The following is a 45,851-nucleotide window of genomic DNA, read 5'->3' on the forward strand; positions in this document are numbered from 1 at the left end:
GCGGTGGCCCGCGCGGCCGGGCTGCTCGCCGTCGGGGCGGGGCTGCGCCGCGACCGGCCGCTGCTGCGCCGGGTCGGCGTGGCCTTCGTCGCACTCGCCGCCGCGCACGCGGTCCGGTCGTCGGGGACCGCGGTCGTCGTGCCCGTCGCGCTGACCCTCGCCGCCACCGCTGCGCTCCTCGCCGCCGCGGTGCCGTTCCTCTTCAGCGCGGTGCGCGGGTTGTGGGAGCAACGGGAGGCCTACCGGGTGGAGGCGGAACGGCTGCGCGCCGCCCTCCGCTGCGCCGAAACCCCGTCCGGCTCGCCTCCCGCACCGCGGTCGGCGCAGGAGGTCGATGCTCCCGGCAGGTCGGTGGATGCCTCCTCGGTGGGCGCGTCCGGCGGGTCGGTGGGCGCGTCCGGCAGGTCGGCGGATGCTCCCTCGACGGGCGCTACCGGCAGGTGGGCGGGCGCTTCCGGCGGGACGGTAGGCGCTTCCGGAACGTCGGTGCGCGCCCCCGGCACGTCGGTGGATGCTGCTGACGCGACGGGGCGGGCTCGCGGCGGGCCGGGCGGTGCGTGCGAGACCGGCGATGCGTGCGGGGGCCCGGCCGAGGCCGAGGTGTTGGCTCTCGCCGAGGCCGTCGACGAGCGCCGACCGGCGGCCCGCGGGCCGCTGCGCCTCGTGGCGCCGCCGCCGCGCGACGGATCTTCCCCGGCGCCGGAGGGGCCGCCGGGGAGGGCGCACCAGGCTCGGCAGCGCAGCTCCTGACCCGGGCCTTCCGCCGGTTGCCGGACAGTCGCTTCCGCCATGATCGTCGTTCGTGGCCCTGGCCGATCGAGAATCGACCGCTCCGGTCCCGGATTGATGATCTTCGACTCGCGCCCGTCCGATGGGCTCACCGTGATCGCCGTTGCGGACCATTGGCGGCCGTCCGCGGCCGAGGTGGGTCCGGAGTGCTGATCATGGTGGAGCTGTGTCCGGGTCTCCTGCGCTGATCGCCGTTGCGGACCGTTGGCGGCCGTCCGTGGCCGAGGCGGGTCCGGAGTGCTGATCATGGTGGAGCTGTGTCCGGGTCTCCTGTGCTGATCGCCGTTGCGGAACGTTGGCGGCCGTCCGTGGCCGAGGCGGGTCCGGAGTGCTGATCATGGTGGAGCTGTGTCCGGGTCTCCTGTGCTGATCGTCGTTGCGGACCGTTGGCGGCCGTCCGTGGCCGAGGCGGGTCCGGAGTGCTGATCATGGTGGAGCTGTGTCCGGGTCTCCTGTGCTGATCGTCGTTGCGGAACGTTGGCGGCCGTCCGTGGCCGAGGCGGGTCCGGAGTGCTGATCATGGTGGAGCTGTGTCCGGGTCTCCTGTGCTGATCGTCGTTGCGGACCGTTGGCGGCCGTCCGTGGCCGAGGCGGGTCCGGAGTGCTGATCATGGTGGAGCTGTGGCCGGGTCTCCTGTGCTGATCGTCGTTGCGGAACGTTGGCGGCCGTCCGCGGCCGGGATGGGTCCGGAGCGGTGATCTCCGGGCTCCTCCTGCGCGGCCTGTTGCCCGGGTGTCAGGTGGGTGGGGCGGAGCTGCTGGGTCGGGGGAGCCTTCGGGGACCGCGGCGGGGGCGCTGGTGTCGGCCGGCGGGGGTGGCGTGGTGGTCGTCGAGGGCGGGGTGGGAACCGGAGTCGTGGTGGTCGGGGCGGGTGAGGTGGTGGTCGTCGGGTCGGCCGCCCCCTCGGCACCCGCCCCGAGGCAGCCGGTGGTGGTGTCCGAGGCGTCGGTGGTGCACCGGGCACCGTCGGGCCCGCCGTCGAGGACGTCCGCACCTGCACCGCCGTCGAGCGTGTCGACCCCGGCGCCGCCGTAGAGGCGGTCGTTCCCCGCCTCGCCGGAGAGCCGGTCGGCGCCCGGCCCGCCGACGAGCACGTCGCCGCCCGAACCACCGGACACGACGTCGTCGCCGTCGCCCCCCGTCACGCAGTCGCCGCCCGCGGAGCCGACGACCGTGTCCGCCGCCGCGGAGCCGACGACCAGGAAGGGCCCGGCGCTCCCCGGCCGGTCGCGCGCGGCGTCGAAGCTCGGCCGATCCGCCGTCAGCGTGATCTTCTCGGCGAAGGAGGCGGCGGTCGTCCCGGCCGCGGCGCACTCCGCCGGGACGTCGGTCGCCGCGACGGGCGTGCCCGTCGGCGCGGTGGTGGTCGTGGGTGCGGCCGTGATCGTCGGCACCGTGACGACGGCGAGCGACCGCGGCGTCGACGACGGGCTCGTCGCGACGCCGAGCGTGCCCGTCACGGCGTCGGAGAAGCCCGGGCCCGCGGTGCCGTTGGCGCGCACGAGCAGCGGGACGCCCTGGTCCTTCCTCGGGTTCGCGCCGCTCAGCACGCCGAAGGAGGCCGAGGTGGCGAAGGAGGTGGTGCTGCCCGCGGCGACCGAGCTCGACAGCGTGACCTCCCCGCCGTTGAGCAGGGTGCAGTAGTCCACGGTGGTGCCCGCGAAGGACATGCTGATACCGGTGGCCCCGGACGCCCGTGACCACGCCTTGGTCGAGGTCGAGTACGTGCAGAAGGCCGACGAGTACGTGGCCGCCGGCCTGGCCTGCAGCGTCAGCCGCGCGGGCGTGGTGCCGGTGTAGACCACCGTCAGCGTGGCCGACGAGGTACCGCCGAGGAGACCGCCGGTGTAGCTCAGTGCCGGCGCCCGCGACGAGGTGCCGATCACGACGGTCGCCGCGCCGACGGTGCCCGGCGACGCTTCGACGTCCGTGTAGCGGGCGTAGGTGCCGCTACCGCCCGACAGGGCACCCGTGGCGGTGACGACCGCCGCCACGAGCGCCCCGGCGATCACTCGGCGTCGCATCGAATCCTCGAACGGAGCAGGGAAACGGGGTCCTGGCTCACCGGTACGGCTGCGCGGCCATTTCGGAGAATGCTCAGGACTGGACCAGATTGAACGTGGAGTTCAGCGAGACCGTGTCGCCCTGCACCTTGTTGTTCGGATTCGACTCCGCCGTGGTGGAGTTGTCGTTCGGCAGGGTGAATCGCAGCGTGTACGTCACCGTCTGCCCACCGTCGATCTTGAGCGAGCCGCTGCCCGGGAGCGGGGCGCCGGCGAAGCTCGCGAGCGAGGCAGGTGCGGTGGGGGTGCTCGACACCGGCGACGACACCACGGTCACCTGCATCTGGTCCTGCAGGTTGCCGTTCGGGTTGCACGCGGTCGTGCCCTCCGCGGTGCGCTCGGGCTCGGTGCAGGTGCCGTCACCGCCGGTCGAGGTCATCGCGGTGCTGAGCGTTCCCGCGATGGTCCCGGCGTTCTTCAGGGTGAAGGTGTAATCCTGGCTGAACCCGGGGGCGATGTTCGACGCGGTGAACAGCGTGCTCGTGGTGCCACCCGACCCCACCTCCAGGTCCAGCGTCCCCGCGGTCTGCGTGCCGCCCGGTCCGGTCTCGGTGTCCGTGAAGGCGGCGTACGTCCCCGCCCCGATCGCGGCGGCGGCGACCACCAGCGCGACGAGCCCGACGATCAGGCCCGCCTTCTTCCGGGAGTTCTTCCTGTCATCGGGCTGAACGACCATGCTGATGCTCCGGGGAGTGGATTTCGGAGGGAGCCGCGGAAGGGAGGAATGCATTGCGGCGGGCCCCGAGTATCGGCACGTCGCGGAGAGCCCGGCAATTTCGGTTCGAACCGCCATTCGATCGGGTGGTATTCGGTCGGGTCCGCCCGGCGGCTGGGTACGACTCGTGGGGAACGACTGCACCGGGAGGACGGGATGGGCACGCACACGCGCACGGGGGACGTCGACCGGGAGACGGCTCGGCTTGCCACGCGACCGCGGCACGTGCACCCGCTCCGCCGGGTCCTCACCCTGGTGTTCGGCTTGGTCGTGCTCGCCGTGGTGGCGCTCGCGGCGCTGGTCGCGCTCGTCCCGGCCGCGGTGGGCGGGCACTCGCTGAGCGTCCTGTCGGGGTCGATGGAGCCCACCCTGCCCGTCGGGTCGGTCGCGGTGCTCAAGCCCGTCGACACCGCGCAGGTCAAGCCGGGCGACGTCCTGAACTTCACCGACCGCGACGCCGCGACCGGGCAGTCCCGGATCGTCACGCACCGCGTGGTGGAGATCCTGCCGGGGCCCGAGTTCGTCACCAAGGGCGACGCCAACCGCACGAACGACCCACAGCCCGTCGCGGCCGCGGACGTCCACGGCGTCCTCTGGTACGACGTCCCCTACGTCGGGGGCCTGCGCGACCGGCTCGTCGGCCCCGCCGGTCTCGCGATCGCCGGCGGCCTCGTCCTCCTGGCCCTCGCGCTCGCCCTCCTCGTGCCCACGCACGCGAAGGAGCGGTGAGCGGCGCTCAGCCCTCCAACGCCTCCCGCACCGCGAGGAGCTTGGCGGCGGCCTCGCGGACCTCGGTGTCGGGGTCGGAGTCGGCGACGATGCCGCAGCCAGCGTAGAGCCGGGCGACCGGGCCGTCGAGCTGGGCGCAGCGCAACGCGACGCCGAGCTCCCCGCCGCCGTCGGCGCCGATCCAGCCGACCGGGCCGGCGTAGCGGCCGCGGTCCATGCCCTCCAGGGCGGCGATCAGTGCGACGGCCTCCTCGCGCGGGGTGCCGCCGACCGCGGCGGTCGGGTGCACGGCGCCGGCGAGGCGCAGCAGGGAGGCGTCGCCGCGGACCCGGCCGCGGACGTCCGTGGCCAGGTGGGAGACGTTGTGCAGCGCGAGCACCGTCGGCTCCGCGGGGACCTCGAGGGTGCGGCAGAAGGGGCGCAGCCGGTCGGCCAGCGAGTCGACCGCGTACGCGTGTTCCACCCGGTTCTTCTCCGAGCTCAGCGAGCCTTCGCCGGGCCACACCGTGCCGGCCAGCACCCGTGACTCGACCACCGGGCCGCGCTTGCGCAGCAGCAGCTCCGGCGTGGCGCCCACCAGCCCGTCGACGGCGAAGGCCCAGCAGGTGGGGTAGCGCTCGGCCAGCCCGTGCAGCAGGTGCCGGGGATCGTGCGGCGCGTCGTCCACGGCGAGCAGGTCGTGGGCGAGCGCGGCCTTGTCCAGCTCGCCCGCCCTCATCCGCCGGACGGCCTCGGCCACGGCGGCGCGGTAGCCCGCGACGGGCAGGTCGCCGTCGGCGTAGCGGAGCCGGCCGCTCGGGCGCACGGGCTCGGCCGCGGTCATCGGGTGCGGGTCGCCGAACTCGGTGACCCACGCGCGCACGCCCCGCATCCCGACCACGACCCGCGGCACCACCAGCACCGATCCTGGCGAGCGGTCGGCGAAGGTCAGCGACGCGAAGGCGACGGCACCGGTGCCGGGCAGGCCCACCTCGTCGACGACGTCGAGCTCGCCGAGCAGCCGGCGCCACCAGGCGTCGGCCTCGGCGAACCGCCCCGCGCCGCGGCCGGTGAACCGCGCGACCTCGCCCCAGCCGACCAGGCCCTCGCCGCCACGGACCCAGGACAGGGCACCCCGGGCCTCCGGCAGCAGCGACAGCAGGCCGCCGGCGGGCGGGTCCACCTCACGGGTCCGGACCTCCAGACCGGTGGGCAGCGCAGCGGTCGTCACGTACCCGAGCGTAGGCACCGCCGCCGGTCGGCGCCCGTCCCCGGCGGGGAGGCGGTAACCACACTCCTAGACTCCCCGCATGGCCGGAGGCGTGGCGGGCGAGGTGTTCGTCGAGGCCGGGCGCACGGCCCGGACCGTCGGCCGCGCCCTCCGGCGGGGTCTGCCGTCGATCCTCGTCGGGCTCGCCGTGGTGGCCACGTTCCTGGCGGTGGTCGGCTTCACGGGGGCGGTGGCGGACGACGTCGCCATCAGCCGCAACCGCGCCACGGCCACCGCGGAGGTGCTGGACGGCTCCACCTTCGCCCGCACGCTCGTGCGCTTCCCGGTGCCGGACGGGCAGCTGCTCGTGCCCGAGCGGGGCGTCTACCACCCGCGCGGCCTGCAGCCCGGCACCACCGTGGTCGTCGAGTACGACCGCGCCGATCCGGACCTGGTCCGGGTGGCCGGGCGCACCGCGCTCTCCGGCCTGCCGCTGACGATCGGGTTCGTCGCCCTCGCCTGGGCGGTGTTCGGCGGGGCGGCGGTGTTCGCGCGGCGGCGCCGTCAGGCCGCCCACCACGAGTAGACCTGCTCGACGACGGCGGGCACCGCCACCAGCAGCCCGCCGGCCGGCATCGGGTCGGGTCCCCCGGCCCGGTCGACGACCACGGCGCCGGCCTCCAGCGCCAGGCAGAGGGCACCGGCGACGTCCCACTCGTGGTAGTCGTCGATCACCGCGGCGACCGCGCGGCCCAGTGCCACCTGCGTGATCGCCAGCGCGGTCGAGCCCAGCACCCGCAGACCCGTGTGGTGCGCGGCCGCCCGCTCGGCGAACCCGGGCGAGGGCGACTCGGCGCAGACCAGCGCACCGACCGCGGTCGTGCGGGTCGCGGCCCGCACCGGCGCGCCGTTGGCCCGCACACCCCGGCCCCGCGCCGCCGCGTAGATCTGCGCCCGGCTCGGGTCGGCCACGACCCCGACGACCGGGCCGTCGCCGTCGACCAGACCGAGGCTGTAGGCGCACCAGGGGAAGCCGGCGACGTAGTTGGCCGTGCCGTCGACCGGGTCGACGATCCAGCGGTAGGCCGAGCCGGCGGCCGTCGCGTCGGCGCCGTACTCCTCGCCCACCACCGGGATGCCCGGGAACTCGGCGGCGAGGACGCGGCGGGTGTGCCGCTCGAGGGTGCGGTCGGTGTCGGTGACCCAGTCGAAGGGGTCCGCCTTGGCCTCGGACCCGGGCGCGCGGCCGGCGGTCGCGGCGATCACCTCCGCGGCATCGTTGGCGAGCCGGCCCGCGACCTCGAGGGCGCGGGAGAGCAGCCCGGGATCCACCGGGGCGGGGGTGCGGGTGAGGACCGTCATGCCGCCGAGAGTCCGCGAGCGGGGTATCGCCGCGGCGTCCCGCCGGTGACGCCCCGGGGTGGGCCCGCGTGAACTCTCGCGCTGTTGGCCGGACGTTCCCCCGCAGGTCACGTGCCCGACGGCGGGTGGCGCGGCGGACGCGAAAGCGTGCCGCCGTGCGTGTCGCGATCGTGTCCGAGTGCTTCCTGCCCGTGGTCAACGGCGTCACGAACTCGGTGCTGCGGGTGCTCGAGCACCTGCGCGACGCCGGGCACGAGGTCCTCGTCGTCGCCCCCGGCGCCGACGAGCCGGACTCCCACGACGGCGTCCCGGTCGTGCGGGTGCCGGCGCTGGAGCTGCCGGTGGTGAGCTCGATGCCGGTCGGGGTGCCCAGCCGGCGGATCGTGAAGGCCCTGCGCGCCTTCCGGCCCGACGTCGTGCACCTGGCCGCGCCCTTCGTCGTCGGCGCCCGGGGGCTGTGGGCGGCCCGGCGCCTCGGGATCCCGACGGTCGCGGTCTACCAGACCGACGTCGCCGGGTTCGCGTCGTCGTACGGGCTTGGGCTGACGGCCCGCGCCGCCTGGCGGTGGACCTGCCGGCTGCACGCGCAGGCCGACCGGACGCTGGCGCCGTCGAGCTGGGCGACCGAGGCGCTGCGCGAGCGCGGGGTGCCGCGGGTGCACCAGTGGGCCCGGGGCGTGGACACCCGCCGGTTCACCCCCGCCCGCCGCTCGGCCGCGGTGCGGGAGCGGCTGGCGCCGGAGGGCGAGCTGCTGGTCGGCTACGTCGGCCGGCTCGCCCCGGAGAAGCAGGTGGAACGGCTGGCGGCCCTCGGTGGCATGCCCGGTGTCCGGCTCGTGGTGGTCGGGGCCGGGCCCAGCGAGGAGCGGCTGCGGACCGCGCTGCCGGGGGCGGCCTTCCTCGGCTTCCGGGGCGGCGACGAGCTGGCCGAGCTCTACGCCTCCCTCGACGTCTTCGTCCACACCGGACCCGCCGAGACCTTCTGCCAGGCCGTGCAGGAGGCGCTGGCCTCCGGGCTCCCCGTCGTCGCGCCCGACGCCGGGGGCCCGCGCGACCTGGTCCTGCCCGGCCGGACCGGCTACCTCGTCCCGCCCCTGCCCGACGACGACGCGGGCCGGCCCGCCGCCGACGTCGCCCTGCGCGCCGCGGTCGACCGGCTCCGCGACCCCGGTCTGCGGGCCGGGTTCGGCGCCGCCGCCCGCCGCTCGGTCCTGCGTCGCACCTGGTCCACGGTGTGCGACGAGCTGGTGGGCCACTACCGGGAGGTCTCGACCGGGATCGTGCAGCGGCAGGCCGCCTGACGTGCGGATCGTCCAGCTCGCCAACTTCTACGGGCCGCGCTCGGGCGGCCTGCGCACCGCGCTCGACGCCCTCGGCACCGGCTACGCCGCCCGCGGACACGAGGTCGTGCTGGTCGTGCCCGGACCGCGCGCGGAGGACCGGAGGTTGCCCGGCGGCGCCCGCCGGATCACGATCCCGGCGCCCCGGATCCCGGCGACGGGCGGGTACCGGGCCGTCGACCCGTGGCGCGTGCAACGGCTGCTCGATCACCTGCGGCCGGACGCCCTCGAGGTCTCCGACCGCCTCACCCTGCGCGGGCTGGGGGCCTGGGCCGCGCGCCGCGGCATCCCGAGCGTGGTGATCTCGCACGAGCGGCTCGACCGGCTGCTGCACCAGTTCCTGCTGCCCGAGGGGGCGGCCCGGCGGGTCGCCGACCTCGCCAACGCGCGGATGGCCGCGGCCTACGACACGGTCGTCTGCACCACGGGATTCGCCCGGGCGGAGTTCGACCGGATCGGGGCGCGCAACGTCCGGCAGGTCCCGCTCGGCGTCGACCTCACGACCTTCTCGCCGCACCGGCACGACCGCGCACTGCGGGCCCGGCTCGGGGGCGGGGCCGACGCGCTGCTCGTCCACTGCGGACGACTGTCGCCGGAGAAGCACCCGGAGCGCAGCGTGGACACGGTGGCCGCGCTGTGCGACGCGGGCCACCGGGTGCGCCTGGTCGTGGCCGGCGACGGGCCGCGTCGGCCCGCCCTGGAGCGGGGGGCGGCCGGGCTGCCCGTGTCCTTCCTCGGGTTCGTGCCGGACCGCGCCCGGTTGGCGACCCTGCTGGCGTCGGCCGACGTCTCGCTCGCGCCGGGCCCGCACGAGACCTTCGGGCTCTCCGCACTGGAGTCGCTGGCCAGCGGGACACCGGTCGTGGTCTCGCGGTCCTCCGCGCTGCCCGAGATCGTCGGCGACCCCGGGGCCGAGGACTCGCCGGAGGACTTCGCCCGCGGCGTCACGACCCTGCTCGCCGCCGACGAACCCACCCGCCGCGCCGCCGCCCGCACCCGCGCCGAGGGGTACAGCTGGCCCGCCTCCGTCGACGGGCTGCTGTCCCTCCTCACCCCGTGAGCGCCCTCCTCGCCCCGTGAGCGGCCGGTGCCACCCGTGCCCCGGGCTCCGTCGGAGACGCGACCGGGGGGTGCGCCCTCGGCCGGTGCTCAGGTCGGGACGAGCGTGCGCGCGACGATCGAGGCCGCCTCGGCGACCGTCGGGGCGGCGTCCGTCCCGGGATCGGCGGGAGCGGTGTAGACCGCGATCACCAGCGGGGCACGGCCGGGCGGCCGGACGACGGCGACGTCGTTGACCTCGCCCTGCGCGCCCGCGCCGGTCTTGTCGCCGACCACCCAGTCCGTGGGCAGTCCTGCCTTGATCCGGGTGGCGCCGGTGGTGTTCGCCCGGAGCCAGCCGACGAGCAGGTCGCGGCCCTCCGGGTCGAGAGTGTCGCCGAGTGCCAGGCCGCGCAGGTTCTCGGCCATCTGCGCGGGGGTGGAGGTGTCGCGCTCGTCGCCGGGCGCGGTGCGGTTGAGCTCGGGTTCGGTGCGGTCCTGCCGCGTGACGGGGTCGCCGATCGACCGCGCGAAGGCCGTGACCGCCGCCGGCCCGCCGAGCACGCCGAGCAGCAGGTTCATCGCCGTGTTGTCGCTCAGCGTCATCGCGGCGCGGCAGAGCTCCGAGACGGTCATCGAGGTGTGCCGCTGCGTCTCCGGCGAGTTCACGACGAGCTGGTCCGGCGTGTACGCGATCTCCCGGTCGAGCAGGCCGGGTTGCTCGGTGCGCAGCCGCAGGATCGCGGCGGCGGCCAGCAGCTTCGACGTCGAGCACATCAGGAACCGCTCGTCGGCGCGGTGCCGGACGGCCGCACCCGAGCCGGTGTCGAGGGCGGCCACCCCGAGCCGCCCGCCGAACCGTCGTTCGAGTTCGGCGAGGGCCGGGTCGTCGGCGGGCGTGGTCGGCGACAGCGGGGCGGGCGCGGTCGTGGGCGCCTGGACGGTCGGCGAGGGCCCCGCGCACCCGGCCACGACCGCGCCGACACCGGCCAGCAGCACGGCCCGCCGCGAGAAGAGCGTGTCGATCACATGACGCACCGTAGCCAACTCGGGCGGTCGCGGGCTCCGTAGTGTCACGGATGTCCGGGCGCCCGGCCCGGGCGAGGCTGATCGCATGAGCGAGGGAATCCCGGGGCGGACCGTCGTGGTCGAGCCCACCGGCGAGCACGCGACGATCGACACCGCCCTGGCCCGCGACGCGATCGCCGGCCTCCTCGACACCGACCCCGAGGTCCGGCGGCGGGTGGCGGAACTGGTCGAGCTCGAGCCCGAGCGCGTCGCTCCGCCCGTGCTGTACGCGCTGTCCGAGGTCCTGCTCGACCAGGGCCGGCCCGCCGACGCCGCCTTCTGGTTCTACGCCGGGCAGCTCCGCGCCCGGTTCGACGCCCGCCGCTGCACGGACCCCACCGCGGCGGCCGCCGTCGACGCCCTGAACGAGCGGTTCGGGGGCCCGATCGACCGCTTCGCCTTCACGGACCCGGACCGGCTGCGACGCACGGTGATCCGCGCGGTCGCGTGGGACCGCCGCACGCCCCGTCACTACGACCACCGCTGGATCGCGCTGCACGGGATGAGCGCCTACCTCGGCTCGGACGGCCCGCTCTCGGTGCCGGCGGAGGAGTGGGAGGCCCTCGCCGCCCGCACCCGGGCCGAGTACCTCGAGGGCCTCCGCACCGCCCTCCGAAACATCCCCCACCCCCGCTGACCCGCCCGCCGCCCCCGCCGTCCGGCGCCGGGTTTGAACCTCCCGACTCGCGGAGCTTGGGCTCTCGCGAGTCGGGGGTTCTGGCCCCGTGAGTCGGGGGTTCTGGCGCCGCGAGTCGCGAGTTCTGGCCCCGCGAGTCGGGAGTTCTGGCAGCGCGGGCCGGCAGTTCGGCCAGCGCGTATCGGGAGCCGGCGGGCTCCTCGGCCGGGGGACGCGCCGGTCGGGCGGGGCCGTAGGGTTCCCGGTGTGGGCAGGGCCGAGCTCGACAAGGACCCGCACGACGTCGCGGCGATGTTCGACGGCGTCGCGCGGCGGTACGACCTCACCAACACCGTCCTCACCGCCGGGCAGGACCGGCGCTGGCGGCGGCTGACGCGGGAGGCCCTCGAGCTGCGGCCCGGGCAGCGGGTGCTCGACCTCGCCGCCGGCACCGCGGTGTCGACCGTCGAGCTGGCGAAGTCGGGCGCCTGGACCGTGGCCGCCGACTTCTCGCTCGGCATGCTGCGGGCCGGTGCGCAACGTCAGGTGCCCAAGGTCGCCGCCGACGCCCTGCACCTACCCTTCGCCGACGGCTCCTTCGACGCCGTCACGATCAGCTTCGGCCTGCGCAACGTCGCCGACACCGCGCGCGCCCTCGCCGAGCTCGCCCGCGTCACCCGGCCCGGCGGGCGGCTCGTGGTGTGCGAGTTCGGCACCCCGACCTGGGCGCCGTACCGCATCGTCTACCAGGACCTCGTCCTGCGCCGGGTGCTCCCGGCGATCGCGCGCCGGGTCGCGTCGAACCCCGAGGCCTACACCTACCTGAGCGACTCGATCCTCGACTGGCACACCCAGCGCCGGCTCGCCGAGATCATCGCGGGCGCGGGCTGGTCCCGCGTCGCCTGGCGCGACCTCGCGGGCGGAGCGGTCGCCCTGCACCGCGCCACCAAGCCCGCCTGACCCCGACCCGGGCAGACGCTCTGCCTCGAGTCGCGCGGCACATCCCGAAGGGCGCGGCACATCCGCAGTGGCCGGGCCGCACACGCGCCGGAACCGCCGCACATCCTGTCGACAGGGTGTACCGCACCGGAAAGGGTGTGCCGCACCGGAGCTGGTCCGCCGCACCGGGAACGAGGTGGCGAGCGGATGCAGAGGCGAGGACGCGGAGCGCAGGAGCCCACCGCGGTGAGCACGGCTAGCACAACGACGCGACGACGCGACGACGCGACGACGCGACGACGCGATCGCGGAGTTCGGCCCCGCCGTCGCCGGCGTGCCGGGCACCGCGAGCGCCGCCCTCGACCGGCTCCCACAACCGTTCAGGCCGTGCACACCCCGTCTACGGGTTGTGCGGCGGACCGGTGCGGTGTGGCGGGTGGCGCGGGCGGTTGTGTCGGGCCCGGGTGGTTGTGTCCTCGAGCCGGAGCGGTCGTCCCGCCTTGCCGCGCGCGGCGTCTCGAGCGCGGTGACCGCGAGCGCCGCCCTCGACCGGCTCCCACACCCGTTCGGGCCGCCCGCACCCGGTCGACGGGGTGTGGGACGAACCGAAGCGGTGTGACAGGACGCGCCGGCGGTTGTGTCGGGCCCGAGCGGTTGTGCCGGACCCGAACTCCCACACCTCCGGAGCGCCGTGAGCCGATCTTCCCGCCGATCACTTTGCGGATCCGGCCCCGATCGGTCGGGGGTGCCTGGACATCCTCCCGAACTTCGTGAAACAGTTCACAAGAACCTCGTGAACCAGTTCACAAGGAGCGGAATGCAGGCGCCCGAGCCCACCACCACCGGCGCCGCGGCCCCGCCGGCCGCGGGCGTACCGGGCGCTGCCCCGATGACGGCCGGACCGGCAGGAACCGCCCGGACCGCCGCCCCCTCGCCGACCGCCGGTACGGCGCAGACCGCCCCGACAGCCGCGAGCTCAACCCGGACGGCCCCCACCGCCGGCACAGTGCGGCCGTGCCCGACGACCGCGAGCACAGCGCGGCCGGCCTCGACGGCCGCGAGCACAGCGCGGCCGGCCCCGACAGCCGCGAGCACACCGCGGCCGGCCCCGACAGCCCCGAGCACACCGCGGACGGAGGCGACGACCGCGAGCACGGCTCGACCGGCCCCGACCGCCGACGCGGACGTGATCGTCGTGGGCGCCGGCCCGGCCGGCTCGACCGCGGCGACCCACCTGGCCCGGGCCGGGCTGGACGTGCTGTTGCTGGAGAAGGCGACCTTCCCGCGCCCCAAGGTGTGCGGCGACGGCTTCACCCCGCGCGGGATGAAGCAGATCATCGACCTGGGCATCGACTGCTCCGAGGACAACGGCTGGCTGCACAACCGCGGCCTGCGGGTCGTGGCCGGCGGGGTGAGCATGGACCTGCCCTGGCCCACGCTCGCGACCTTCCCCGACTTCGGCGCCGTCCGCCCCCGCCAGGACTTCGACGAGCTGCTGGTCCGGCACGCGGAGCGGCAGGGCGCCCGGCTGCGCGAGGCGACGACGGTGACCGCCGCGCTCACCGACGAGCGGACCGGCCGGGTCGTCGGCGTCGAGGGGCACGAGGGCCCGGAGAAGCGGCCGGTGTCGTACCGTGCGCCGCTGACCCTGGCCTGCGACGGCGTCTCGGCACGGGTCGCGCTCTCGCTGGGCATGGCCAAGGACGACCGCCGGCCCCTCGGGGTCGCCGTCCGGCGCTACTACACGAGCCCCCGCACGCACGACGACCACCTCGAGACCCACCTCGAGATCTGGGACCGGGCCGACCCGGAGCACCCGCGGCTGCTGCCCGGCTACGGCTGGATCTTCGGGATGGGCGACGGCACGTCGAACGTCGGGCTCGGCGTCCTGTCCACCGACCGCAAGGGCGGCTCCTGGGACTACCGGGCGCTGCTGCGGTCCTGGCTGGACGGCCTGCCCGAGGAGTGGGGCTACCGGGAGGACAACGCCGTCGGCGGCATCGGCGGCGCCGCGCTGCCGATGGGCTTCAACCGGACCCCGCACGCCCGCCCAGGCCTGCTGCTCGTCGGCGACGCCGGGGGCATGGTCAACCCGCTCAACGGCGAGGGCATCGCCTACGCGATGGAGTCGGCCACGGTGGCCGCCCGGTGCGCGGTGCAGGCCCTCGCCCGGTCCGGCGACTCCCGGGAGGCCGCGCTGGCCGCGTACCCGCGGGAGATCAGCCGGGCGCTCGGCCGCTACTACCGGCTCGGCACCGTCGCCGCCCGGCTGATCGGCGACCCGCGGGTCATGCGGGTCGCCACCCGGCACGGCCTGCCGCGCCGTTCGGTCATGCAGGCCCTGCTGAAGCTGCTGGCCAACCTCTACGACGACCCGTCGACCGCGCGGAACCGGAAGGAGGGGGAGTGGAGCGACCGCATCCTCGGCGCGTTGACCAGGCTCACCCCGGCCCTCTGAGAGCCCGGGGACCGGACGGCGGCCCGCCCCGGTAAGGCGGGCCTGACCGTCCCGGCGTGACCCCGCACACGTAGGGTCGCGCCGCGGACCGGCCGGGTCACCACCGCCACGCAAAGACCAGTCGGCAGTGCAGACAACGAAGGTGCACGATGCTCGATCCCTATCTCGCGTTGTTCCTGATGTTCGTCCTCGCGGGAGCGTTCGCGCTGTTCTCGGTGACGGCCGCGCCGTACGTCGGGCCGCGCCGCTACAACCGCGCCAAGCTGGACTCCTACGAGTGCGGGATCGAGCCCTCGCCGAAGCCCGTGGTGGGCGCGGGCCGGATGCCGGTCGCCTACTACCTCACGGCGATGCTGTTCATCCTCTTCGACATCGAGATGGTCTTCCTCTACCCGTTCGCGGTGAACGCGGACGCGCTCGGCCTGTTCGGCCTGGTGGAGATCGTCCTGTTCATCGTCACCGTGGGCTTCGCGTACGCGTACGTGTGGCGCCGCGGCGGCCTCGACTGGAACTAGGGGGTCCGCGATGGGACTCGAGGAGCACCTGCCCAGCGGGGTCCTGCTGACCAGCGTGGAGAAGCTGGTCAACTGGACCCGCAAGTCGTCGCTCTGGCCCGCCACCTTCGGCCTGGCGTGCTGCGCGATCGAGATGATGACGACGGGCGCGCCCCGCTACGACCTGGCCCGCTTCGGCATGGAGGTCTTCCGGGCCTCGCCGCGGCAGGCCGACCTGATGATCGTGGCCGGCCGCGTGAGCAACAAGATGGCACCGGTCCTGCGGCAGATCTACGACCAGATGCCCGAGCCGCGCTGGGTGCTGGCGATGGGCGTGTGCGCCAGCTCCGGCGGCATGTTCAACAACTACGCGATCGTGCAGGGCGTCGACCACGTCGTGCCGGTGGACATGTACCTCCCCGGCTGCCCACCGCGCCCGGAGATGCTCATGGACGCGATCCTCAAGATCCACGCGAAGATCATGGACGAGCCGCTCGGCAGCAAGCGGGCCGCCGAGCTCGCGGCGAGCGGGCACAAGACCGAGCTCGTCCCGTCGTCGATCAAGTACGCGAAGAAGAAGTGACCCGATGACGGAACCCACGGGAACGTCCAAGGACGACCAGGAACCCACCGGCGGGAAGCAGTCCTCCGCCGAGGAGAGCGGGGCCGCGCTCGCCGAGCAGCGGGCCCGCGGCGGTGAGCCGCCGCGCGAGGGCGAGGTCGAGCAGAGCACCGACGGCGCGGCCGACACCTCCCCGGAGGGCGGCACCCGGCTCGCCCCCACCCGCGAGCGCCGCGGCATGTTCGGCGTCCGCGGCACCGGCGACACCTCCGGCTTCGGCGGGCTCACGCTGCCCGGCTACGCCCCGGCGCCGGCCGAGCGGCCCTACGGTGGCTGGTTCGACGAGCTGGCCGACGCGTTCGGCGAGGCCCTCGACGGCCGCGGGATCGCGCGGTCGGCGGTCCGGCAGATCACGATCGACCGCGGGGAGATCACGTTCTACGTGGAGCGCGAGCGGATCGTCGAGCTCTGCCGCACGCTGCGGGACGACCCGGCGCTGCGCTTCGAGCTCTGCTCGAGCGTGTCCGGCGTGGACTACACCGCGCCCGCCGGCACGGGCGCGCCGCCGGTGCGCCAGCCGCTGCACGTCGTCTACCACCTGCTGTCGATGACCTACCGCCGGCGCATCCGGCTCGAGGTCGCGCTCGACGTCGCCGACCCGCACGTGCCCAGCGTCGTCGAGGTCTACCCGACGGCGGACTGGCACGAGCGCGAGACCTGGGACATGTTCGGCGTGGTCTTCGACGGCCACCCCGCGCTGACCCGGATCCTCATGCCGGACGACTGGGAGGGCCACCCGCAGCGCAAGGACTACCCGCTGGGCGGGATCCCCGTGGAGTACAAGGGCGCCGAGATACCGCCGCCCGACGAGCGGAGGGCCTACTCATGAGCAGCACCGACTTCTCCGGCGACCCGTACGCGGAGTCCCGCGAGACCACCGAGGGCACCGTCTACACGGTCACCGGCGGCGACTGGGACTCGTTGCTGGACAGCGTGTCCGCCGACGAGCACGACGACCGCATCGTGATCAACATGGGTCCGCAGCACCCGTCGACGCACGGCGTGCTGCGGCTCGTGCTGGAGCTCGAGGGCGAGACCGTGACGCAGGCCCGGTCGGTGATCGGCTACCTGCACACCGGTATCGAGAAGAACTGCGAGTACCGGAACTGGACCCAGGGCGTCACGTTCGTGACGCGCATGGACTACCTGGCCCCGCTGTTCAACGAGGCCGCCTACTGCCTCGGCGTGGAGAAGCTGCTCGAGGTCGAGGCCCCGCGCCGGGCGCAGCTGATCCGCGTGCTGCTCATGGAGATCAACCGGATCGGCTCGCACCTGGTGTGCCTGGCCACCGGCGGCATGGAGCTGGGCGCGCTCACCGGCATGACCGCGGGCTTCCGCGAGCGCGAGGAGGTCCTGCACCTGCTCGAGTACCTGACCGGGCTGCGCATGAACCACGCGTTCATCCGGCCCGGCGGGCTCGCCCAGGACCTCCCGGAGGACTGGAAGGAGAAGGTCACCGATTTCGTCAAGGTGATGAAATCGCGCCTTCCCGACTACGACAAGCTGCTCACCGGGCAGCCGATCTGGCGGCAGCGCCTCGAGGGCGTCGGGTACCTGCCGGTCGACGGCTGCCTGGCGCTCGGCGCCACCGGCCCGATCCTGCGCAGTGCGGGCCTGCCCTGGGACCAGCGCAAGGTGGAGCCGTACTCCTGCTACGAGGAGTTCGAGTTCGAGGTCCCGACGGCGACCGAGGCGGACTGCTACGCCCGCTACCGGCTGCGGGTGGCCGAGATCCACGAGTCGCTGAAGATCATCGAGCAGGCCGTGGCGAAGATCGAGCCGGGCCCGGTGATGGTCGAGGACCGCAAGATCGCGTGGCCCGCGCAGCTGTCCCTCGGCAGCGACGGCATGGGCAACTCGCTCGAGCACGTCCGGAAGATCATGGGCCAGTCCATGGAGTCCCTGATCCACCACTTCAAGCTGGTCACCGAGGGCTTCCACGTCCCGCCGGGGCAGGTGTACTCGTGCGTCGAGTCGCCGCGCGGCGAGCTGGGCTACCACCTCGTGTCCGACGGCGGGACCAGGCCGGTGCGGGTCCACGTCCGGGACCCCAGCTTCGTGAACCTGCAGACGATGCCGGCGATGAGCGAGGGCGGCATGGTCGCCGACGTCATCGCGGCCGTCGCGAGCATCGACCCCGTCATGGGAGGTGTGGACCGTTGAGACCGTCCACGGAGCGCAGCGGAGTGGCGCGATGACACTGCCGGAGGGGACTCCCGAGAAGCTGTCCGGGCCGGAGGCGCCCGCCGAGCGGACCTGGTCGGCGCAGCCCGACCAGCACCCCGTCTCGCCGACCTTCGACGAGCTGACCCGGCAGCGGGCGAAGGAGATCATCGCCCGCTACCCGGTCGCGCGCTCCGCGCTGCTTCCGCTGCTGCACCTCGTGCAGTCGGTGGAGGGGTACGTCAGCCAGGACGGCATCCGCTTCTGCGCCGAGCAGCTGGAGCTGACGACCGCCGAGGTCAGCGCGGTGGCGACCTTCTACACGATGTACAAGCGCACCCCGTGCGGCGAGCACCTGGTGAGCGTCTGCACGAACACGCTGTGCGCGGCGCTCGGCGGCGACGCGATCTACCGCAGCCTGTCCGAGGCGCTCGGCACCCCGGACCGTCCCCTCGCCCACGAGGAGACGGCCGGCGAGCCCGGCACCCCCGGCTCGATCACCCTCGAGCACGCCGAGTGCCTCGCGGCCTGTGACCTCGCCCCCGTGCTGCAGGTCAACTACGAGTACTACGACAACCAGACCCCGGAGTCCGCCGTCGCGCTCGTCGAGGCGCTGCGCCGCGGCGAGAAGCCGCCGCCGACCCGCGGCGCGCCGCTCACGGACCTGCGCACCGTCGAGCTCGAGCTGGCCGGCTTCACGGACGACGAGACGGTCGCCGCGGCGGCCGTCGCCGGCCCGTCGGCCGCGCCGGAGTCCCTGCGCGGCACCGCCCTGGCCGCCGAGCGCGGCTGGGCCGCCCCCGCGCTGCCCGACGAGCCCCCGGCCCTGCCGCCTCTCCCGGAGAAGTGAGATGAGCGCACCCGAGACGATTCCGGACACCCTCACCCCGGTCCTCACCCGCCGGTGGTCCGAGGAGCGGTCCTGGACCCTGGAGACCTACGAGCGGACCGGGGGCTACCGGGCGCTGCGCACCGCGCTGCAGGCCCACCCGGACCAGCTGATCACGCTGGTGAAGGACTCCGGCCTGCGCGGCCGCGGCGGCGCCGGTTTCCCGACGGGCATGAAGTGGTCCTTCATCCCGCAGGGCGCCGAGGGCCCGGGCGCCAAGCCGAAGTACCTGGTGGTCAACGCCGACGAGGGCGAGCCGGGGACCTGCAAGGACATCCCGACGATGATGGCGGACCCGCACTCGCTCATCGAGGGCTGCATCATCACCAGCTACGCGATCCGCGCGAACTTCTGCGCGATCTACGTGCGCGGGGAGGCGCTGCACCCGATCCGCCGGGTCCGCGCCGCGGTGGCCGAGGCCTACGCCAAGGGCTACCTGGGCAAGGACGTGCTCGGCTCCGGGTTCGACCTGGACATCGTGGTGCACGCCGGCGCGGGTGCCTACATCTGCGGCGAGGAGACGGCGCTGCTCGACTCGCTCGAGGGGCGGCGTGGTCAACCGAGGCTCAAGCCGCCCTTCCCGGCGACGGCCGGGCTGTACGCGTCGCCCACCGTGGTCAACAACGTGGAGACCATCGCGTCGGTGCCGTTCATCGTGGCCGGCGGCTCGGACTGGTTCCGCACCATGGGGTCGGAGAAGTCGCCGGGCCCGAAGATCTACTCGGTGTCCGGGCACGTCGAGCGGCCCGGGCAGTACGAGGCCCCGATGGGCATCACGCTGCGCACGCTGCTGGAGCTGGCCGGCGGGATGAAGGACGGCATCCCGCTCAAGTTCTGGACCCCCGGCGGCAGCTCCACCCCGATGTTCACCGCCGAGCACCTGGACGTCCCCCTGGACTTCGAGGGCGCGGCCGGCGCCGGCTCCATGCTCGGGACCACGGCGGTGCAGGTCTTCAACGAGACCGTCTCGGTGCCGTGGGCGGTCATGAAGTGGACCGAGTTCTACAAGCACGAGAGCTGCGGCAAGTGCACGCCGTGCCGGGAGGGCACCTACTGGCTGGTGCAGATCCTGGAGCGGATGGTGCACGGCGAGGGCACCGAGTCCGACGTCGAGACCATGCTCGACGTCTGCGACAACATCCTCGGCCGCTCCTTCTGCGCGCTGGGCGACGGGGCCACGAGCCCGATCACCAGCGGGATCAAGTACTTCCGCCAGGAGTTCCTGGACCTGATCGCCCGGCAGCCCGCGGTCGCGCGGCCGAACCAGCTGGCGGACGTGGAGCTCGCGGAACGGACCACGAGCACGAACCTGAGCGGAGCCCCCGCATGACACTCGCTCCCGAGAACGAGAAGGCCCCCGTGCCCGAGGGCCACGTGCGGCTGACCATCGACGGCATCGAGGTCGACGCGCCCAAGGGCGAGATCCTCATCCGCACCTGCGAGCGGCTGGGGATCATCGTCCCGCGGTTCTGCGACCACCCGCTGCTCGACCCGGCCGGCGCCTGCCGGCAGTGCCTGGTCGAGGTGGAGATGGGCGGGCGGCCGATGCCCAAACCGCAGGCCAGCTGCACCATGACCGTCGCCGACGGGATGGTGGTGAAGACCCAGCACACCTCGCCGGTGGCCGACAAGGCCCAGCAGGGCGTGATGGAGCTGCTGCTCATCAACCACCCGCTGGACTGCCCGGTCTGCGACAAGGGCGGCGAGTGCCCGCTGCAGAACCAGGCGATGTCCAGCGGCCGCACGGACTCGCGGTTCGTCGAGACCAAGCGGACCTTCCCCAAGCCGCTGCCGATCAGCACCCAGGTGCTGCTCGACCGCGAGCGCTGCGTGCTCTGCCAGCGCTGCACCCGCTTCTCCGAGCAGATCGCCGGCGACCCGTTCATCGACCTGCTCGAGCGCGGCGCCGACCAGCAGATCGGCACCGCCGAGGACAAGCCCTTCCAGAGCTACTTCTCCGGCAACACCATCCAGATCTGCCCGGTCGGCGCGCTGACCAGTGCGGCCTACCGGTTCCGCTCGCGGCCGTTCGACCTGCGCTCCACCCCGAGCGTCTGCGAGCACTGCAGCTCCGGCTGCGCGCAGCGCAACGACTCCCGGCGCGGCACGGTCATGCGCCGGCTCGCGGGCAACGACCCCGAGGTCAACGAGGAGTGGAACTGCGACAAGGGCCGGTTCGCCTTCCGGTACCTGCAGTCCAAGGAGCGGATCACCCGGCCGCTGGTGCGCGACGCGTCGGGCCAGCTCGCCGAGGCCTCGTGGACCGAGGCGCTGCGGGTCGCGGCCGAGGGCCTGCTGGCCGCGCGGGCGCGGCGGGGGATCGGCGTGCTGGCCGGCGGCCGGCTGACCGTCGAGGACGCCTACGCCTACGCCAAGTTCGCCCGGGTCGCGGCCGGCACCCACGACGTCGACTTCCGGGCCCGTCCGCACAGCGCCGAGGAGCTGGAGTTCCTCACCACCACGCTGGGGACCACCCCGGAGACCGGCGTCGGCTTCGCCGCGGTCGAGGCCGCGCCGAGCGTGCTCGCGGTCGGGCTGGACCTCGAGGAGGAGGCCGGCATCGTCTTCCTCCGCATCCGCAAGGCCGTCCGCAAGCGCGGACAGAAGGTCTTCCAGCTCGGCCAGTGGACCACCGCGGGGGCCCGCAAGACCAAGGCCACGCTCGTCCGGTCCGTGCCGGGTGCGGAGGCCGCGGTGCTGCGCGAGCTCATGGCCGCCACGGACGACGCCGGCAGGCAGCTGGTCGACGCCCTGTCCGCACCGGGCGCGGTGATCCTCGTCGGTGACCGCGCCGCCGAGGTGCCCGGCCTGTACTCCGCGGTCGCGGCGCTGGCCACCCGGACCGGCGCGAAGGTCGCCTGGATCCCGCGCCGGGCCGGCGACCGGGGAGCGCTGGAGGCCGGGGTCGTCCCGACCCTGCTGCCCGGCGGCCGCCCCGTCACCGACGCGGCGGCCCGCGCCGAGGTCGAGCGGGCGTGGGGGCTCCCGGAGGGGTCGCTGCCCGCCACGCCGGGCCGCAGCACGGACGAGATCGTGGCCGCGGCCGCGACCGGCGAGCTGTCCGCGCTGGTGGTCGGCGGGGTGGACCCGCACGACCTGGCCGACCCGGCCGCCGCGCTCGCGGCGCTCGAGAAGGTCGGGTTCCTGGTCAGCCTGGAGCTGCACGCCTCGGCGGTGACCGAGCGCGCCGACGTGGTGCTCCCGGTGGCGCCCGACGCCCAGCGCGAGGGCAGCTACCTCAACTGGGAGGGCCGGCTCCGCCCGTTCGGCGTCACCCTCGACGCCGCCGGGGTGCTGCCGGACTGCCGGGTGCTCGACACCCTGGCCGTGGAGATGGACGCGGACCTGTTCACCCAGACCCCGGCGGCCGCGGCGGGCGACCTCGAGCGGCTCGGCCGGTACACCGGCACCGCCGCCGCCCCGACGGTCGAGCCCGGTCCGACGCCGCGCCCGGCCCAGGTCGGGCAGGCCGTGCTGGCGACCTGGCGGCAGCTGGTCGACGAGGGCTCGCTGCTGGTCGACGAGCCGGCGCTGGCGGGCACCGCCCGCCCGCCGCGGGTGCGCACCAACGCGGCCACCGCCGAGCGGCTCGGGCTCGTCGAGGGCGACGCGGCCGGGGTCGCCACCGACCGCGGCGCGATCACCCTGCCGGTCGAGCTGGCGGACCTGCCCGACGGCGTGGTCTGGCTCCCGGCCAACTCGCCCGGCTCCGCGGTGCGCAGCACCCTCGGCGTCGGGCACGGCGCGCTGGTCCGGGTCGCCCCGGCCGGCCCTGCAGGAGGTGCGCGGTGAACCCCGCGATCGATCCCGTCGACGGCATGACCCGCACCCAGCAGCTGCTGGCGGACGACCCGCTCTGGCTGGTCGTGCTCAAGGTGGTCGTGCTGTTCGCGGTCGGCGTGGTGCTGACCCTGTTCATGATCAACTGGGAGCGCAAGGTCGTGGCCCGGATGCAGCAGCGTCCGGGGCCGAACCGGGTGGGGCCCAACGGCTGGCTGCAGTCGCTGGCCGACGGGCTCAAGCTGGCCTTCAAAGAGGACATCATGCCGGTCCTCGCCGACAAGAAGGTCTACTTCATCGCCCCGGTGATCTCCACGATCCCGGCGTTCCTGGCCTTCTCGGTCATCCCGTTCGGTGGCGAGGTCTCGATCTTCGGCGAGCGCACGGTGCTGCAGCTGGTCGACCTCCCGGTCGGCGTGCTCGTCGTGCTGGCCTGCTCCTCGATCGGCGTCTACGGCATCGTGCTCGGCGGCTGGGCCTCCGGCTCGCCGTACTCGCTGCTCGGGGCGCTGCGCTCGGCGGCGCAGGTGATCTCCTACGAGATCGCGCTCGGCCTGTCGGTGGTCGCGGTCGTGCTCTACGCGCGGTCGTTGTCCACCGCGGACATCGTCGCGGCGCAGGGCTCGGGCTGGTACTTCTACCTGCTCGTCCCCAGCTTCGTGGTCTTCGTGATCGCGATGGTCGGCGAGACGAACCGGGCCCCGTTCGACCTGCCGGAGGCGGAGTCGGAGCTGGTCGGCGGCTTCCACACCGAGTACACGAGCCTGAAGTTCGCGCTCTTCTTCCTGGCGGAGTACGTCAACATGGTCACCGTCTCGGCCATGGCGACCACGCTCTTCCTGGGCGGCGGGCGCTGGCCCTGGCCGCTGTCGTCGTTCAACGACAACGGCTGGCTCATGTTCGTGGCGTTCCTGATCAAGACGCTGATCTTCCTGTTCGTCTTCATCTGGCTGCGCGGCACGCTGCCCCGCTTCCGCTACGACCAGTTCATGCGGCTGGGCTGGAAGGTGCTGGTCCCGGTCAGCCTCGGCTGGATCCTGGTGATCTTCGCGATCCGCGCCTATCGCAACACCACGGGCGGCGAGTCCACCGCGGCGCTGCTGATCACGATCGGCATCGTGGTGCTGGCGATCCTCGCGGTCGCCTTCCTGCTGCCCGAGCGCCGGACGCCCGACCAGGAGGTCGAGGCCGCCTCGGACTACCCGGTCCCGCCGCTGGACCTGAAGGTCCCGGCGGCGCCGCGCCGGCGTCGCGCGCCGGTCGAGACGCGGGAGCCCGCCGGTGCGCTCTCCGGCACGGAGGAGGAGTAGACGATGTTCGAGTTCTTCAAGGGCTTCGGCGTCACCTTCTCGACGATGTTCAAGAAGGTCGTCACCGAGGAGTACCCCGAGGACTTCCCGCCCGCCGCGCCGCGCTACCACGGCCGCCACCAGCTCAACCGGCACCCGGACGGGCTGGAGAAGTGCGTGGGCTGCGAGCTGTGCGCCTGGGCCTGCCCGGCCGACGCGATCTACGTCGAGGGCGGCGACAACACCGAGGAGGCGCGCTACTCGCCCGGGGAGCGCTACGGCGCGATCTACCAGATCAACTACCTGCGGTGCATCGGCTGCGGGCTCTGCATCGAGGCGTGCCCCACGCGCTCGCTCACGATGACGAACTTCTACGAGCTCGCGGACGACAACCGGCAGGACCTGATCTACACGAAGGAGCAGCTGCTCGCGCCGCTGCTGCCGGGCATGGAGCAGCCGCCGCACCCGATGCGCCTCGGCACCGACGAGCAGGACTACTACGTGCAGGGCCCGGTCCTGGCACGGAGGTCCGCGGCCGGTGAGGACGTGCCGGGCGAGCCGGTGGGGGAGCAGGTCCCGTGAGCGCGCTTGCAAGCGAACCGATGAGTGTCCTCGCGCAGGCGGCCTCCACCGCCGGCGACGCCGGGGTGGGAGAGGCGATCGTCTTCTGGATCCTCGGGCCGATCGCGCTGGCCGCGGCGATCGCCATGGTCCTCGCCCGCAACGCGGTGCACTCGGCGCTGTTCCTGGTGCTGACGATGCTCTCGCTGGCGGTCCTCTACCTGATGCAGCAGGCGCCCTTCCTCGGGTTCGTGCAGATCATCGTGTACACGGGCGCCGTGATGATGCTGTTCCTGTTCGTGCTCATGCTGGTGGGCCGGGACAGCTCGGACTCCGTGGTCGAGGTGCTGCGGGGCCAGCGGGTCGCGGCGGTGCTGCTCGGCCTCGCGTTCGCGCTGCTGCTGGTCGCGGGCGTCGGCCGGACGGCCTTCGCCATCCCGTCCGCCGGGCTCGGCCTGGCGGCCTCGAACGGCAACCTGCCGGGCATCGGGCGGCTGATCTTCACGGACTACCTGCTGCCCTTCGAGCTCACCTCGGCGCTGCTGATCACCGCCGCGCTCGGCGCGATCGTGCTGGGCTTCGCGCAGAAGAAGCCGGCGGCGAAGCGGGGCCAGCGGGCGACCGTCGTCGCCCGGCTGCGCGGCGAGCACGCCCGGATCTCCCCGCTGCCCGGCCCCGGCGTCTACGCCACGGCCAACTCGGTGGCCGTGCCGGCCCTGCTGCCCGACGGCTCGATCGCCCGCGAGTCGCTCTCGGAGATCATCGAGGGCCACGAGGTCGACGAGCACCCGCGGCCGCCGGCCGACGCGCACGCCCTCACCGAGGGGCGGCGGGCCGAGCTGGAGCGCGCGGGCAGCACGGGCGGCACCACGGGCGGCACCACGGGCGGCACCACGGGCGGCGAGGAGGACCGCACATGAGCCCCACCAACTACCTGCTGCTCTCCGGCCTGCTGTTCACCGTCGGCGCGATCGGGGTGCTCGTGCGCCGCAACGCGATCGTCGTGTTCATGTGCATCGAGCTGATGCTCAACGCGGTGAACCTCTCGCTGGTGACCTTCGCCCGCATGAACGGCCAGCTCGACGGCCAGGTCATGGCGTTCTTCGTCATGGTCGTCGCCGCGGCCGAGGTGGTGGTCGGGCTGGCCATCATCATGTCGATCTTCCGGACCCGTCGTTCGTCCTCCGTGGACGACGCGAACCTGCTGAAGTACTAGGAGCCTCATCGATGACCGCTCCCCCTGAGGTGCTGCCGGCGGGTGGCGCCGCGTCGGTGGCCTGGCTGCTCTTCACGATCCCCGCGCTCAGCGCACTGGTGCTGTTCCTGGCCGGGAAGCGCGCGAACGCGTGGGGCCACGTGCTCGGCGTCGCCTCCGTGCTCGCGTCGTTCGCACTGGGCGTGGTGATCTTCGTCCAGACCCTGGGCCTGGCCGCCGAGCAGCGCACCACCGAGGTGTCGCTGTACTCGTGGATCGCCTCCGGCGCGCTCGACGTGGACTTCGGGCTCCGGATCGACCCGCTGTCGCTGACCTTCGTGCTGCTGATCACCGGTGTCGGATCGCTGATCCACATCTACTCGGTCGGCTACATGGCACCGCACGCGGGCGGCCACGGTGTTGACGAGGACGCACACGCCGAGCCGTCGTCGGACTCGAGCCGGCGCCGCTTCTTCGCGCAGCTCAACCTGTTCGTCGCGGCCATGCTCGTGCTGGTCCTCGGCAACAACTTCGTGCTGCTCTACCTCGGGTGGGAGGGCGTCGGCCTGGCGTCGTACCTGCTGATCGGCTTCTACCAGGACCGCCCGTCGGCGGCGACGGCCGCCAAGAAGGCCTTCCTGATGAACCGGGTCGGCGACGTCGGGCTGGCGATCGCGATCTTCCTGCTCTGGCTGGAGCTGGGGACGCTGCAGTACACCGAGGTCTTCGCCCGGATCGGGGAGCTCGGCGGCGGCACCGTCCTCGCGATCACGCTCCTGCTGCTGCTCGGCGCCTGCGGCAAGTCCGGCCAGTTCCCGCTGCAGGCGTGGCTCCCCGACGCGATGGAGGGCCCGACCCCGGTCTCCGCGCTCATCCACGCGGCCACCATGGTCACCGCGGGCGTGTACCTCATCGCCCGCACGAACCCGATCTACGACCTCAGCCCGACCGGACGCGTGGTCGTCGCGCTGATCGGGGTGGTGACGCTGCTGATCGGCGCGATCATCGGCTGCGCCTACGACGACATCAAGAAGGTGCTCGCCTACTCCACGGTCAGCCAGATCGGCTACATGATCCTGGCCGTCGGGCTCGGCCCGGCCGGCTACGCGCTCGGCATCTTCCACCTGCTCACCCACGGCTTCTTCAAGGCCGGGCTGTTCCTCGGGGCCGGGTCGGTCATGCACGCCATGAACGACGACGTGAACATGCGCAACTTCGGCGGCCTCGGCCGGCGGATGCCGATCACCTTCGTGACCTTCGGCCTCGGCTACCTCGCGCTGATCGGTTTCCCGTTCCTGTCCGGCTACTTCTCCAAGGACGCGATCATCGAGGCCGCGTTCGGCCGGGAGGGCTGGCAGGGCTGGGTCTACGGGGGCGCGGCGACGCTCGCCGCCGGGCTCACCGCCTTCTACATGACCCGCTTGATGATCATGACGTTCCTCGGCGAGGAGCGCTGGCGCACCCTCACCGCGCCGGACGGCGAGGCCTACCACCCGCACGAGTCGCCGCCGGTGATGACCGGCCCGATGATCGTGCTGGCGATCGGCTCGGTGTTCGCCGGTTTCGTGCTCAGCGCTGTCGGGCTGAACCAGTGGCTGGCGCCCTCGCTCGGCGAGCTGCAGGAGTCCGCGGACGGGGTGCTGCCGCACGCGGTGGTCCCGTGGCTGGTGCTGGCCTTCTCGGCGCTCGGGGTGCTGGTCGCCTACCTGGTCGTCGGGCGCCGCCCGACGCCGGTCGAGCGGCCCGAGCCCGTCTCGCTGCCGGTGCGCGCGGCCCGCCGCGACCTCTACGCCAACGCCATCAACGAGACCGTCATCGAGCGGCCGGGCATCTGGCTCACCCGCGCGCTGGTCTTCCTCGACAACCGCGGGGTCGACGGGGTGGTCAACGGCCTGGCCGCCGGCCTCGGGGGCGGCTCGGCCCGGTTGAGACGGCTGCAGACCGGGTTCGTGCGCTCCTACGCGCTCTCGATGCTGGGCGGCAGCGTCCTCGTCGTCGCGGCCCTGCTGGCGGTGAGGTTCGCGTGAACGCCGCCGTGACGAACACCGCCCCGGACACCGGCGGCAACGTGATGCTGCTGGTCCTGCTGCTCCTGCCGCTCGTCGGCGCGCTGCTGATGTACCCGCTGCGCCGCAACGTCCCCGCGGCCAAGGCCGTGGCCATGGTGACGGCGCTCCTCGAGTTCGTCCTCGTCGTCGTGACGTGGGTGGGGTACTCCACCGACGCGGCGAGCTCCGGCGAGCGCTTCCAGTACGTCTTCTCGGTCCCGTGGATCCCGGCCTTCGGCACGCACCTGGCCTTCGGCATCGACGGCATCGCGCTCGTCATGATCGCGCTGACCGCCTTCCTCGTGCCCGGCCTGATGCTCTTCGCCTGGGCGGAGAAGCTGCCCGAGGGCCGTACGGCGTCGGGCTACTTCGCCCTGCTGCTGGCCACCGAGGCCACGCTGATGGGCGTCTTCACCGCCACGGACGTCTTCCTGTTCTACGTGTTCTTCGAGGCGATGCTGATCCCGATGTACTTCCTCATCGGGCGCTTCGGCGGGCCGAACCGGCAGTACGCCTCGGTGAAGTTCTTCCTGTACTCGCTGCTCGGCGGCCTGATCATGCTGGCCTCGCTGATCGGGCTCTACGTGACGAGCGCCGACCAGCTCGGCGCCGGCACGTTCACCTGGAGCGACCTGCAGTCGATCGCGCAGAGCACCCCGACCTCGACCCAGATCTGGCTGTTCCTGGGCTTCTTCGTGGCCTTCGCGATCAAGGCGCCGCTGGTGCCCTTCCACACCTGGCTGCCCGACGCCGGTGCCGAGGCCCCGATCGTGGCCGCGGTCCTGCTCGTCGGCGTGCTGGACAAGGTGGGCACCTTCGGCTTCCTGCGCTACTGCCTGCCGCTGTTCCCGCAGGCCAGCCAGGTGCTGGCGCCGCTGGTGCTGGTGCTCGCGGTGATCGGCATCATCTACGGCGCGCTGCTCGCCGTGGGGCAGAAGGACATGAGCCGGTTCGTGGCGTACACGTCGATCGCGCACTTCGGCTTCATCGCGCTCGGCACGTTCGCCTTCTCCAGCCAGGCCTTCGCCGGGGCGACGCTGTACATGGTCAACCACGGCCTCTCCACCGGCATGCTGTTCGTGATGGTCGGCCTGCTGGTGGCCCGCGGCGGCTCGCGGCTGATCGGCGACTACGGCGGCGTCTCCAAGCTGGCCCCGCTGCTGGCGGGCTGCCTGCTGCTGGCGGGGATGTCGTCGCTGGCCCTGCCCGGCACCAACTCGTTCGTCAGCGAGTTCCTGGTGCTGGTGGGGTCCTTCCCGCGGGAGCCGGTCGCGACGATCGTCGCGACCGTCGGCATCATCTTCGCCGCGCTCTACATCCTGTGGTTCTACCAGCAGACGATGCAGGGCCCGGTCCGCGGCAACGCCGTGATCCGGGCGCTGGAGGCCGCCGGCGCGGGCGGACCGGGGGCGATGATCGACCCGTCCGTGGCCGCGAAGCGCGGCAGCGGGTTCCCCGACCTCACCAAGCGTGAGATCGGCGTACTCGCCCCGCTGGTGTTCGTGATCGTGGTGCTCGGGTTCTTCCCGGGGCCCGTGCTCGACGTGATCAACCCGTCCGTGCAGGCGACGATCAGCGAGGTCGGGCTGCCCGACCCGGTGCCGGCCGGCGGTCTCGTGGGAGGTGTCCGGTGATCGCCCTCGCCCAGGTGGCCCCGCTGACGGCGCCGCCCATCGACTACGCCGCGATCGCGCCGCTGCTCGTCGTGCTCGGCGGCGCGTGCGTCTCGGTGCTGCTCGAGGCGTTCCTGCCCCGCCACCAGCGCTGGCCCGCGCAGGTCGCGCTGGCCGTGCTGGTGATCGCGGTCGCGGGCATCTCGCTCGGGGTCTACGCCGGGGCCGCGCCCGAGGCCGGCGTCGTCACCCTGGCGTCGACGCTGGCCGTCGACGCCCCGACGCTGTTCCTGTGGGGCACCCTGCTGGTGCTCGGGTTCGGCTCGATCCTGCTCATCGCGGACCGCTCCGTGGAGCCGGGCGGGGCGTTCGTCGCCTCGGCGGTGGAGCGGGCGTCGGTCGCGGCCGCGCCGGGCACCACGACCGGGCCCACGGGCGTCGACCCGGAGCACGTCGACCGGTCCTACGGGGCGCCGGGCGAGGCGCCGACGATGCAGACCGAGGTCTTCCCGTTCACGCTGTTCGCGCTCGGCGGGATGATGGCCTTCGTCGCGGCGAACGACCTGCTCACGATGTTCGTGGCGCTCGAGGTGCTGTCGCTGCCGCTGTACCTGATGTGCGGGCTGGCCCGGCGCCGGCGGCTGCTGTCGCAGGAGGCCGCGGTCAAGTACTTCCTGCTCGGGGCGTTCGCGTCGGCGTTCTTCCTCTACGGGCTCGCCCTGCTCTACGGCTACGCGGGCTCGGTCAAGCTCACGGCCATCGCGACCGCCGCGGTGGGCACCCCGAAGTCCGACGCGCTGCTCTTCGGCGGGCTCGCGCTGCTGATCGTCGGGCTGCTGTTCAAGGGCTCGGTCGGCCCCTTCCACACCTGGACGCCGGACGTCTACCAGGGGGCGCCCACGCCGATCACGGCGTTCATGGCGGCCTGCACCAAGGTCGCGGCGTTCGGCGCGATCCTGCGCGTGCTGCACATCGCGTTCGGGTCGACGCACTGGGAGTGGCGCGGGGTGATGTGGGCGGTCGCGATCGCCTCCATGGTGATCGGCGCGGTGCTCGGCCTCACCCAGACCGACCTCAAGCGCATGATCGCGTACTCCTCGGTGGCGCACGCCGGGTTCCTGTTGGTCGGGGCCATGGCGATCACCCCCGAGGGCGTGTCGTCGACGCTGTTCTACCTGCTGGCCTACGGCTTCACGACGCTGGCCGTGTTCGGTGTGATCTCGCTCGTGCGCAACGCCGACGGCGAGGCCACCCACCTGTCGCAATGGGCGGGGCTGGCGAAGCGTTCGCCGATCCTCGCCGGCGTGATGACCTTCCTGCTGCTCGGCCTCGCCGGGATCCCGCTCACCAGCGGGTTCACCGCCAAGTTCGCGGTGTTCTCGGCGGCGCTCGGGGACGGGATGGCGCCGCTGGTCGTGATCGCGCTGGTCGCGTCGGCGGTGGCGGCGTTCTTCTACCTGCGGGTGATCGTGCTGATGTACTTCAGCGAGACGCCGGCGGACGGGCCCACGGTCACCGTGCCGGGCGCGTTCACCACCGTCGCGATCACCCTCGGTGTGGTGGTGACGCTGCTGCTGGGTGTCGTCCCGACGCTGGTGCTCGGCTGGGCCGGCGCGGGCGGGCTCACGGGCTGACCTGAGGAAGGCCTCGTAGGCTGGTGCCCGTGGAGACGCAGAGCGTGGCGGGTGTGGAGCTCGCCGACCCGGACCTGGCCGCCGCGACGGCGCGCGGGCTCGAGCGGGTGGAGGAGCTGCTGCACCGCGAGGTGCACAGCGACTACCACTTCGTCAGCGAGACGTCCCTGCACCTGATCGACGCGGGGGGCAAGCGGTTCCGGCCGCTGTTCACGCTGCTCAGCGGGCAGATCGGGCCCTCGCCGGACGGGGACGACGTGGTGCGGGCGGCCGCCGTCGTCGAGCTGGTGCACCTGGCCACGCTCTACCACGACGACGTCATGGACTCGGCCACGATGCGCCGCGGCGCCGAGAGCGCCAACCACCGCTGGGACAACACGGTCGCGATCCTGACCGGGGACTTCCTGTTCGCGCACGCGTCGCGGCTGGTGGCCGACCTCGGGCCCGACGCCGTGCGGATCATCGCCGAGACCTTCGCCGAGCTGGTCACCGGGCAGATGCGGGAGACCCGCGGCCCCGGGCCCGCGGACGACCCGGTGCAGCACTACCTGCAGGTCATCGCGGAGAAGACCGGCTCGCTGATCGCGACGGCGGGCCGGTACGGCGGCATGTTCTCCGGCTGCACCCCCGAGCAGATCGAGTCGCTGCACCGCTTCGGCGCCACAATCGGCACGGCCTTCCAGATCTCGGACGACATCATCGACATCGCCTCGCCCTCGCTCGACTCGGGCAAGACGCCGGGCACGGACCTGCGCGAGGGCGTGCACACGCTGCCGATGCTCTACGCGCTGCAGGACCCGGCCTGCCCGGAGCGGCTGCGGTCGCTGCTCTCCGCGCCCATCCGGGCCGACGCGGAGGTCGAGGAGGCCCTGGAGCTGCTGCGCTCGGGCCCGGGCATCCCGCGGGCCAAGGACACCCTCGCCGGCTACGCCCAGGAGGCGCGGGCGGAGCTGGGCAAGCTCCCCGCCTGCCCCGCCACCGAGGCGCTCGGCACCCTCACGGGCTACACGATCGACCGCATCGCCTGACCCTGCCCCGCGAGTCGGCACTCTCGGGCGACCGACTGTGCGATCCCGGGAGCTCCCGGGATGTGCGGTTCGGTGCTCCGGAAGTGCCGACTCGCGGGGCGGAGGTCAGCGCGTCCCGGGCTCCGGGGTGGGCACCAGCTCGCGCTCCGGGCGGACGCGCGTGGCCCGGACCAGGTCGACGGTGAAGATCGCCAGGGCGATCCACACCAGCCCGAACCCGACCCACCGGGAGACGGGCATGGCCTCGCCGTTGACCAGCACGCCCCAGAGGAACTGCATCGTGGGCGTCAGGTACATCAGCGTGCCGAGCGTGGTGAGCGGGATCAGCCGGGCCGCGGCGCCGTAGAGCAGCAGTGGCAGGGCGGTCACCGGGCCGGCGAGCACCATCATCGCCACGTGGAAGCCCCCGAGCGAGGTGAACGTGCCCTGGCCGGTGGCCTGCAGGAAGAGCACGAAGGCGAGGGCGACCGGTCCGACGACCAGGCCCTCGCCCGTCAGGCTCGCCGTCGCGGGCAGCGCGACCTTCTTCTTGAGCAGCCCGTACACCCCGAACGACGCGGCCAGGGCGAGCCCGAGCCACGGTGGGCTCCCGCTGCCCACGCTGATCACCACGACCGCGAGCGCGGCGATGCCCAGCGCCACGACCTGCGCGCGGTCGGGCCGCTCGCGGAGCACCAGGACGCCGAGCAGCACGCTCACCAGCGGGCTCATGTAGTAGCCGAGCGCGATGTCGACGACGCGCTCGATCGAGACGCCGTAGATGAACACACCCCAGTTGACGGTGATGAACGCGGCGGCGGCCGCGACCGTCAGCCAGCCCCGCCCCGACAGGGCCCGCAGCGCGCCCCAGCCGCGCAGCAGGGTCAGCACGCCCGCCATCAGCACCATGGTCCAGACGATCCGGTGGGCCAGGACCTCGACCGGCCCGGCGGGGTCGAGCAGCGGCCAGAACGCCGGGAAGAGCCCCCAGGCGAGGTGTGCGGCGATGCCGAGGCCGACGCCCCGGCGGTCCAGCTCCGGTGCGGCTCCCCCGACGGTCACCGCTCCATCAGAACATCCGAGCGCTGAATGTTCGAGGGTGAAACGGATCGCTCCCGCGAGCCGGGCCGGCTCCGCGGACCCGGCGGCCGGCGAGCGGGAGGCCCGTCACCAAGGGCGGACGTCCAGGGCCGGGCGCTTCGGCGTGACCGAGCTGATCCGCTCGTGGAGCTCGGCGGGGACGTCCCAGTCCCCCGGGTCCCCGGAGCGGCTCCCGGCGTGGGCGCGGGCCGCCTCGGCCAGCGGCCCGGCGTGCCCGGCGTGCAGGCCGGTGAACCGGACCCGGGCCTTGCCGGGCGCGTCGACGGCCGCGACCCCGTCCTCCGGGCACCCGCCCAGGCACTGCACGGAGCGCACCGGGACCGCCTCCGTGGCGGCGTCCTCCCGCAGCGCCTCGGTGAGGGCGCGGCCGAACCGGCCGGACTCGGCCGGGTCGTAGCGGGGGCAGGTGCGGCAGATCAGCAGCGGCATGTCGTCCTCGGGTCGGGGTCGTGCGCACCACCGCCCGGCGCCGTCGGGTGGCGCCGGGCGGTGGACCTGCGGGAACGGCGGGATCAGGAGCGGCGGCGGTCAGACCCCGGCGGGGGCCTGGTTGCGGTCCACGTTGCCGGGCAGCGGCGGGGTGGCGGCCCCGTCCTCGCTGGCCTCCTTGTGGAAGCGGCCGTCCTTCATGATGTAGTTCAGCTTCGTCTGGTCCTGCAGGATCGTGATGTCGGCGAGCGGGTCGCCGTCGACCAGCAGGAGGTCGGCGAGGTAGCCGGGCTGGACCTTGCCCAGCTCGTCGGGCCGCAGCATGATCTCGCCGCCCCAGGCGGTGGCGGAGATGATCGCCTCCATCGGGGTGAAGCCGAGGAGCTCCACGAAGTGCTGCAGGTCCCGGGCGTAGGTGCCGTGCGGGGTCCAGGCGAAGCCGTAGTCGCCGCCGGGCAGCACCTTGATCCCGCGCCGGTGCATCTCGCGCAGGCCCGCGATGGCCATCTCGAGCTCCTTCTTGTACCCGACGGCCTCGGCGGCCTCCTGCGGGAACCCGAAGGCCTCGGCCTCGTACAGCGTCGCCACCAGCCAGTTGATCCCGGGCGCGACGAACACCCAGTCCTTGTTGGCCTCGAGCATGTCCATGCCCTCGGCGTCGGTGAAGCTGGCGTGGTAGATCACGTCGACGTGGTGGCGCACGCACATCTTCACGCTCTCGGCGCTGCGGGCGTGGGCGCAGACCCGCTTGCCCCGGCGGTGCGCCTCGGCGACGGCGGCCGCCACCTCCTCGTCGGAGAAGTAGGTGTCCTCCGCGCGCTGGGTGCCGGTGATCTCCTCCCCGGTCATGGACAGCTTGATCTGGTCCACGCCGATGTCGATCAGCTCGCGGACGGCCTTGCGCATGCCCTCCGGCCCGTCGGCGAACTTCGTGATCGACTTGATCAGCGCCCCGCCGGTGACCGCGATCTCCGGCCCGTTGGCCAGGTAGCGGGGACCGGGGATCCGGCCGGCGTTGATCGCGTCCCGGCACACGACGTCGAGCCGGTCCTTCGCCGAGGCCGCGCCGAGGCACATCGTGTAGCCGGAGTCGATGTAGGTCCGGGCGGACTCGATCGCGAAGAGCAGGTGCTCCTCGACCGGCATGGTGCCCAGGCCGTCGAGGTCGGCGGAGTTGTTCCAGCTGAAGTGGGTGTGGGCGTCGCACAGCCCGGACATCAGCGTCCGGCCGCGGCCCTCCACCACGCGGGCCCCCTCGGCGCGGGCCGCGTCCACGGTGCCGACCGCGGCGATGCGGTCGCCCTCGACCAGCACGTCCCCGCGGTACGGGTCGGCGCCGGTGGAGTCGAGGATCGAGACGTCCCGGAACAGGATCTTGCTGGTCGTGGTGGGCACGGTGCCCCTCCTCTTCCTTGAGGTTCTGGTGAGGTTCTGCCGGGCCGCCCGGGTGGCCACCCCGGGCGGGGTGGGTCAGAGGAACTTGAGCAGGTGGTCGGTGACCGGGCGGGCGGCCTCGAGGGCGGTCCAGTGCCCGACGCCGGGGAGGATCTCGACCGTCGCCGAGCCGTGCGCCTCGGCCAGCTCGCGGCTGGCCTCGGGCGGGCCGACCTTGTCCTCGTCGCCGGTGATCAGCAGCAGCGGCAGCGCGGGGTCGACGGGGCCCGGGTCGGTGGCCGCGGCGAGGGCCTCGCAGTTGCGCGCGTAGCCCTCCGGGTCCTGGCGCATGACCAGCTCCCGGACGAACGCGGCGACCTCGGGCTTCTCGGTCCGGGTGGTCTCGGACAGCGCGTTGGCGACGACGCCGGGGGCGACGGCGGCGGTACCCTTCTCGCGCAGGACCGCCGCACGGTCGCGCTGGGCCCGGCGGCCGGCCTCGGCGGGCTCGCGGACCGCACCGAGCAGCGTCAGGGAGCTGACCCGGTCGCGGTACCGGCGGGCGAACTCGCGCACCACCAGGGTGCCCATCGAGTGCCCGACCACGTGCGCCGTCGTGACGCCGGCCTGGTCGAGCACGCCCGCCAGGTCGTCGGCGTGGGAGGCGATGCCGATCCCGTCGGCGACCGGGGAACGGCCGGCGCCGGCCGAGTCGACCCGGATCACGGTGTGCGAGCCGACGAGCGCGTCGGCCTGGACCTGGTAGAAGTTCGAGGTCCCGCCGAGCCCGTGCACGAACAGGACCGCCGGGCCCTCGCCCTCGATCTCGACTGCCAGTTCCTTGCCGTTGACGTTCACGTCTCTCCTTCGGTGGTGGTGGGGGTGTGCCGGGGGCCCGGTCAGCCGATGCGGTTGCGCTGCGTGCCGAGGCCGGTGATCGACACCTCGACGACGTCGCCCGCCGCCAGGAACCTCGGCGGGTCGAACCCGATGCCGACGCCGGCGGGGGTGCCGGTGGCGATCACGTCGCCGGGCAGCAGGGTGATGCCGGCCGAGATCGTGGCGATCAGCTCGGGGATGTCGAAGATCAGGTCCTTCACCGCGGCCGACTGGCGGAGCTCGCCGTTGACCCGGCTCTGCACCTGCAGCGCGGTCACGTCGGGGACCTCGTCGGCGGACACGGCGTAGGGCCCCATCGGGCAGTGCGTGTCCAAGGACTTGCCCAGCAGCCACTGCTTGTGCCTGCGCTGCAGGTCGCGGGCGGTGACGTCGTCGACGATCGTGTAGCCCCAGACGTGGTCGAAGGCCGCGTCGCGCGAGATGCCGCGCCCGCCCCTGCCGATGATCACCGCCAGCTCGGCCTCGTAGTCGAGTTCCGCGGTCACGCCCGGGTGCGCCAGCACCTCGTCGAAGGGGCCGGTCACGGAGGTCGTCGCCTTCGCGAACACCACCGGGTGCTCCGGCAGTGCCTCGGAGCGGTCGGGCTGGTCGTAGCCGCTGCGGCCGAACTCGGCCACGTGCTCCCGGTAGTTCTTGCCCACGCAGAACACGTCCCGGCGGGGCACCGGGATCGGCGCGAGCAGTCGCACCGAGTCCAGCGGCCGGGCCGGCAGCGCGGCGGCGCGGTCCGCCAGCAGCGGGCCGAGCTCCGCCCAGCCGTCGATCACCTCGAGCAGTCCCGCGCCCGAGGGGAGGAGGTCCCCGACGTCGCGGACCTCGCCCGCGTCGTCGTCGACCACGCCGACCCGGGCCGCGGCACCGGCGGTGAAGGTCACCAGCTTCATCCTACGAACCAATCTGAACCAATCGAACCAATCCGGTCGGGTGCCGACCGTACGCGGTGGGTGGACCGCTGTCGAGAGCCAGATTCAGTCGTCGTGTGGCGCCGTCGATTGGTCTTGATTGGTTTCAGAAGACCGGTATGGTGGTGCCGTGCAGACGGTCGAGCAGTCCCTGCGTGCCCTGTTGGCCGAGGGCGCCCGGGACGGCAGGTTCGGGCCGGGTTCCAAGCTGCCGACGGAGCGGGCGTTGGTCGAGCAGCTCGCCGCCCCGCGCTCGGCGATCCGCCGCGCACTGGAGATGCTGGAGCGTGACGGCGTGGTGATCCGGCACGTCGGGCGCGGGACCTTCCTGACCGAGGCGGCGGTGCAGCAGGTCGACGGGGCCCCGGCCGACACGAGCCCGTCGGAGATCATGCAGGTCCGGCTGCTGCTCGAGCCCGGGGTGGCCGCCCTCGCCGCGCGCGTGGCCACCCAGGCCGACCTCGACCGGATCGGCGAGTGCCTGGCCGGCGGCGGCGCGAGCGAGGACTTCGAGGACTTCGAGTCCTGGGACGCGCGGCTGCACCGCGCCATCGCCAGGGCCGCGCACAACGGCCTGCTGCTGAACATGTTCGACGTGCTCACCACCGCCCGGGCCCTGCCGGTGTGGGGCACCCTCAAGCGCCGGACCTCCAGCCCCGAGCGGCGCCGCTGCTACCACGAGGAGCACACGGCGATCGTCGAGGCGCTGCGCGACCGCGACCCGGAGGCCGCGGCGGCGGAGATGCGCCGGCACCTGGAACACGTGTCGGACAACCTGCTCGGGCGCCACTGAGCCGCGAACGGCAACGGCCCGGCTCTGCGAACAGAGCCGGGCCGTCGTGGGTCGGGACGGGTGGTCCGGTCAGCCGGCGATCGTCCAGGTGTCGCGGCCGGTGAGCAGGGCCTGCAGGTCCGCGCCGCCGGGCTTGGCGGCGGCGAGGTCCTTGGCCTGCTGGACCTGGGCGCGGGCGGCGTCGTCGTAGGTGGTGCGGTCGACGTTGCGGAAGATGCCGGTGACGGTGTGGTTGAGGTCCTGGTCCGAGAGCCGGGACAGGGCGAACGACAGCTCGAGGTTGCGCGCGTCGTGGACCACGATCTCGCTCGGGTCAACGTCCGCGGCCTTGACGACCTCGAGCCGGAACCCGCGCTGCACGACGGCGAACTTGTCGTCCTCGGGGCCGAAGGTGACCGGCTGGCCGTCGACGACGTGGACCAGCCGCTGGTCCTTGGTCTCGGGCTTGCGGAGCAGGTCGAAGGAGCCGTCGTTGAAGATCGGGCAGTCCTGGAAGATCTCGACCAGCGCGGAGCCGCGGTGCGCGGCGGCGGCGCCGAGGACCTCGGTGAGGCCCTTGCGGTCGGAGTCCAACGCCCGCCCGACGAAGCTCGCTTCGGCGCCGAGGGCCAGGGAGATGGGGTTGAACGGGTGGTCGAGCGAGCCCATGGGGGTGGACTTGGTGACCTTCCCGACCTCGGACGTCGGGGAGTACTGGCCCTTGGTGAGCCCGTAGATCCGGTTGTTGAACAGCAGGATCTTGAGGTTGACGTTGCGGCGCAGCGCGTGGATCAGGTGGTTGCCGCCGATCGACAGCGCGTCGCCGTCGCCGGTCACGACCCAGACAGACAGGTCAGGCCGGGACACGGCCAGGCCGGTGGCGATCGTCGGGGCGCGGCCGTGGATGGAGTGCATCCCGTAGGTGTTCAGGTAGTACGGGAAGCGGCTCGAGCAGCCGATCCCGGACACGAACACGGTGTTCTCGCGGCGGATCCCCAGGGTGGGGAGGAACTGGCGCACCGCGGCGAGCACGGCGTAGTCGCCGCAGCCGGGACACCAGCGGACCTCCTGGTCGGAGGTGTAGTCCTTGGCGGTCTGCTTGGCGTCGGTGGTCGGGACGAGGTCCAGCCCGCCGATCGACGGCAGACCGAGGTCGGTGCTCATTTCGCCTCCGCGGGAAGGAGTACGTCGGCGGTGCTCATTTCCGCCTCCGCGGGAAGGAGTACGTCGGCGGTGCTCATGCCTGGACTCCCAGAGGGGCCCCGTTGCCGGAGCCGTTGGTGCTGTTGGTGTCTGAGGTCGTCCCCGTGCTGTTCGGGTGGGTGCCGGTCAGGTAGTCGAGGAAGACGTCCTGCAGCTCCTCGGCCTTGAACGGCAGTCCGGAGACCTTGGTGTAGGACTTCGCGTCGACCAGGTACTTGCCGCGCAGCAGCAGCGCGAGCTGGCCGAGGTTCATCTCCGGCACCAGCACGGTGCGGTAGGAGGCGAGGACCTCGCCGAGGTTGGCCGGCAGCGGGTTGAGGTGCCGTAGGTGCGCCGTAGCGATCTTGTGCCCGAGGTTCCGCACCCGGCGCGCCCCGGCCACGATCGGGCCGTAGGTCGAGCCCCAGCCGACGACGAGCACGTCCGCCTCGCCGGAGGGGTCCTCGACGGTCAGGTCCGGCACCGGGATGTTCTCGATCTTGGCCTGGCGCAGCCGGACCATCCGGTCGTGGTTGTCCGGGTCGTAGGAGATCGAGCCGCGCCCGTCGGCCTTCTCCAGCCCGCCGACCCGGTGCTCCAGCCCGGGGGTGCCGGGGATGGCCCACGGCCGGGCCAAAGTCTCCGAGTCGCGCAGGTACGGCCAGAACTCCCCGGACCCGTCGGGGGCGTTGGGCTCGGTGGCGAAGCCGGGGTCGACCCGCTCCAGGGTGTCGGCGTCGGGGATCTTCCACGGCTCCGAGCCGTTGGCCAGCGCCCCGTCGGAGAGCACGATCACCGGGGTGCGGTAGCGCACCGCGATCGCGGCGGCCTCGACCGCGGCGTGGAAACAGTCCCCGGGCGAGCGCGGCGCGATGATCGGCAGCGGGGCTTCGCCGTTGCGGCCGTACATGGCCTGGAGCAGGTCGGCCTGCTCGGTCTTGGTCGGCAACCCGGTGGACGGGCCGCCGCGCTGCACGTCGATGACCAGCAGCGGCAGCTCCAGGGCCACCGCCAGCCCGATGGTCTCGGACTTCAGCGAGATCCCCGGGCCGGACGTCGTCGTGACGCCCAGGCTGCCGCCGAAGGACGCGCCGAGGGCGGCGCCGACGCCGGCGATCTCGTCCTCGGCCTGGAAGGTGGTCACGCCGAAGGCCTTGTGCTTGGAGAGCTCGTGCAGGATGTCCGAGGCCGGGGTGATCGGGTAGGAGCCGAGGAACACCGGCAGCCCGGTGGTCCGGCCGGCCGCGACGATGCCGTAGGCCATCGCGGTGTTGCCGGTGATCTGCCGGTAGGTGCCCGGCTCCAGCTTGGCCGGCGCCACTTCGTAGGTGACGGCGAAGGCCTCGGTGGTCTCGCCGTAGGCGTGTCCGGCGCGGAAGGCGAGGATGTTGGCCTCGGCGAGTTCGGGGCGGCGGGCGAACTTCTCGCGCAGGAACCGCTCGGTGCCCTCGTGCGGGCGGTGGTACATCCACGAGAGCAGGCCCAGGGCGAACATGTTCTTCGCCCGCTCGGCGTCCTTCTTGCTCAGCCCGGTCTCCTCCAGCGCACCCCGGGTGAGGGTGGCCATGGCGACCTCGTGGACCTGGAAGTCGGCCAGGCTGTCGTCCTCGAGCGGGTTGGACTCGTAGCCGACCTTGGTCAGGTTGCGCTTGGTGAACTCGTCGGTGTTGACGATCAGCACGCCGCCGTGCGGCAGGTCGCCGATGTTCGCCTTGAGCGCGGCCGGGTTCATCGCCACCAGCACGTCCGGCCGGTCCCCGGGGGTCAGGATGTCGTAGTTCGCGAAGTGCAGCTGGAACGAGCTGACCCCGGGCAGGGTCCCGGCAGGCGCCCGGATCTCGGCCGGGAAGTTCGGCAGCGTGGACAGGTCGTTGCCGAATGTCGCGGTCTCCGAGGTGAACCGGTCACCCGTGAGCTGCATCCCGTCGCCGGAGTCACCCGCGAACCGGATGACCACCCGGTCCTTCGTGATGACATCGTGCTCGCCGCCGGCGGGCGTGACGGCGGTCTCGTTGGACGTCATGTCGAGGTCATTCCCCGGTTCGTTTTCGGGAACACAAATGTCCGGACGAGGTTAACGCCGGGTGTCGGCCGGCGTCCCGGGACCCGGTACGACGTCACACGGCCTCCGCTCGTCCGGCCGGGACGGGGGCAACTCGTGTCCCGCCCCTAACGCTTGCTGATGCGTGCCTGGAGCGCGGTGACGCGCTCCTGGAACTCCTCCGAGTGTACGGACGCGGCCTGCGCCCTCACCTCGATCTCGGTCGCCTCCGTGTGCGAGAGCGCCCCGGCGGTGACGCCCATCGTGGCCTTGGTGGTCTCGATGAGCGACCGCGGCGCGGCGGCGGCCCGGCCGGCGAGCTCCTTGGCCCCGGCGAGGAGGGCGGCGTCGTCGTCGTACCGGCGCCAGACCAGACCGACCCGCTCGGCCTCGACGGCGTCGAGCACGTCGCAGAACAGGGTCAGGGCCTTCGCGCCCTGCGCCCCGAGCGCGCGGTCCACCATCCAGGTGTAGCCGCCCCCCGGGTGCAGGCCGAGCTGCATGAAGCGGGCGTCGAACTTCGCGCCCGGACCCGCGAGGCGGAGGTCACAGGCGAGCGCCAGGTTCAGCCCGGCGCCGACGGCCGCGCCGTTGACCGCGGCGATCGTCGGCAGCGGGCACTGCGCGACGGCGAGGAACCCCGCGTACACGGTCTTGAGCCGCGCGGGGTCGGCGCCCTGCAGCTCCGACAGGTCGCCACCGGCACAGAAGGCGGGCGGCTCGCCCGTGATCACCACGGCGCCCACCGCCGGGTCGGCGACCGCCCCGTCGAGCGCGGCGACGAGCTTGCCGGACAGCTCGAGGTTCATCGCGTTGCGGCGGGCCGGGTTGGAGACTGTGAGCAGCGCGACGCCGTCCTCGACCGTCGTGCGGACTTCGGTGGTCATGGGGTGATCCTGACATCCCGCCGGGTTACCGTCCGCCGGTGACCGTGAACGACCGCCCGCTGCCCCACGACCGTGCGCCCCGACCGGGGGAGAAGGTGCGCCGGCACCACGACGGGTGTCTCGGCTGCGGCGACGTCGCACACGGGCTGCACCTGAGCTTCGTCGCGGGGGAGGACCTGACCGTCACCTCGGTGCTCGACGTCCGGCCCGGCCTGCAGGGCGGCCCCGGCGTGGTCCACGGGGGCGTCGTCGCCGCGGCGCTCGACGAGACCATGGGTGCGCTGCAGGGCTTCTTCCGCCGCCCCGCGGTGACCGCGGAGCTGACCACGACCTACCGCAGGCCGATCCCGATCGGTACCCGGCTGCACCTGTGGGCCCGCGTGGAGGCGCGGGAGGGCCGCAAGACCTGGACCACCGGCACCGCCCGGCTCGATGCGCCGGACGGGCCGGTCGCCGCGGAGGGCCGCGGCCTGTTCATCGACATCCGCCGCGACCACTTCGACGCGGCGGGGGTGCGTGCCGTGAACCCGTGAACCGCCCGTGAAGCCGGGCGGCCCGGAACACGGCCTCCCGGCGGGTCGTTGACCCTGCAGGAACCTGCGGAAGGAGCGGCGAGGCGGTGCACGGTCACCTCAACGGGCTGAAGACGGCGGTCCTGCTGGGCGGGATGAGCGCGCTGGTCCTGGTCGTCGGGGGACTGGTGGCGGGCCGGACCGGGCTGATCGTCGCGTTCCTCGTCGCCCTCGGGATGAACGGCTACGCGTACTTCAACTCGGCCACGATCGCGTTGCGCGCCATGCACGCGCGGCCCGTCACCGAGGCCGAGGCGCCCGGGCTGTACCGGATCGTGCGCGAGCTGAGCCAGCGCGCCCGGCAGCCGATGCCGCAGCTGTACATCAGCCCGACCAACGCGCCCAACGCCTTCGCCACCGGCCGCAACCCGCGCAACGCCGCGGTCTGCGCCACCACCGGGCTGCTCGAGCTGCTCGACGAGCGGGAGCTGCGCGCGGTGCTGGGCCACGAGCTCAGCCACGTCCACAACCGCGACATCCTGATCTCCTGCGTGGCCGGCGCGATGGCGTCGATGATCAGTTTCCTGGCCAACATGGCGATGTTCGCCGGGCTCTTCGGCGGGGGCGACGAGGACCGGCCGAACCCCCTGGCGGCCCTCGTGATCGCGCTGCTCGGGCCGGTCGCCGCCGGCGTCGTGCAGATGGCGGTGAGCCGGTCGCGGGAGTACCAGGCGGACGCGTCGGGCGCCGAGCTGACGGGGGACCCGCTGGCGCTGGCGTCGGCGTTGCACAAGCTGCAGTACGGCACCGCGCTCGCGCCGCTGCCACCCGAACCGCAGCTGGTGTCGCAGTCGCACCTGATGATCGCGAGCCCCTTCCGGCCCGGCGAGCAGCTGGCGCGCTGGTTCTCCACCCACCCGCCGATCGAGGACCGGATCCGTCGGCTGCAGGAGATGGCCCGCCCGCGTTGACCCCGCTGTGCGCGGCGCGTGGTGCGGGAGCACCACGTGCCGCGCACGGGCGCCTCAGCGCAGCTCGCGGCGCAGGATCTTGCCGCTGACCGTCTTCGGCAGCTCGTCGACGACCTCCACGACCCGCGGGTACTTGTAGGCGGCCATGCGTTCCCGGGCGAAGGCGATCAGCTCGTCCGGCTGCAGCTCGGCGCCGGCCTTGAGCGACACGACGGCCTTCACGGTCTCGCCGCGGTAGGAGTCCGGTACCCCGACCACGGCCGCCTCCCGTACCGCGGGGTGGCCGTAGAGCACGTCCTCGACCTCCCGCGGCCAGATCTTGTAGCCGCCCGCGTTGATCTGGTCCTTCTTGCGGTCCACCAGGTAGAACCAGCCGTCGGCGTCCATGAACCCGACGTCGCCGGTGTGCAGCTCGCCCTCCGGGAGCGCGTGCGCCGTCTCCTCCGGCTTGTTCCAGTAGCCGGGCACCACCTGCGGCCCGCGGATCACGATCTCGCCGACCTCGCCGACGGGCAGGTCCCGCCCGTCGTCGTCGACCACCCGGACCACGGTGTTCGACACCGGCACCCCGACCGACAGCGCGCCGGAGGTGGGGTCGACGGGCGCGCGGGAGCCGAACGGCCCGACGTGGCTCGGGCTCGTCGTCTCGGTGAGCCCGTAGGCGTTGTGGATGTACGGGCCGATCTTGCGCTCGAACGCCTCCACGACGGCCGGGGCGACGGGGGCGCCGCCGCTGTAGACCTTGGTCAGCGAGGACAGGTCGCGGGACCGGGCGTCGGGGTGCTCCATCATCGCGATGAACACCGGGATCGCGCCGACGACGAAGGTCGCCCGCCAGCGCTCGACCAGTTCGAGCACGGTGCCGGCGTCGAAGCGGAAGCCCAGCACCACCGGGGCGCCGGTCAGCGCGGCCACGGCGAGGTGCCCGATCAGGCCGGTGATGTGGAAGAGCGGGGCGACGCCGAGGATCACGTCGTCGGGACCGAGGTGGATCCAGTCCCGGTAGGTCATGGCGTTGAAGACGACGTTGCGGTGCGTGTTCGTCGCGCCCTTCGGCGGGCCCGTGGTGCCCGAGGTGTAGGTGAGGAACGCGATGTCGTCCGGCCCCGCCTCCGGGACCGCGGGCGGCGGATCGCCGGCGTGCTGGGCGATCAGGTCCGTCAGGTCCAGCGCCGAGGCGGGGCGCTGGCGGCAGCTGCCGGCCAGCAGGCCGGGGACGTCGCCGTCGCCGAGGGGGTCGAGCTCCGAGGTGGTGACCAGGGTGCGGACGGCGGTCGACGGCTGGACCTGCAGCGCGACGGGGTGCAGCGACTCCAGCGCGACGAGGACGGTGGCGCCGGAGTCGGCGAGGACCACCTGCAGCTCGCGCTCGCGCAGCATCGGGTTGACCGGCACCACGATCCCGCCGGCCTTCCACACGGCGAGCATCACGATCGCCCACTGCGGCACGTTCTGCAGGTACACCGCCACGCGGTCGCCCGGGACGACGCCGAGTGCGGCCAGGCCGGCGGCGAGCGCATCGGAGTCCGCGTCGACCTCGCCGATCGTGCGGGTGGCGTGGAAGTAGTGGAGGAACGGGCGTTCGGGGTTCGCCTTCGCGGTCGCGTGCCACATCGCGAGGGCGGACGGGAACTCCGGCACGACGTCCGGCGGCACGCCCTCGTCGTAGCGGGCGAGCCAGGGACGCTCCGCGTAGGTCGTCATCTCGACAGTGAACCGCGTGGTGTGACTCCTGTCACTCGCGACCGCGGGCCCGGTTCTGTCGGTGGGCCGCGGCATGCTGGGCGCGTGTTGTCGACCACCAGCGAGTACGGGATCCTCGGGGTGCGGGACGTCGACTTCCGGCTGGACCGGTACCCGCCGGCGCCGGACCTCGCCGAGCTGGTCGAGCGGCACTGGGTCGTCAGCTGGGCACTGCCGCCGGGGCGCCGGGCGTCGGTCACGCTGCTGCCGCACCCGTGCGTCAACGTGGTGCTCGACCGCGGGGCCCTGGCGATCGCCGGCGTCGGGCGCGAGCGGTTCACCTACGCCTTCACCGGTGAGGGCCGGGTGTTCGGCACCAAGTTCCGGCCGGGGGCGTTCCTGCCGTTCCTCGGCCGCCCCGTCTCCGCGCTCACGGACGTCACGCTGCCCGCCGCGCGCCTCTGGGGTCCGTCGGCCGACGCGCTTGCCGCGTCGCTGACCGGGCCGGTGCCGGAGCTGATCGCGCGGATGGAGGCCTTCCTGCGGGAGCGACGGCCGGAACCGGACCCGCAGGTCGCGGTCGTCGGGCGGATCGTCGCGGCGCTGCTGCACGACCGGGAGGTCACGCGCGTCGAGGACATCGTCGAGCGGTTCGGCATCCCGGCCCGCACACTGCAGCGGCTGTTCGGCCGGTACGTCGGCGTGAGCCCGAAGTGGGTGCTGCGGCGGTACCGGCTGCACGAGGCGGCGGCGCGGCTCGCCGAGGAGCGGGATCGGCCGTGGGCGGAGGTGGCCGCGGAGCTGGGGTACTTCGACCAGTCGCACTTCATCCGGGACTTCGGCGCGGCGATCGGGCTGACGCCGGCGGCCTACGCGCAGGCGTGCCGGCGCCGCGAGGAGCCGGTCAGCGCCTAGGTTTTCTTCCGCTATCCAGCTAGGGTGGGGGTCGGACGGATCGAGGAGGAGCCGATGACGGACGTGCAGCCCGCCCTGAACGAGCGCACCCACCGCTGGGAGGACCCGGCCGGCATGGCCGCGGCAGCCGGGATGGACGGGCTGTCGGTCATGCGGGCGATCCTGTCCGGCGAGCTGCCCGCCCCGCCGATCGCGGGCCTGCTGGGCTTCGAGCTGGAGTCCGTCGACGAGGGCCGCGCGGTGTTCACGATGGAGCCCGGCGACCACCACTACAACCCGCTCGGCTCCGTGCACGGCGGCGTCTACGCGACCCTGCTCGACTCCGCCCTGGGCTGTGCGGTGCACACCACGCTGCCCGCCGGCGTCCGCTACACCAGCCTCGACCTGGACGTGAAGTTCCTGCGCCGCATCACCACCGACACCGGCCCCGTCCGCGCTACGGGCTGGGTCGTGCACGGCGGCCGCAGCACCGCCCTCGCCCGCGCCGACCTGCGGGACGGCGCGAACCGGCTGCTGGCCGAGGGCAGCTCCAGCTGCATGCTCTTCCGCTGATTCCCTATCGGCGTTGCGGTGTCAAGCC

At 73.3% G+C, this 45,851-nt stretch carries 42 protein-coding genes and 1 pseudogene; 28 read left to right on the forward strand and 15 right to left on the reverse strand.

What is annotated here, in order from left to right:
- Window positions 1-750, forward strand: a pseudogene (locus tag ACFQH9_RS18870) (hypothetical protein); the annotation flags it as partial.
- Window positions 751-1,215: 465 nt separating this feature from the next.
- Here the strand turns inward: ACFQH9_RS18870 and ACFQH9_RS18875 are convergent.
- A complete protein-coding gene (locus ACFQH9_RS18875; RefSeq protein ID WP_379567469.1) occupies window positions 1,216-2,814 on the reverse strand; it encodes a hypothetical protein in 1,599 nt (532 codons plus the stop codon).
- A gap of 73 nt (window positions 2,815-2,887) precedes the next feature.
- Window positions 2,888-3,529 carry a TasA family protein gene (locus tag ACFQH9_RS18880; protein WP_379567470.1) on the reverse strand — a complete coding sequence of 214 codons (642 nt, stop codon included), beginning with the start codon at window positions 3,527-3,529 and terminating at the stop codon, window positions 2,888-2,890.
- A gap of 195 nt (window positions 3,530-3,724) precedes the next feature.
- Here ACFQH9_RS18880 and ACFQH9_RS18885 point away from each other — a divergent pair, with 195 nt between their 5' ends.
- The gene (locus ACFQH9_RS18885; RefSeq protein WP_379567471.1) at window positions 3,725-4,297 is read left to right on the forward strand and encodes a signal peptidase I; all 573 of its coding nucleotides are present in this window, start codon (window positions 3,725-3,727) and stop codon (window positions 4,295-4,297) included.
- 7 nt (window positions 4,298-4,304) lie between these two features.
- Here the strand turns inward: ACFQH9_RS18885 and ACFQH9_RS18890 are convergent, their stop codons facing one another.
- Entirely contained in the window at window positions 4,305-5,507 is a 1,203-nt protein-coding gene (locus tag ACFQH9_RS18890; RefSeq protein ID WP_379567472.1) for an isochorismate synthase, read from the reverse strand.
- Between the two features lie 79 nt (window positions 5,508-5,586).
- Here ACFQH9_RS18890 and ACFQH9_RS18895 point away from each other — a divergent pair, with 79 nt between their 5' ends.
- Window positions 5,587-6,072, forward strand: a complete 486-nt coding sequence (locus tag ACFQH9_RS18895; RefSeq protein WP_379567473.1) for a DUF3592 domain-containing protein — start codon at window positions 5,587-5,589, stop codon at window positions 6,070-6,072.
- Here the strand turns inward: ACFQH9_RS18895 and ACFQH9_RS18900 are convergent.
- On the reverse strand, window positions 6,051-6,848 hold the full coding sequence (locus ACFQH9_RS18900) for an inositol monophosphatase family protein (protein ID WP_379567474.1): 798 nt from the start codon (window positions 6,846-6,848) through the stop codon (window positions 6,051-6,053). The two genes, ACFQH9_RS18895 and ACFQH9_RS18900, sit on opposite strands and share 22 nt — an antisense overlap.
- Before the next feature lie 155 nt (window positions 6,849-7,003).
- Between ACFQH9_RS18900 and ACFQH9_RS18905 the strand changes: the two genes are divergently transcribed.
- Together ACFQH9_RS18905 and ACFQH9_RS18910 are read left to right on the forward strand one after the other, a co-directional pair.
- Window positions 7,004-8,149, forward strand: a complete 1,146-nt coding sequence (locus ACFQH9_RS18905; RefSeq protein WP_379567475.1) for a glycosyltransferase family 4 protein — start codon at window positions 7,004-7,006, stop codon at window positions 8,147-8,149.
- Between the two features lies 1 nt (window position 8,150).
- On the forward strand, window positions 8,151-9,248 hold the full coding sequence (locus ACFQH9_RS18910) for a glycosyltransferase (protein WP_379567476.1): 1,098 nt from the start codon (window positions 8,151-8,153) through the stop codon (window positions 9,246-9,248).
- Window positions 9,249-9,337: 89 nt separating this feature from the next.
- Here ACFQH9_RS18910 and bla read toward each other — a convergent pair whose 3' ends face one another.
- A complete protein-coding gene (gene bla / locus ACFQH9_RS18915) occupies window positions 9,338-10,252 on the reverse strand; it encodes a class A beta-lactamase (protein ID WP_379567506.1) in 915 nt (304 codons plus the stop codon).
- 88 nt (window positions 10,253-10,340) lie between these two features.
- Here bla and ACFQH9_RS18920 point away from each other — a divergent pair, with 88 nt between their 5' ends.
- Complete coding sequence (locus ACFQH9_RS18920; RefSeq protein ID WP_379567477.1) at window positions 10,341-10,931, forward strand: hypothetical protein; 591 nt, start codon at window positions 10,341-10,343, stop codon at window positions 10,929-10,931.
- Between the two features lie 246 nt (window positions 10,932-11,177).
- Window positions 11,178-11,870, forward strand: coding sequence for a demethylmenaquinone methyltransferase (locus ACFQH9_RS18925; RefSeq protein WP_379567478.1), 693 nt, complete (start codon window positions 11,178-11,180; stop codon window positions 11,868-11,870).
- A gap of 759 nt (window positions 11,871-12,629) precedes the next feature.
- Here the strand turns inward: ACFQH9_RS18925 and ACFQH9_RS18930 are convergent.
- Window positions 12,630-13,004, reverse strand: a complete 375-nt coding sequence (locus tag ACFQH9_RS18930) for a hypothetical protein (RefSeq protein WP_379567479.1) — start codon at window positions 13,002-13,004, stop codon at window positions 12,630-12,632.
- A gap of 31 nt (window positions 13,005-13,035) precedes the next feature.
- Between ACFQH9_RS18930 and ACFQH9_RS18935 the strand changes: the two genes are divergently transcribed.
- The 16 genes from ACFQH9_RS18935 to ACFQH9_RS19010 all read left to right on the forward strand — a co-directional run bounded on the left by ACFQH9_RS18935 (window position 13,036) and on the right by ACFQH9_RS19010 (window position 31,623).
- Window positions 13,036-14,307 carry a geranylgeranyl reductase family protein gene (locus ACFQH9_RS18935; protein ID WP_379567480.1) on the forward strand — a complete coding sequence of 424 codons (1,272 nt, stop codon included), beginning with the start codon at window positions 13,036-13,038 and terminating at the stop codon, window positions 14,305-14,307.
- A 149-nt stretch (window positions 14,308-14,456) separates the two neighbouring features.
- Window positions 14,457-14,822 carry an NADH-quinone oxidoreductase subunit A gene (locus ACFQH9_RS18940; RefSeq protein WP_037053122.1) on the forward strand — a complete coding sequence of 122 codons (366 nt, stop codon included), beginning with the start codon at window positions 14,457-14,459 and terminating at the stop codon, window positions 14,820-14,822.
- A gap of 10 nt (window positions 14,823-14,832) precedes the next feature.
- Window positions 14,833-15,384 carry a NuoB/complex I 20 kDa subunit family protein gene (locus ACFQH9_RS18945; protein ID WP_379567481.1) on the forward strand — a complete coding sequence of 184 codons (552 nt, stop codon included), beginning with the start codon at window positions 14,833-14,835 and terminating at the stop codon, window positions 15,382-15,384.
- Between the two features lie 4 nt (window positions 15,385-15,388).
- A complete protein-coding gene (locus ACFQH9_RS18950; protein ID WP_379567482.1) occupies window positions 15,389-16,252 on the forward strand; it encodes an NADH-quinone oxidoreductase subunit C in 864 nt (287 codons plus the stop codon).
- Window positions 16,249-17,586 (forward strand): NADH-quinone oxidoreductase subunit D, encoded by a 1,338-nt coding sequence (locus ACFQH9_RS18955; RefSeq protein WP_379567483.1) that lies wholly within the window; start codon window positions 16,249-16,251, stop codon window positions 17,584-17,586. Before ACFQH9_RS18950 ends, ACFQH9_RS18955 begins: the two co-directional genes overlap by 4 nt.
- A gap of 31 nt (window positions 17,587-17,617) precedes the next feature.
- Window positions 17,618-18,436 carry an NADH-quinone oxidoreductase subunit NuoE gene (gene nuoE / locus ACFQH9_RS18960; protein ID WP_379567484.1) on the forward strand — a complete coding sequence of 273 codons (819 nt, stop codon included), beginning with the start codon at window positions 17,618-17,620 and terminating at the stop codon, window positions 18,434-18,436.
- 1 nt (window position 18,437) lies between these two features.
- Window positions 18,438-19,805 (forward strand): NADH-quinone oxidoreductase subunit NuoF, encoded by a 1,368-nt coding sequence (gene nuoF, locus ACFQH9_RS18965; protein ID WP_379567485.1) that lies wholly within the window; start codon window positions 18,438-18,440, stop codon window positions 19,803-19,805.
- Window positions 19,802-22,267 (forward strand): NADH-quinone oxidoreductase subunit G, encoded by a 2,466-nt coding sequence (locus ACFQH9_RS18970; RefSeq protein WP_379567486.1) that lies wholly within the window; start codon window positions 19,802-19,804, stop codon window positions 22,265-22,267. Before nuoF ends, ACFQH9_RS18970 begins: the two co-directional genes overlap by 4 nt.
- Before the next feature lie 26 nt (window positions 22,268-22,293).
- Entirely contained in the window at window positions 22,294-23,565 is a 1,272-nt protein-coding gene (nuoH, locus tag ACFQH9_RS18975; RefSeq protein WP_379567507.1) for an NADH-quinone oxidoreductase subunit NuoH, read from the forward strand.
- A 3-nt stretch (window positions 23,566-23,568) separates the two neighbouring features.
- Complete coding sequence (gene nuoI, locus ACFQH9_RS18980) at window positions 23,569-24,126, forward strand: NADH-quinone oxidoreductase subunit NuoI (protein ID WP_379567487.1); 558 nt, start codon at window positions 23,569-23,571, stop codon at window positions 24,124-24,126.
- A gap of 20 nt (window positions 24,127-24,146) precedes the next feature.
- Complete coding sequence (locus ACFQH9_RS18985) at window positions 24,147-25,025, forward strand: NADH-quinone oxidoreductase subunit J (RefSeq protein WP_379567488.1); 879 nt, start codon at window positions 24,147-24,149, stop codon at window positions 25,023-25,025.
- Entirely contained in the window at window positions 25,022-25,321 is a 300-nt protein-coding gene (gene nuoK, locus ACFQH9_RS18990; protein ID WP_232869062.1) for an NADH-quinone oxidoreductase subunit NuoK, read from the forward strand. Before ACFQH9_RS18985 ends, nuoK begins: the two co-directional genes overlap by 4 nt.
- Window positions 25,322-25,332: 11 nt before the next feature.
- Window positions 25,333-27,327, forward strand: coding sequence for an NADH-quinone oxidoreductase subunit L (gene nuoL, locus ACFQH9_RS18995; protein WP_379567489.1), 1,995 nt, complete (start codon window positions 25,333-25,335; stop codon window positions 27,325-27,327).
- Between the two features lie 44 nt (window positions 27,328-27,371).
- Window positions 27,372-28,982 (forward strand): NADH-quinone oxidoreductase subunit M, encoded by a 1,611-nt coding sequence (locus tag ACFQH9_RS19000; RefSeq protein WP_379567508.1) that lies wholly within the window; start codon window positions 27,372-27,374, stop codon window positions 28,980-28,982.
- Entirely contained in the window at window positions 28,979-30,595 is a 1,617-nt protein-coding gene (gene nuoN, locus ACFQH9_RS19005; protein ID WP_379567490.1) for an NADH-quinone oxidoreductase subunit NuoN, read from the forward strand. The genes ACFQH9_RS19000 and nuoN overlap by 4 nt, the downstream gene beginning before the upstream one ends.
- A gap of 29 nt (window positions 30,596-30,624) precedes the next feature.
- The gene (locus ACFQH9_RS19010) at window positions 30,625-31,623 is read left to right on the forward strand and encodes a polyprenyl synthetase family protein (protein ID WP_379567491.1); all 999 of its coding nucleotides are present in this window, start codon (window positions 30,625-30,627) and stop codon (window positions 31,621-31,623) included.
- Window positions 31,624-31,728: 105 nt separating this feature from the next.
- Here ACFQH9_RS19010 and rarD read toward each other — a convergent pair whose 3' ends face one another.
- The 5 genes from rarD to ACFQH9_RS19035 all read right to left on the reverse strand — a co-directional run bounded on the left by rarD (window position 31,729) and on the right by ACFQH9_RS19035 (window position 36,290).
- Window positions 31,729-32,664: an EamA family transporter RarD gene (rarD, locus tag ACFQH9_RS19015; protein WP_379567492.1), complete on the reverse strand. Its 936-nt coding sequence runs from the start codon at window positions 32,662-32,664 to the stop codon at window positions 31,729-31,731.
- Between the two features lie 105 nt (window positions 32,665-32,769).
- Entirely contained in the window at window positions 32,770-33,132 is a 363-nt protein-coding gene (locus tag ACFQH9_RS19020) for a DUF1636 family protein (protein ID WP_379567493.1), read from the reverse strand.
- Between the two features lie 99 nt (window positions 33,133-33,231).
- Window positions 33,232-34,527, reverse strand: a complete 1,296-nt coding sequence (locus ACFQH9_RS19025) for a metal-dependent hydrolase family protein (protein ID WP_379567494.1) — start codon at window positions 34,525-34,527, stop codon at window positions 33,232-33,234.
- Window positions 34,528-34,602: 75 nt separating this feature from the next.
- A complete protein-coding gene (locus ACFQH9_RS19030) occupies window positions 34,603-35,364 on the reverse strand; it encodes an alpha/beta fold hydrolase (protein WP_379567495.1) in 762 nt (253 codons plus the stop codon).
- Window positions 35,365-35,405: 41 nt separating this feature from the next.
- Window positions 35,406-36,290 (reverse strand): fumarylacetoacetate hydrolase family protein, encoded by an 885-nt coding sequence (locus ACFQH9_RS19035; protein ID WP_379567496.1) that lies wholly within the window; start codon window positions 36,288-36,290, stop codon window positions 35,406-35,408.
- 148 nt (window positions 36,291-36,438) lie between these two features.
- Here ACFQH9_RS19035 and ACFQH9_RS19040 point away from each other — a divergent pair, with 148 nt between their 5' ends.
- Window positions 36,439-37,101: a FadR/GntR family transcriptional regulator gene (locus ACFQH9_RS19040; protein ID WP_379567497.1), complete on the forward strand. Its 663-nt coding sequence runs from the start codon at window positions 36,439-36,441 to the stop codon at window positions 37,099-37,101.
- 69 nt (window positions 37,102-37,170) lie between these two features.
- Here the strand turns inward: ACFQH9_RS19040 and ACFQH9_RS19045 are convergent, their stop codons facing one another.
- From ACFQH9_RS19045 to ACFQH9_RS19055, 3 genes are all read right to left on the reverse strand, one after another.
- Window positions 37,171-38,244, reverse strand: a complete 1,074-nt coding sequence (locus ACFQH9_RS19045; RefSeq protein WP_379567498.1) for a 2-oxoacid:ferredoxin oxidoreductase subunit beta — start codon at window positions 38,242-38,244, stop codon at window positions 37,171-37,173.
- A gap of 73 nt (window positions 38,245-38,317) precedes the next feature.
- Complete coding sequence (locus tag ACFQH9_RS19050; RefSeq protein WP_379567499.1) at window positions 38,318-40,285, reverse strand: 2-oxoacid:acceptor oxidoreductase subunit alpha; 1,968 nt, start codon at window positions 40,283-40,285, stop codon at window positions 38,318-38,320.
- Window positions 40,286-40,431: 146 nt separating this feature from the next.
- On the reverse strand, window positions 40,432-41,190 hold the full coding sequence (locus ACFQH9_RS19055) for an enoyl-CoA hydratase (RefSeq protein ID WP_379567500.1): 759 nt from the start codon (window positions 41,188-41,190) through the stop codon (window positions 40,432-40,434).
- A gap of 38 nt (window positions 41,191-41,228) precedes the next feature.
- On the opposite strand from ACFQH9_RS19055, the gene ACFQH9_RS19060 reads away from it, so the two are divergent.
- The gene (locus tag ACFQH9_RS19060) at window positions 41,229-41,723 is read left to right on the forward strand and encodes a hotdog domain-containing protein (RefSeq protein WP_379567501.1); all 495 of its coding nucleotides are present in this window, start codon (window positions 41,229-41,231) and stop codon (window positions 41,721-41,723) included.
- Between the two features lie 86 nt (window positions 41,724-41,809).
- Complete coding sequence (htpX, locus tag ACFQH9_RS19065) at window positions 41,810-42,673, forward strand: zinc metalloprotease HtpX (protein WP_379567502.1); 864 nt, start codon at window positions 41,810-41,812, stop codon at window positions 42,671-42,673.
- 54 nt (window positions 42,674-42,727) lie between these two features.
- On the opposite strand, the gene ACFQH9_RS19070 is transcribed toward htpX, so the two are convergent.
- The gene (locus ACFQH9_RS19070; protein WP_379567503.1) at window positions 42,728-44,377 is read right to left on the reverse strand and encodes a class I adenylate-forming enzyme family protein; all 1,650 of its coding nucleotides are present in this window, start codon (window positions 44,375-44,377) and stop codon (window positions 42,728-42,730) included.
- Window positions 44,378-44,461: 84 nt separating this feature from the next.
- Here ACFQH9_RS19070 and ACFQH9_RS19075 point away from each other — a divergent pair, with 84 nt between their 5' ends.
- Window positions 44,462-45,271: a DUF6597 domain-containing transcriptional factor gene (locus ACFQH9_RS19075; RefSeq protein ID WP_379567504.1), complete on the forward strand. Its 810-nt coding sequence runs from the start codon at window positions 44,462-44,464 to the stop codon at window positions 45,269-45,271.
- Window positions 45,272-45,325: 54 nt separating this feature from the next.
- The gene (locus tag ACFQH9_RS19080; RefSeq protein ID WP_379567505.1) at window positions 45,326-45,823 is read left to right on the forward strand and encodes a PaaI family thioesterase; all 498 of its coding nucleotides are present in this window, start codon (window positions 45,326-45,328) and stop codon (window positions 45,821-45,823) included.
- Window positions 45,824-45,851: the final 28 nt, after the last annotated feature.

The sequence above is a fragment of the Pseudonocardia lutea genome (assembly GCF_042658055.1).
Classification (GTDB): Bacteria; Actinomycetota; Actinomycetes; order Mycobacteriales; family Pseudonocardiaceae; genus Pseudonocardia; species Pseudonocardia lutea.

Excerpts from the sequence above, each read along its gene's own strand:
- ACFQH9_RS18885 (WP_379567471.1), top strand. The coding sequence starts at position 3,725 with ATGGGCACGCACACGCGCACGGGGGACGTCGACCGGGAGACGGCTCGG.
- ACFQH9_RS18945 (WP_379567481.1), top strand. The coding sequence starts at position 14,833 with ATGGGACTCGAGGAGCACCTGCCCAGCGGGGTCCTGCTGACCAGCGTG.
- ACFQH9_RS18950 (WP_379567482.1), top strand. The coding sequence starts at position 15,389 with ATGACGGAACCCACGGGAACGTCCAAGGACGACCAGGAACCCACCGGC.
- nuoH (WP_379567507.1), top strand. The coding sequence starts at position 22,294 with ATGACCCGCACCCAGCAGCTGCTGGCGGACGACCCGCTCTGGCTGGTC.
- ACFQH9_RS19080 (WP_379567505.1), top strand. The coding sequence starts at position 45,326 with ATGACGGACGTGCAGCCCGCCCTGAACGAGCGCACCCACCGCTGGGAG.
- nuoF (WP_379567485.1), top strand. The coding sequence starts at position 18,438 with ATGAGCGCACCCGAGACGATTCCGGACACCCTCACCCCGGTCCTCACC.
- ACFQH9_RS18920 (WP_379567477.1), top strand. The coding sequence starts at position 10,341 with ATGAGCGAGGGAATCCCGGGGCGGACCGTCGTGGTCGAGCCCACCGGC.
- ACFQH9_RS19070 (WP_379567503.1), bottom strand. The coding sequence starts at position 44,377 with ATGACGACCTACGCGGAGCGTCCCTGGCTCGCCCGCTACGACGAGGGC.
- ACFQH9_RS19055 (WP_379567500.1), bottom strand. The coding sequence starts at position 41,190 with ATGACCACCGAAGTCCGCACGACGGTCGAGGACGGCGTCGCGCTGCTC.
- nuoL (WP_379567489.1), top strand. The coding sequence starts at position 25,333 with ATGACCGCTCCCCCTGAGGTGCTGCCGGCGGGTGGCGCCGCGTCGGTG.
- ACFQH9_RS19050 (WP_379567499.1), bottom strand. The coding sequence starts at position 40,285 with ATGACGTCCAACGAGACCGCCGTCACGCCCGCCGGCGGCGAGCACGAT.
- ACFQH9_RS19000 (WP_379567508.1), top strand. The coding sequence starts at position 27,372 with ATGCTGCTGGTCCTGCTGCTCCTGCCGCTCGTCGGCGCGCTGCTGATG.
- ACFQH9_RS18900 (WP_379567474.1), bottom strand. The coding sequence starts at position 6,848 with ATGACGGTCCTCACCCGCACCCCCGCCCCGGTGGATCCCGGGCTGCTC.
- ACFQH9_RS18895 (WP_379567473.1), top strand. The coding sequence starts at position 5,587 with ATGGCCGGAGGCGTGGCGGGCGAGGTGTTCGTCGAGGCCGGGCGCACG.
- ACFQH9_RS19020 (WP_379567493.1), bottom strand. The coding sequence starts at position 33,132 with ATGCCGCTGCTGATCTGCCGCACCTGCCCCCGCTACGACCCGGCCGAG.
- ACFQH9_RS18880 (WP_379567470.1), bottom strand. The coding sequence starts at position 3,529 with ATGGTCGTTCAGCCCGATGACAGGAAGAACTCCCGGAAGAAGGCGGGC.
- ACFQH9_RS18940 (WP_037053122.1), top strand. The coding sequence starts at position 14,457 with ATGCTCGATCCCTATCTCGCGTTGTTCCTGATGTTCGTCCTCGCGGGA.
- ACFQH9_RS18985 (WP_379567488.1), top strand. The coding sequence starts at position 24,147 with ATGAGTGTCCTCGCGCAGGCGGCCTCCACCGCCGGCGACGCCGGGGTG.
- nuoI (WP_379567487.1), top strand. The coding sequence starts at position 23,569 with ATGTTCGAGTTCTTCAAGGGCTTCGGCGTCACCTTCTCGACGATGTTC.
- ACFQH9_RS18970 (WP_379567486.1), top strand. The coding sequence starts at position 19,802 with ATGACACTCGCTCCCGAGAACGAGAAGGCCCCCGTGCCCGAGGGCCAC.
- nuoK (WP_232869062.1), top strand. The coding sequence starts at position 25,022 with ATGAGCCCCACCAACTACCTGCTGCTCTCCGGCCTGCTGTTCACCGTC.
- ACFQH9_RS18875 (WP_379567469.1), bottom strand. The coding sequence starts at position 2,814 with ATGCGACGCCGAGTGATCGCCGGGGCGCTCGTGGCGGCGGTCGTCACC.
- ACFQH9_RS18955 (WP_379567483.1), top strand. The coding sequence starts at position 16,249 with ATGAGCAGCACCGACTTCTCCGGCGACCCGTACGCGGAGTCCCGCGAG.
- ACFQH9_RS19035 (WP_379567496.1), bottom strand. The coding sequence starts at position 36,290 with ATGAAGCTGGTGACCTTCACCGCCGGTGCCGCGGCCCGGGTCGGCGTG.
- nuoE (WP_379567484.1), top strand. The coding sequence starts at position 17,618 with ATGACACTGCCGGAGGGGACTCCCGAGAAGCTGTCCGGGCCGGAGGCG.
- ACFQH9_RS19045 (WP_379567498.1), bottom strand. The coding sequence starts at position 38,244 with ATGAGCACCGACCTCGGTCTGCCGTCGATCGGCGGGCTGGACCTCGTC.